The sequence below is a fragment of the Mariniluteicoccus endophyticus genome (genome assembly GCF_054780035.1).
In genome coordinates, this window is record NZ_BAAGXC010000032.1 from 1 (window position 1) to 56,265 (window position 56,265).

Annotated in this window: 55 protein-coding genes and 3 tRNA genes (1 of these 58 only partly in view); 45 read left to right on the forward strand and 13 right to left on the reverse strand. The window is 70.7% G+C overall.

Going from position 1 to position 56,265, the window contains the following annotated elements:
* The coding region (locus tag ACYVGD_RS14545; RefSeq protein WP_460744500.1) for a hypothetical protein at positions 1-729 on the reverse strand (729 nt) is incomplete at its 3' end.
* A 3-nt stretch (positions 730-732) separates the two neighbouring features.
* Here ACYVGD_RS14545 and ACYVGD_RS14550 point away from each other — a divergent pair.
* From ACYVGD_RS14550 to ACYVGD_RS14625, 16 genes are all read left to right on the forward strand, one after another.
* Complete coding sequence (locus tag ACYVGD_RS14550; protein ID WP_460744501.1) at positions 733-1,425, forward strand: hypothetical protein; 693 nt, start codon at positions 733-735, stop codon at positions 1,423-1,425.
* Positions 1,418-2,407, forward strand: a complete 990-nt coding sequence (locus ACYVGD_RS14555) for an HAD-IIA family hydrolase (RefSeq protein ID WP_460744502.1) — start codon at positions 1,418-1,420, stop codon at positions 2,405-2,407. The genes ACYVGD_RS14550 and ACYVGD_RS14555 overlap by 8 nt, the downstream gene beginning before the upstream one ends.
* A gap of 1 nt (position 2,408) precedes the next feature.
* Complete coding sequence (locus ACYVGD_RS14560; protein ID WP_460744503.1) at positions 2,409-2,573, forward strand: hypothetical protein; 165 nt, start codon at positions 2,409-2,411, stop codon at positions 2,571-2,573.
* Positions 2,570-3,286 (forward strand): TlyA family RNA methyltransferase, encoded by a 717-nt coding sequence (locus ACYVGD_RS14565; RefSeq protein WP_460744504.1) that lies wholly within the window; start codon positions 2,570-2,572, stop codon positions 3,284-3,286. Before ACYVGD_RS14560 ends, ACYVGD_RS14565 begins: the two co-directional genes overlap by 4 nt.
* Before the next feature lie 35 nt (positions 3,287-3,321).
* Positions 3,322-4,284 (forward strand): NAD kinase, encoded by a 963-nt coding sequence (locus ACYVGD_RS14570; RefSeq protein ID WP_460744505.1) that lies wholly within the window; start codon positions 3,322-3,324, stop codon positions 4,282-4,284.
* On the forward strand, positions 4,281-5,969 hold the full coding sequence (gene recN, locus ACYVGD_RS14575; protein WP_460744506.1) for a DNA repair protein RecN: 1,689 nt from the start codon (positions 4,281-4,283) through the stop codon (positions 5,967-5,969). The genes ACYVGD_RS14570 and recN overlap by 4 nt, the downstream gene beginning before the upstream one ends.
* Before the next feature lie 11 nt (positions 5,970-5,980).
* Positions 5,981-7,666 (forward strand): CTP synthase, encoded by a 1,686-nt coding sequence (locus ACYVGD_RS14580; RefSeq protein ID WP_460744507.1) that lies wholly within the window; start codon positions 5,981-5,983, stop codon positions 7,664-7,666.
* Positions 7,663-8,328, forward strand: a complete 666-nt coding sequence (locus tag ACYVGD_RS14585; protein ID WP_460744508.1) for an NUDIX domain-containing protein — start codon at positions 7,663-7,665, stop codon at positions 8,326-8,328. Before ACYVGD_RS14580 ends, ACYVGD_RS14585 begins: the two co-directional genes overlap by 4 nt.
* Positions 8,325-9,269 carry a site-specific tyrosine recombinase XerD gene (gene xerD / locus ACYVGD_RS14590; RefSeq protein ID WP_460744509.1) on the forward strand — a complete coding sequence of 315 codons (945 nt, stop codon included), beginning with the start codon at positions 8,325-8,327 and terminating at the stop codon, positions 9,267-9,269. The genes ACYVGD_RS14585 and xerD overlap by 4 nt, the downstream gene beginning before the upstream one ends.
* 131 nt (positions 9,270-9,400) lie before the next feature.
* Positions 9,401-10,321, forward strand: a complete 921-nt coding sequence (locus tag ACYVGD_RS14595) for a ParA family protein (RefSeq protein ID WP_460744604.1) — start codon at positions 9,401-9,403, stop codon at positions 10,319-10,321.
* Positions 10,306-10,653, forward strand: coding sequence for a hypothetical protein (locus ACYVGD_RS14600; protein WP_460744510.1), 348 nt, complete (start codon positions 10,306-10,308; stop codon positions 10,651-10,653). The genes ACYVGD_RS14595 and ACYVGD_RS14600 overlap by 16 nt, the downstream gene beginning before the upstream one ends.
* On the forward strand, positions 10,650-11,513 hold the full coding sequence (locus tag ACYVGD_RS14605) for a segregation and condensation protein A (RefSeq protein WP_460744511.1): 864 nt from the start codon (positions 10,650-10,652) through the stop codon (positions 11,511-11,513). Before ACYVGD_RS14600 ends, ACYVGD_RS14605 begins: the two co-directional genes overlap by 4 nt.
* Complete coding sequence (scpB, locus tag ACYVGD_RS14610; RefSeq protein ID WP_460744512.1) at positions 11,510-12,232, forward strand: SMC-Scp complex subunit ScpB; 723 nt, start codon at positions 11,510-11,512, stop codon at positions 12,230-12,232. Before ACYVGD_RS14605 ends, scpB begins: the two co-directional genes overlap by 4 nt.
* Positions 12,225-13,040 (forward strand): pseudouridine synthase, encoded by an 816-nt coding sequence (locus ACYVGD_RS14615; RefSeq protein ID WP_460744513.1) that lies wholly within the window; start codon positions 12,225-12,227, stop codon positions 13,038-13,040. The genes scpB and ACYVGD_RS14615 overlap by 8 nt, the downstream gene beginning before the upstream one ends.
* A gap of 4 nt (positions 13,041-13,044) precedes the next feature.
* Positions 13,045-14,466 (forward strand): Pup--protein ligase, encoded by a 1,422-nt coding sequence (gene pafA, locus ACYVGD_RS14620; RefSeq protein WP_460744514.1) that lies wholly within the window; start codon positions 13,045-13,047, stop codon positions 14,464-14,466.
* Between the two features lie 91 nt (positions 14,467-14,557).
* Positions 14,558-15,568 (forward strand): FKBP-type peptidyl-prolyl cis-trans isomerase, encoded by a 1,011-nt coding sequence (locus ACYVGD_RS14625; RefSeq protein ID WP_460744515.1) that lies wholly within the window; start codon positions 14,558-14,560, stop codon positions 15,566-15,568.
* Positions 15,569-15,574: 6 nt separating this feature from the next.
* Here the strand turns inward: ACYVGD_RS14625 and gluQRS are convergent, their stop codons facing one another.
* Positions 15,575-16,474 carry a tRNA glutamyl-Q(34) synthetase GluQRS gene (gluQRS, locus tag ACYVGD_RS14630; RefSeq protein ID WP_460744516.1) on the reverse strand — a complete coding sequence of 300 codons (900 nt, stop codon included), beginning with the start codon at positions 16,472-16,474 and terminating at the stop codon, positions 15,575-15,577.
* Positions 16,475-16,574: 100 nt separating this feature from the next.
* On the opposite strand from gluQRS, the gene ACYVGD_RS14635 reads away from it, so the two are divergent.
* From ACYVGD_RS14635 to ACYVGD_RS14670, 8 genes are all read left to right on the forward strand, one after another.
* Positions 16,575-17,513, forward strand: coding sequence for a helix-turn-helix transcriptional regulator (locus tag ACYVGD_RS14635; protein WP_460744517.1), 939 nt, complete (start codon positions 16,575-16,577; stop codon positions 17,511-17,513).
* Positions 17,510-18,511, forward strand: a complete 1,002-nt coding sequence (locus tag ACYVGD_RS14640; RefSeq protein WP_460744518.1) for a WYL domain-containing protein — start codon at positions 17,510-17,512, stop codon at positions 18,509-18,511. Before ACYVGD_RS14635 ends, ACYVGD_RS14640 begins: the two co-directional genes overlap by 4 nt.
* Positions 18,508-18,717, forward strand: a complete 210-nt coding sequence (locus ACYVGD_RS14645; protein WP_460744519.1) for a hypothetical protein — start codon at positions 18,508-18,510, stop codon at positions 18,715-18,717. The genes ACYVGD_RS14640 and ACYVGD_RS14645 overlap by 4 nt, the downstream gene beginning before the upstream one ends.
* Positions 18,718-18,806: 89 nt before the next feature.
* Entirely contained in the window at positions 18,807-19,073 is a 267-nt protein-coding gene (tatA, locus tag ACYVGD_RS14650) for a twin-arginine translocase TatA/TatE family subunit (protein WP_460744520.1), read from the forward strand.
* Between the two features lie 78 nt (positions 19,074-19,151).
* Complete coding sequence (gene tatC, locus ACYVGD_RS14655; protein ID WP_460744521.1) at positions 19,152-19,910, forward strand: twin-arginine translocase subunit TatC; 759 nt, start codon at positions 19,152-19,154, stop codon at positions 19,908-19,910.
* Complete coding sequence (locus ACYVGD_RS14660) at positions 19,907-20,878, forward strand: diacylglycerol/lipid kinase family protein (protein ID WP_460744522.1); 972 nt, start codon at positions 19,907-19,909, stop codon at positions 20,876-20,878. Before tatC ends, ACYVGD_RS14660 begins: the two co-directional genes overlap by 4 nt.
* Positions 20,875-22,056, forward strand: coding sequence for an MFS transporter (locus ACYVGD_RS14665; RefSeq protein ID WP_460744523.1), 1,182 nt, complete (start codon positions 20,875-20,877; stop codon positions 22,054-22,056). Before ACYVGD_RS14660 ends, ACYVGD_RS14665 begins: the two co-directional genes overlap by 4 nt.
* Before the next feature lie 114 nt (positions 22,057-22,170).
* On the forward strand, positions 22,171-24,993 hold the full coding sequence (locus ACYVGD_RS14670; RefSeq protein ID WP_460744605.1) for a DEAD/DEAH box helicase: 2,823 nt from the start codon (positions 22,171-22,173) through the stop codon (positions 24,991-24,993).
* Between the two features lie 19 nt (positions 24,994-25,012).
* Here ACYVGD_RS14670 and ACYVGD_RS14675 read toward each other — a convergent pair whose 3' ends face one another.
* Positions 25,013-26,410, reverse strand: a complete 1,398-nt coding sequence (locus tag ACYVGD_RS14675) for a metallopeptidase TldD-related protein (RefSeq protein WP_460744524.1) — start codon at positions 26,408-26,410, stop codon at positions 25,013-25,015.
* Positions 26,407-27,906 (reverse strand): TldD/PmbA family protein, encoded by a 1,500-nt coding sequence (locus tag ACYVGD_RS14680; RefSeq protein ID WP_460744525.1) that lies wholly within the window; start codon positions 27,904-27,906, stop codon positions 26,407-26,409. The genes ACYVGD_RS14675 and ACYVGD_RS14680 overlap by 4 nt, the downstream gene beginning before the upstream one ends.
* A 72-nt stretch (positions 27,907-27,978) precedes the next feature.
* Between ACYVGD_RS14680 and hisF the strand changes: the two genes are divergently transcribed.
* The 7 genes from hisF (at position 27,979) to ilvC (ending at position 36,228) form a co-directional block, all read left to right on the forward strand.
* Positions 27,979-28,761, forward strand: coding sequence for an imidazole glycerol phosphate synthase subunit HisF (hisF, locus tag ACYVGD_RS14685; RefSeq protein WP_460744526.1), 783 nt, complete (start codon positions 27,979-27,981; stop codon positions 28,759-28,761).
* Positions 28,761-29,675 carry a 2-hydroxyacid dehydrogenase gene (locus ACYVGD_RS14690; protein ID WP_460744527.1) on the forward strand — a complete coding sequence of 305 codons (915 nt, stop codon included), beginning with the start codon at positions 28,761-28,763 and terminating at the stop codon, positions 29,673-29,675. The genes hisF and ACYVGD_RS14690 overlap by 1 nt, the downstream gene beginning before the upstream one ends.
* Before the next feature lie 39 nt (positions 29,676-29,714).
* Complete coding sequence (locus tag ACYVGD_RS14695) at positions 29,715-30,617, forward strand: alpha/beta hydrolase (RefSeq protein ID WP_460744528.1); 903 nt, start codon at positions 29,715-29,717, stop codon at positions 30,615-30,617.
* A gap of 64 nt (positions 30,618-30,681) precedes the next feature.
* Positions 30,682-32,520 (forward strand): dihydroxy-acid dehydratase, encoded by a 1,839-nt coding sequence (gene ilvD / locus ACYVGD_RS14700; protein ID WP_460744529.1) that lies wholly within the window; start codon positions 30,682-30,684, stop codon positions 32,518-32,520.
* A gap of 291 nt (positions 32,521-32,811) precedes the next feature.
* The gene (locus ACYVGD_RS14705; RefSeq protein WP_460744530.1) at positions 32,812-34,611 is read left to right on the forward strand and encodes an acetolactate synthase large subunit; all 1,800 of its coding nucleotides are present in this window, start codon (positions 32,812-32,814) and stop codon (positions 34,609-34,611) included.
* On the forward strand, positions 34,608-35,147 hold the full coding sequence (gene ilvN, locus ACYVGD_RS14710; RefSeq protein ID WP_460744531.1) for an acetolactate synthase small subunit: 540 nt from the start codon (positions 34,608-34,610) through the stop codon (positions 35,145-35,147). Before ACYVGD_RS14705 ends, ilvN begins: the two co-directional genes overlap by 4 nt.
* 61 nt (positions 35,148-35,208) lie before the next feature.
* Entirely contained in the window at positions 35,209-36,228 is a 1,020-nt protein-coding gene (ilvC, locus tag ACYVGD_RS14715) for a ketol-acid reductoisomerase (protein ID WP_460744606.1), read from the forward strand.
* Positions 36,229-36,473: 245 nt separating this feature from the next.
* Here the strand turns inward: ilvC and ACYVGD_RS14720 are convergent, their stop codons facing one another.
* From ACYVGD_RS14720 to ACYVGD_RS14730, 3 genes are all read right to left on the reverse strand, one after another.
* Positions 36,474-37,046, reverse strand: coding sequence for a hypothetical protein (locus tag ACYVGD_RS14720; protein ID WP_460744532.1), 573 nt, complete (start codon positions 37,044-37,046; stop codon positions 36,474-36,476).
* Positions 37,047-37,114: 68 nt separating this feature from the next.
* A complete protein-coding gene (locus ACYVGD_RS14725; RefSeq protein WP_460744533.1) occupies positions 37,115-37,684 on the reverse strand; it encodes an O-methyltransferase in 570 nt (189 codons plus the stop codon).
* Positions 37,685-37,887: 203 nt separating this feature from the next.
* Positions 37,888-38,970, reverse strand: coding sequence for a 3-isopropylmalate dehydrogenase (locus ACYVGD_RS14730; protein ID WP_460744534.1), 1,083 nt, complete (start codon positions 38,968-38,970; stop codon positions 37,888-37,890).
* A 75-nt stretch (positions 38,971-39,045) separates the two neighbouring features.
* Here ACYVGD_RS14730 and ACYVGD_RS14735 point away from each other — a divergent pair, with 75 nt between their 5' ends.
* From ACYVGD_RS14735 to ACYVGD_RS14765, 7 genes are all read left to right on the forward strand, one after another.
* Complete coding sequence (locus ACYVGD_RS14735; RefSeq protein ID WP_460744535.1) at positions 39,046-40,140, forward strand: branched-chain amino acid aminotransferase; 1,095 nt, start codon at positions 39,046-39,048, stop codon at positions 40,138-40,140.
* Between the two features lie 90 nt (positions 40,141-40,230).
* Positions 40,231-41,067, forward strand: coding sequence for a fumarylacetoacetate hydrolase family protein (locus tag ACYVGD_RS14740; protein WP_460744536.1), 837 nt, complete (start codon positions 40,231-40,233; stop codon positions 41,065-41,067).
* A complete protein-coding gene (gene gltX / locus ACYVGD_RS14745; protein ID WP_460744537.1) occupies positions 41,064-42,569 on the forward strand; it encodes a glutamate--tRNA ligase in 1,506 nt (501 codons plus the stop codon). Before ACYVGD_RS14740 ends, gltX begins: the two co-directional genes overlap by 4 nt.
* A gap of 4 nt (positions 42,570-42,573) precedes the next feature.
* Positions 42,574-43,545 carry a lysostaphin resistance A-like protein gene (locus tag ACYVGD_RS14750; protein WP_460744538.1) on the forward strand — a complete coding sequence of 324 codons (972 nt, stop codon included), beginning with the start codon at positions 42,574-42,576 and terminating at the stop codon, positions 43,543-43,545.
* 52 nt (positions 43,546-43,597) lie between these two features.
* Positions 43,598-43,669: transfer RNA gene (locus ACYVGD_RS14755), tRNA-Gln, on the forward strand.
* A 24-nt stretch (positions 43,670-43,693) separates the two neighbouring features.
* Positions 43,694-43,766, forward strand: a tRNA-Glu gene (locus ACYVGD_RS14760).
* A gap of 36 nt (positions 43,767-43,802) precedes the next feature.
* Positions 43,803-43,875: transfer RNA gene (locus ACYVGD_RS14765), tRNA-Glu, on the forward strand.
* Between the two features lie 59 nt (positions 43,876-43,934).
* On the opposite strand, the gene ACYVGD_RS14770 is transcribed toward ACYVGD_RS14765, so the two are convergent.
* Positions 43,935-44,531, reverse strand: coding sequence for a CueP family metal-binding protein (locus ACYVGD_RS14770; RefSeq protein ID WP_460744539.1), 597 nt, complete (start codon positions 44,529-44,531; stop codon positions 43,935-43,937).
* Between the two features lie 113 nt (positions 44,532-44,644).
* On the opposite strand from ACYVGD_RS14770, the gene ACYVGD_RS14775 reads away from it, so the two are divergent.
* A complete protein-coding gene (locus tag ACYVGD_RS14775) occupies positions 44,645-45,220 on the forward strand; it encodes a DUF1707 SHOCT-like domain-containing protein (RefSeq protein ID WP_460744540.1) in 576 nt (191 codons plus the stop codon).
* A 211-nt stretch (positions 45,221-45,431) separates the two neighbouring features.
* Here ACYVGD_RS14775 and ACYVGD_RS14780 read toward each other — a convergent pair whose 3' ends face one another.
* From ACYVGD_RS14780 to ACYVGD_RS14790, 3 genes are all read right to left on the reverse strand, one after another.
* The gene (locus tag ACYVGD_RS14780) at positions 45,432-47,129 is read right to left on the reverse strand and encodes a glutamine--tRNA ligase/YqeY domain fusion protein (RefSeq protein ID WP_460744541.1); all 1,698 of its coding nucleotides are present in this window, start codon (positions 47,127-47,129) and stop codon (positions 45,432-45,434) included.
* A gap of 13 nt (positions 47,130-47,142) precedes the next feature.
* Positions 47,143-48,573, reverse strand: coding sequence for a polyprenol phosphomannose-dependent alpha 1,6 mannosyltransferase MptB (gene mptB / locus ACYVGD_RS14785; protein ID WP_460744542.1), 1,431 nt, complete (start codon positions 48,571-48,573; stop codon positions 47,143-47,145).
* A gap of 97 nt (positions 48,574-48,670) precedes the next feature.
* Positions 48,671-49,396 carry an IclR family transcriptional regulator gene (locus ACYVGD_RS14790; protein WP_460744543.1) on the reverse strand — a complete coding sequence of 242 codons (726 nt, stop codon included), beginning with the start codon at positions 49,394-49,396 and terminating at the stop codon, positions 48,671-48,673.
* Positions 49,397-49,483: 87 nt separating this feature from the next.
* Here ACYVGD_RS14790 and leuC point away from each other — a divergent pair, with 87 nt between their 5' ends.
* The 3 genes from leuC to ACYVGD_RS14805 all read left to right on the forward strand — a co-directional run bounded on the left by leuC (position 49,484) and on the right by ACYVGD_RS14805 (position 52,174).
* Positions 49,484-50,941 (forward strand): 3-isopropylmalate dehydratase large subunit, encoded by a 1,458-nt coding sequence (gene leuC / locus ACYVGD_RS14795; RefSeq protein ID WP_460744544.1) that lies wholly within the window; start codon positions 49,484-49,486, stop codon positions 50,939-50,941.
* Between the two features lies 1 nt (position 50,942).
* On the forward strand, positions 50,943-51,545 hold the full coding sequence (gene leuD / locus ACYVGD_RS14800; protein WP_460744545.1) for a 3-isopropylmalate dehydratase small subunit: 603 nt from the start codon (positions 50,943-50,945) through the stop codon (positions 51,543-51,545).
* A 173-nt stretch (positions 51,546-51,718) separates the two neighbouring features.
* Positions 51,719-52,174, forward strand: a complete 456-nt coding sequence (locus ACYVGD_RS14805; RefSeq protein ID WP_460744546.1) for an HU family DNA-binding protein — start codon at positions 51,719-51,721, stop codon at positions 52,172-52,174.
* 4 nt (positions 52,175-52,178) lie between these two features.
* Here the strand turns inward: ACYVGD_RS14805 and cofC are convergent, their stop codons facing one another.
* The gene (cofC, locus tag ACYVGD_RS14810; protein WP_460744547.1) at positions 52,179-52,973 is read right to left on the reverse strand and encodes a 2-phospho-L-lactate guanylyltransferase; all 795 of its coding nucleotides are present in this window, start codon (positions 52,971-52,973) and stop codon (positions 52,179-52,181) included.
* A 164-nt stretch (positions 52,974-53,137) separates the two neighbouring features.
* On the opposite strand from cofC, the gene ACYVGD_RS14815 reads away from it, so the two are divergent.
* Genes ACYVGD_RS14815 through ACYVGD_RS14825 form a run of 3 tightly spaced genes read left to right on the forward strand, consistent with a single transcriptional unit; the run spans position 53,138 to position 56,083 of the window.
* Positions 53,138-53,926: a lysophospholipid acyltransferase family protein gene (locus tag ACYVGD_RS14815; RefSeq protein ID WP_460744607.1), complete on the forward strand. Its 789-nt coding sequence runs from the start codon at positions 53,138-53,140 to the stop codon at positions 53,924-53,926.
* Positions 53,923-54,930: an NAD(P)H-dependent glycerol-3-phosphate dehydrogenase gene (locus tag ACYVGD_RS14820; RefSeq protein WP_460744548.1), complete on the forward strand. Its 1,008-nt coding sequence runs from the start codon at positions 53,923-53,925 to the stop codon at positions 54,928-54,930. The genes ACYVGD_RS14815 and ACYVGD_RS14820 overlap by 4 nt, the downstream gene beginning before the upstream one ends.
* A 43-nt stretch (positions 54,931-54,973) precedes the next feature.
* On the forward strand, positions 54,974-56,083 hold the full coding sequence (locus ACYVGD_RS14825) for a D-alanine--D-alanine ligase family protein (protein WP_460744608.1): 1,110 nt from the start codon (positions 54,974-54,976) through the stop codon (positions 56,081-56,083).
* A gap of 32 nt (positions 56,084-56,115) precedes the next feature.
* Here the strand turns inward: ACYVGD_RS14825 and ACYVGD_RS14830 are convergent, their stop codons facing one another.
* On the reverse strand, positions 56,116-56,265 hold the 3' end of the coding sequence (locus ACYVGD_RS14830; protein WP_460744549.1) for a DUF3515 family protein. 342 nt of this gene lie beyond the right edge of the window; the window shows 150 of its 492 coding nt (coding positions 343-492); its start codon lies off the right edge, out of view; it ends in the stop codon at positions 56,116-56,118.

A 56,265-nucleotide genomic window follows, 5' to 3' on the forward strand; every position in this document is an offset into this window, starting at 1 on the left:
GTCGCCGGACAAACACACAGAACCCGTGAGGGCCAACCCTGGTTGGCCCTCACGGGTGTTTTTGCATGCCCGCACCCTTGTCGTGCGGCCTACGGGCCGGACCTGGGCCCTGAACCGGCGGGCTCCTCGCTCGGTGACGCCCTGCCTGCCTGCGCGGAGAGGAGAAGAACTCGCGTCGGAGTTGGACGAGCGGCGCCGGTCCGGCAGGATTGTCGGGTGAGCGAGAACCAGTCCGACCCCCGCCCGGAGCGCGAAGAGCGCGGAAACGACCGACGGGGTGAATTCGACCGGGGTGGCCAGAGCCGGCCGCGTCGCGTCGATCGTGGTGCCAGCCGAGGTCGCCGTGATGACGGCAGCAGCGACCGTGGCCGGTTCAAGCGCGACGACCGTGGCGGGAATCGTCGTGGCGGCGACCGTCGCGATGATCGCGGTGGTGAACGCCGTGGAGGGCCCAACCGCGACAGCCGCGGTGGCGAGCTCCGCGGTGGGTTCAACCGAGACGACCGGCGCGGACCCCGCGAGGAGCGCGAAGGGAAGTACGTGCCGCCGGGCCTGGAGAAGCGGGACGACGAGCCAGAGCTGCCTCAGGGGCTCGACCTGCGTGAGCTGCCGCGTGGCGTACGCGCCGAGCTGCGTGGGCTCTCGGGTGACCTCGCGGACCAGGTCGGACCGCACCTGATGATGGCCGGCCTCGTGATCGACGAGGATCCGCAGCTGGCGTACCGTCACGCGATGGTTGCTCGCCGCCTCGCCTCGCGGCTGCCCGTGGTGCGAGCCGCGGCTGCCGAGACCGCGTACGCGGCGGAGGAGTACCAGACGGCCCTCAGCGAGTTCCGCGCCCTGCGCCGGATGACGGGTGACCAGGAGTTCCTGCCGGTGATGGCAGACTGCGAACGTGCCCTGGGTCGGCCCGAGGAGGCCCTGGAGATCGCGCGCGAGGCGGCGAAGCTGGAGCTGGAACCGGCGACCCGCGTGGAGATGCGCATCGTCGAGGCCGGCGCCCGCTCCGACATGGGACAGCGCAACGAGGCCCTGCGCCTCCTGCGCGGCGAGATCCAGGCGACCAACAAGGGCGCGGTGCCGCCGGGGGCACGGGCGCGGGTGCGCTACGCGTACGCGGACCTGCTGCTGGCCGGCGGGGACGAGGCCGCTGCGCGCGACTGGTTCCAGGCCGCGGCGCAGCTGGACGTCGACCACGGCACCGACGCCGCCGACCGCGTCGCCGCTCTGGACGGGTTCGTCCTCGAGTACGACGAGTCTGAGGAGTACGACGACCGCGAGGAGGTCGACTCGCACGGGGACGAGGGCGCGGGCTCCGACGGTGACGTGGTCTCCGGCGATGAGAACCCCGTGGCCGACCGCGCCGAGGAGGACGTGGCGGCTCCGGCCCGTCACGTCGACGAGAAGGACGACTTCGATGAGTGACGCGCTGGTGACCGCGTACGACGTGGCGCTGTTCGACCTCGACGGCGTGATCTACCTGGGCCCGGCGCCCGTCGAGGGGGCCGCCGAGGGTGTCGCAGTGCTGCGCACACGCGGCGTGCGTGTGGGGTTCGTCACCAACAACGCGGCCCGCACCCCCGACCAGGTGGCCGCGCACCTCAGCGAGCTGGGCGTGGCGGCGACGGCAGCGGACGTGGTGACCTCGTCGCAGGCCGGGGCACGGGTCCTGGCTGACCGCCTGCCGGCAGGTTCTGCGGTGTTGGTCGTGGGGACCGATGCGCTGCGCGCCGAGGTCGAGAAGGTCGGGCTCCGCTGCGTCGAGAGGGCCGACGACCGGCCGGCCGCCGTGATCCAGGGCTACCACCCGCAGCTGCCGTGGCCGCTGATCGACGAGGCCGCCCATGCGATCCAGGCCGGTGCGCTGTGGGTGGCCACCAACACCGACGCCACCCGGCCCACCGACCGCGGCCTCGTGGCCGGCGCGGGCGCCCAGATCGGCGCCCTGCGCAACGCCGTGGACGTCGACCCAGTGGTCGCGGGCAAGCCCCACGCGCCGCTGATGGATGAGTCCGCGCGCAGGCTGGAGGCCCAGCACGCGATCTTCGTCGGCGACCGGCTCGACACCGACGTCGACGGCGCCGCGGGGATCGGGATGGACAGCCTGTTCGTCTTCACCGGCGCGCACGGCAAGCACGACCTGCTGGAGGCGGCGAACCAGCCGACCTACCTCGGCCACGACCTCCGCGCGCTCCTCGAGCCCGCCCGCTACGCGGTCGTCGAGGCGGATGTCGCGCGCTGTGGTCACGCGACGGCCCGCATCGACGGGACGACCGTCGTCGTGGACGGCGCGGGGGACACCCGTGATTCCCAGCTCGACGCGCTGCGCTGCGTTCTGGCCCTCGTCTCCCGCGACAGGGACCTCGACGGCACCGCGGCCGTGGACACGCTCGACCAGGTGCGCTGACATGGTCGACCAACCGCCCCAGACCGGCCACGCCGAGATCGACGCTGCGCTCCAGCGGCTCGCCGACCTCGACGAGCTCGACCTCGCGTCGCACCACGAGCGGCTCGCATCGGCCCACGAGGTCCTCCACGCCGCCCTCGACGAGGCGACCCGACCGCGCGGATGAGACTCGACCAGGCGCTGGTCGCACGCGGGCTCGCCCGCTCGCGCACGCACGCCCAGACCCTCCTCGCCGACCAGCGCGTACGCGTGGAGGGGCGTATCGTCACCAAGGCCTCCGCCCTGGTCGATGAGAGCCATCGACTGGACGTCGACGACGACGGCTGGGTGTCGCGGGCGGCGTACAAGCTGCTGGGTGTGCTGGACGACACCGGTCTGGCGGTGCCCCCACGCTGCCTGGACGCGGGGTCGTCGACCGGGGGCTTCACGCAGGTGCTCCTGTCCCGGGGAGCCAGCCGCGTCTACGCCGTCGACGTCGGCACCGACCAGCTCGCGCCGGTCCTGCGGGACGACCCCCACGTCGAGGTGCACGAGCAGACCAACCTGCGCGACCTGACCCTCGCCCACGTGGGTGGCGACCCGGTCGACCTCGTGGTGGCGGACGTCTCCTTCATCTCGCTCACCCTGCTGCTCGAACCGGTCCTGGGCGTGGTCGCCGACACCGGTGCCGCCCTGCTCATGGTCAAGCCCCAGTTCGAAGTGGGGCGCGAACGGTTGGGGCGTGGCGGGGTCGTCACCGATCCCGCGCTGCGGGAGGAGGCCGTCACCACGGTCGTCGTCGCCGCCGAGGCCCTGGGCTGGTCCTGCCTCGGATGCCACGAGAGCCACCTCCCGGGCCCCGCCGGAAACGTCGAGACGTTCGTCCACCTGTCCAGGTGAGGTCCGGTCCGTCGGGTCTGTCTGGGCGGGTCGATATGCTTCCTCGGGTGACGAGCCCCAACCCCGACGAGACGGTCCACCACGGGCGCCGGGTGGCTGTGCTCACCCACATCCACCGCCCCGAGGCCGTCGAGGCCGCCCGTCGCTTCGTGGCCAGTCTCACGTCCGAGGACATCACGGTCCTCATGCCGCGCTTCGACATCGACCAGATGGGCGACGTGCCCCAGGCGCGGTCGCTCGAGGACCACGGCGCCGGCCCCATCGAGCTCGCCGTCGTGTTCGGCGGCGACGGGACGATCCTGCGGGCCGCCGAGTGGGTGCTCGCCCGCGACATCCCCATGTTGGGCGTCAACCTCGGCCATGTGGGGTTCCTGGCCGAGGCCGAGTCACACGAGATCGACCAGGTCGTCGACCAGGTCATCGCCCGCAGCTGGACGGTCGAGGAACGCCTGACCGCCCGCGTCCGCGTCTTCGACGGCCCCGGCGGCGACCCCGTGTGGGAGTCGTACGCGGTCAACGAGGTCTCCATCGAGAAGGCCGCGCGCGAGCGCATGCTCGAGGTCGTCGTGGCCATCGACGATCGTCCCCTGTCGCGCTGGGGCTGCGACGGCGTGCTCGTCGCGACGCCTACGGGCTCGACCGCGTACGCGTTCTCGGCAGGCGGCCCCGTCATGTGGCCGGGCGTCGAGGCCCTGCTGGTGGTGCCCATCTCGGCCCACGCCCTGTTCGCGCGCCCCATGGTCATCAGCCCCCGCACCTCGGTGCGCGTCCGCCTGCTGGAGAGCACCGACGCCCACGGCGTGGTCTGGTGCGACGGTCGACGCTCGTTCGACCTCAGCGCCCCGATGGAGATCGAGGTCGACATGCACACCCACCCGCTGCGCCTCGCCCGCTTGTCCCCGGCTCCGTTCACCGACCGCCTCGTGCGCAAGTTCGGCCTCCGCGTGGAGGGCTGGCGCGGGGCCGCCGAGAGCACCGTGGGCCAGGAGGCCCCGTGATCACCGAGCTCCGGATCGCCAATCTGGGCGTCATCGACTCCGCGACCCTCGAGCCCTCACCCGGACTCACCGCCCTCACGGGCGAGACCGGGGCCGGCAAGACCATGGTCGTGACCAGCCTCGGGCTACTCCTGGGCGAACGCTCCGACTCCGGCGTCGTCCGCCGCGGCGCCGACCGCGCCCGGGTCGAAGGCACGTTCGCCGCCGTGCCGGCCGCCGTCTCCTACCGGGTCGCCGAAGCCGGGGGAGAGGTCGACGACGGAGAGCTGATCGTCGCGCGTGTGGTCGGGGGCGGCCGCTCGCGGTCGGTCGTCGGTGGGGCCGGCGTACCCGTCTCACTCGCCGGCGAGATCGCCGAGCGTCTCATCACGATCCACGGCCAGTCCGAACAGGTCAGGCTCGCGCGTCCCGAGCGCCAGCGCGAGATCCTCGACCGCTACGCCGGCGAGGCGCTCGCGGCGCTCATGACCCCGTACGCCGAGGCGTACGCCGAACGCACCCGCCTGCGCGCCGAGCTGGACGACCTGCGTACGCACGCCCGCGAACGGGCCCGCGAGGCCGACGTGCTGCGCTTCGGGCTGGAGGAGATCGAGAAGGTCGACCCGAAGCCGGGCGAGGACGCCGAGCTTGCCGCCGAGGCCCAACGCCTGCAGGCCGTCGACGACCTGCGGCTCGCCGCACACCGTGCGTCCGCCGCGCTGTCGGGCGACGAGGACGACCTCGACGCGCCCTCGACGCTTGCGCTGGCGTCCGAGGCCGGCAAGGCGCTCGACCAGGCCGCCGCGACCGACGAGACGGTCCGCCCGCTGGCCGACCGCGCCCGCGAGGTGAGCGTGCTGGCCTCCGAGCTCGCCGGCGACGTGGCCGCCTACCTCGCCGACCTCGAGGCCGATCCGGCCAGGCTCGAGTGGATCGCGGAGCGCCGCGCCGCACTGCAGGGCCTCACCCGGAAATACGGTGAGGACGTCGACGCGGTGCTCGCCTGGGCCGCCGACGCCGCCCAGCGCCTGGGGGGCCTCGACGGCGACGACGCCCGCATCGTCGAGATCGAGACACGTCTCGCCGAGCTCGACACGACCGTCGCCGACCTTGCCGGCCGGATCCACGAAGTGCGCGGGGCCGCTGCCGACCGGCTCGCCACGTCCGTCCAGGTGGAACTGGCGGCCCTGGCCATGCCCCATGCCAGACTCGGCTTCGCCCTCACCCCGCTGCCCGAGCCCGGCCCCCACGGCGGCGATCAGGTGGTCCTCCAGTTCACCGCGAACCCCGGATCCGAACCGCGCCCGCTCGCCCGCGCGGCCTCCGGCGGTGAGCTGTCCCGCATCAGACTCGCCCTCGAGGTCGTCCTCGCCGACGAGGACCCCGCCCAGACCCTGGTCTTCGACGAGGTCGACGCGGGCGTCGGCGGCGCCGTCGCCGTGGAGATCGGACGCCGGCTCGCCCGCCTGTCGAAGACGTCCCAGGTCGTCGTCGTCACCCATCTCGCCCAGGTGGCGGCATTCGCCGACACCCACCTCGTCGTCCAGAAGTCATCGGACGGCCAGGTCACGACCTCCGGTGTGCGCCGGGTCGACGGTCCCGAGCGGGAGGCCGAGCTCGCCCGCATGATGGCTGGTCTCTCCGCCAGCGACACCGCCACCGCCCACGCCCGCGAGCTGCTGGCCGAGGCGAACGAATCACGATAGGTTGGAACCCCGTGGGAAGCCCAAAAGTGACCAAGCACGTGTTCGTGACCGGAGGCGTCGCCTCCTCGCTCGGCAAGGGGCTCACGGCCTCCAGTCTGGGCAGCCTGCTCATCGCGCGAGGTCTGCGGGTGACGATGCAGAAGCTCGACCCCTATCTCAACGTGGACCCGGGGACGATGAACCCGTTCCAGCACGGTGAGGTCTTCGTGACCGAGGACGGCGCCGAGACCGACCTCGACATCGGCCACTACGAGCGATTCCTCGACGTGAACCTCAGCGGCGAAGCCAACGTGACGACCGGAAAGGTCTACTCCAACGTCATCGCGAAGGAACGTCGGGGCGAGTTCCTCGGCGACACCGTCCAGGTGATCCCTCACATCACGAACGAGATCAAGGACGAGATGCTCGCCATGGGTGGGCCCGACATCGACGTCGTCATCCATGAGATCGGCGGCACCGTCGGCGACATCGAGTCGCTGCCGTTCCTCGAGGCCGCGCGCCAGGCCCGTCGTGACGTGGGTCGCGAGAACGCCTTCTTCCTCCACGTCTCCCTGGTGCCGTTCATCGGCCCCTCGAAGGAGCTGAAGACCAAGCCGACCCAGCACTCGGTCGCCCAGCTGCGCCAGGTCGGCCTCCAGCCCGATGCCATCGTGTGCCGCGCCGACCGCGACCTGCCCGACGGCATCAAGAACAAGATCGCCCTCATGTGCGACGTCGACGAGGAGGCCGTGGTCACCGCGTTCGACGCCCCGTCGATCTACGACATCCCGCGCGTCATCCACGCTGAGGGTCTGGACGCGTATGTGGTGCGCAAGCTCGACCTGCCCTTCCGCGACGTCGACTGGAAGCGTTGGGACGACCTGCTCGACCGGGTCCACAACCCCACCGACGAGGTCACGATCGCGCTGGTCGGGAAATACGTCGACCTGCCCGACGCCTACCTGTCGGTCGTCGAGGCGCTGCGTGCTGGCGGCTTCCACCACCGCACGAAGGTCCACATCCGCTGGGTGGAGTCCGACGCGTGCGAGACGCCGGAGGGCGCCCGGACCCAGCTCGCCGACGTCGATGGCGTCTGCGTCCCGGGCGGCTTCGGGATCCGGGGCGTCGAGGGCAAGCTCGGCGCCATCCGGTATGCCCGCGAGCAGAAGGTCCCGATCCTCGGCCTGTGCCTCGGCCTGCAGTGCATGGTCATGGAGGTCGCCCGAGACCTGGCGGGCCTCGAGGGGGCGGCCTCGACCGAGTTCGAACCCGACACCGAGTTCCCCGTCGTCGCCACCATGGCCGAGCAGGAACACATCGTCTCGGGCGAGGGCGACATGGGCGGAACGATGCGTCTGGGCTCCTACGACGCCGACCTGAGGCGCGGCTCGGTCGTCGCGGGGCTGTACGGCGTCCACCGCGTCAGCGAACGACACCGCCATCGCTACGAGGTGAACAACGCCTACCGCGAACAGCTCGAGGCCGCCGGCCTCGTCATCTCGGGCACCAGCCCCGACGGCCACCTGGTCGAGTTCGTCGAGCTCCCGGCCAAGATCCACCCGTTCTTCGTCGCCACGCAGGCCCACCCCGAGCTCAAGTCGCGTCCGACCAAGGCCCACCCGCTGTTCGCGGGCCTCGTCAGCGCGGCCCTGCGCAACAAGGCCAGCAGCCCGCTGCCGGTCGACGAGGAGCCCGACGAGACAGATGAGGACGCATGATCGACCTGCCCCGCCTCACCGGCGCCGACGTGCGTGACGAGCCCACCGCCTGGCCCGTCAACGACCGCGAGACACTGGCGACCGGGGGGGTGGCTTCGTTCGTGCGCGACGCGATCACCACACCCTCGGGGGAGAACATCCGCCGTGAGTGGTTGCGCCACCCGGGCGCCGTCGGCGTCATCGCGCTCGACGACCACGGCCACGTCGTGGTCGTGCGGCAATACCGTCACCCCTCCGGCCACACGTGCATCGAGCCCCCCGCCGGCCTGCTCGACGCCGAGGGGGAGTCGTACGCCGACGCCGCGGCCCGCGAGCTCGCCGAAGAGGCCCGCCTGAGCGCCGACCACTGGCGCGTGCTGGTCGATCTGTGGACCTCGCCGGGCGCCGGCGACGAGGCCGTCCGCATCTTCCTGGCCACCGGCCTCCACGAGGTCGAGCGCCCCGGCGGATTCGTCCTCGCCGGCGAGGAGGCCCACATGGACCTCTTCCGCGTCCCGGTCGACGACCTGCTGGACGCGATCCTGAGTGGTCGTGTCTCCAACCCCCTCCTGGTGGCCGGCACGCTGGCGCTGCATGCGGCCCGCGACCGCATCGAGACCCTCCGACCCGCCGACGCCCCGTGGCCGGCGCGGGACGAGCGCGCCGGGAACCGAGGGCGATGAGCGACGAGGTCGAGCGCTTCGTCCGGAGCTACCTCGACCACCTCACGGTCGAGCGCGGCGTGTCGGCCAACACGGCGTCGGCCTACCGTCGAGACCTCACCCGCTACGCGGAATTCCTCGACGGCCGCGGCGTGCGGTCCGTCGTCGACGTCACCACGCCAGACGTGACGGCCTTCTCGGCCCACCTCGCCACCGGTGACGGGACCCGGGGGCCGCTGGCTCCGGCCAGCATCGCCCGCGCGGTCGTCGCCGTCCGCAGCCTGCACCGCTTCGCGGTCGAGGAGGGCGTCACGGCCGACGACCCGGCCGCCACCGTCACCCCGCCGCAGCCCGGCAAGCGCCTGCCGAAGGCACTGTCGATCGGCCAGGTGCAGCAGCTGCTCGACGCGCCCGACCGGGACACGCCGAAGGGCCTGCGCGACGCCGCGCTGCTGGAGCTGCTGTACGGCACCGGCGCCCGCATCTCCGAGGTCTGCGACCTGGACGTCGACGACCTCGAACGACTCCTCGACACCGCCGTCGGCTCGACCGCCGGACTGCGCCTGATCGGCAAGGGCGACAAGGAACGCATCGTGCCACTGGGCAGCTATGCGCGGGACGCCGTGTCGGCGTGGCTGACGCGGGGGAGGGCGGTGTACGCGCAGCGCGCGACCCGCACCACGCCGGCGCTCCTGCTGAACTCGCGGGGCGGGCGGCTGAGTCGCCAGAGCGCCTGGAACGTCCTGCGGGAGCAGGCGGCGGCGATCGAGCTCGACATGGCGATCTCGCCCCACACCCTGCGCCACTCGTTCGCCACGCACCTGCTCGACGGTGGCGCCGACGTGCGCGTCGTCCAGGAGCTGCTGGGCCACGCCTCGGTGACCACGACACAGATCTACACGATGGTCACCGTCGACCATCTCCGCGAGACCTATCTGACTTCACACCCGAGGGCGTACTAGGCTCGGGCGACGAGCATCCCGGGAGACCGGGAGCGCGACGCACGTAGCGACCGGAGGGGACCACCGTGACGGACGAGCACACCCGTGCCGACCAGGCAGCGCCCACGCACCAGGGACACGACACGCCCGGAGTGGGCGACGACGGTGCGCTGTTCACGGTGCCGCCCCTGCCCAAGCCCGACGAGACCCCCAACGCCGAGCCGACGATCGTGCTCGGCCCGACGGGTCGCCCGGTGCCCGAGCTGGCCGAACCCGGCCCGCCGCCGCCCGGACCCAAGCGGGCCCAGATCATCGCGATGTGCAACCAGAAGGGTGGCGTCGGCAAGACGACGACCACGATCAACCTGGGTGCGGCGCTGGTCGAGACCGGGCGACGCGTCCTGCTGGTCGACTTCGACCCGCAGGGCTCCCTCTCGGTCGGCCTCGGGGTGAACCCGCACACCCTGGAGCTGTCCATCTACAACGTCCTGCTGGAGCGCGACGTCGACATCCACGACGTCATCGACACCTCGACCATTGAGGGCCTCGACGTGCTGCCGTCCAACATCGACCTGTCGGCGGCAGAGATCCAGCTGGTGTCCGAGGTCGCTCGTGAGCAGATCCTCGCGCGCGCCCTCGACAAGGTCCGTTCGGAGTACGATGTGATCCTGATCGACTGCGCGCCGAGCCTGGGCCTGCTGACGATCAACGCGCTGACGGCAGCGGACGGGGTGATCATGCCGCTCGAGTGCGAATTCTTCGCGTTGCGCGGTATTGCACTTCTTACCGATACAATCCATAAGGTCCAGGAACGGCTGAATCCCCAGCTGGAGATCATCGGCATCCTCGGAACGATGTACGACGCGCGAACGCTGCACAGCCGTGAGGTGCTCGACCGGGTCGTCCAGGCGTTCGGGGACACGGTGTTCCACACGGTGATTCGTCGCACCATCAAGTTTCCCGAGACAACCGTCGCGGGAGAACCGATCACCACATACGCTTCGTCCTCGCCAGGGGCGGAGGCTTATCGATCACTGGCCCGTGAGGTGTTGAACCGATGCCGCGCAAGCTGAGCGTCCCCGGAACGTCCGACCTCCTTCGTGGAGGCGCCGAGTCTGCCGAGATCACCGCGGATCCGCAGCCGTCGGCCGCACAGATCGCAGCGGAGGTGCCGACGCGCCGGTCGTCATCGACCGGCCGTGTGCGCCACGACGAGAAGATCACCGTCTATGTCTCCCGCGACGAGCTCGTGCGGCTCGAGCAGGCGCGCCTGACGCTGCGCGCCGAGCACTCGCTGGCCGTCGACCGCGGCCGCATCGTGCGCGAGGCCGTCGCGTACATGCTCGACGATCTGCAGGCGTCGGGCGAGGACAGCGAGCTGGTGCGTCGCCTCAGCGACTCGTGACCCGCGAACCCGGCGCCGACCAGGCGTCGGCGCCGGAGTTCACCCTGCACCTCGACAATTTCGAGGGGCCCTTCGACCTGTTGCTCCAGCTGATCGCCAAGCACCGCCTCGACATCACCCAGGTGGCGCTGTCACAGGTCACCGACGAGTTCATCGCCCACATCCGCGCCGCCGGCGACGCCTGGGACCTCGAACAGACGAGCCACTTCGTGCTCGTCGCAGCCACCCTGCTCGACCTCAAGGCCGCCCGGCTCATCCCCAGCGGCGAGGTCGAGGACCCAGAGGACCTCGCGCTGCTCGAGGCGCGCGACCTGTTGTTCGCGCGCCTGCTGCAGTACCGGGCGTTCAAGGAGGTCGCGGGCTGGCTGGCCGGTGTCCTCGAGGCCGAGGGCGCCCGGTTCGCGCGACCCGGCGGGCTCGAACCGCAGTTCGCGGCGCTCCTGCCCGAGGTGACGATCAACGTCTCCTGGGAACGGTTCGCCCAGATCGCCGCAGGGGCGATGGCTCCCAAGGAGGTCGCCCAGGTTTCTCTGGCCCACCTGCACGCCCCGCGGGTCTCGGTTCGCGAGCAGGCCCAGGTCGTGGTCGAGCGACTACGCCGCTCCGGGACCCTGTCGTTTCGTGCCCTCACCGGCGACTCACCCGACCGGCTCACGACCGTCTGCCGGTTCCTCGCCCTGCTCGAGCTGTTCCGTGAGCGGGCCGTCACGTTCGAGCAGATCACCCCGCTGGGCGAGCTCAGCATCCGGTGGAGCGGAGACGACGACACCGACCTCGAGATCTCCGACGAGTTCGACCGGGCCGCCGGAGAGGTCGACGACGAGGACGAGCCCGCCAGACCTGACGAGGAGCAACCGTGACCGACACGCCCGACCACCCCATCGAGCTCGACGACCCCACCCTCGAAGGGGCGCTGGAAGCCCTTCTCCTGATGGCCGACGAGGCCATGGCCGCCACGACGCTGGCCGAGGCCACGCGCACGCCGGTCGACCGGGTGACCGCCGCGCTGGGCCGCCTCGCCGCCTTCTACGACGAACACCGTCGCGGGTTCGAGCTGCGGCACGTCGGCGGTGGCTGGCGCTTCTGGACGCGCGCCGAGCACGCGGCGCTCATCTCGCACTGGGTCCTCGACGGGCAGCAGGCGCGCCTGTCGCAGGCCGCCCTGGAGACGCTGTCCGTCATCGCCTACCTGCAGCCGATCTCGCGCGCCCGCGTCTCGGCGGTCCGCGGCGTGAACGTCGACGGCGTGGTGCGCACGCTCGTCGCCCGCGGCCTCATCGAGGAGGCCGGGCACGACGAGCAGTCGGGGGCTGTGGTGTTCCGGACCACCGACCACTTCCTCGAGCGCATGGGGATGTCCTCGCTCGGACAACTGCCGGCGCTGGCGCCGCACCTGCCCGACGCCACCGACCTCGAGGCCGAGCTCGGACGCCTCGCCGAACCCGGCGTACGCGGCGCCGACGGCACCCCGGGCGAGCCGGGTTCGCCGCAGGAGGGCGTAACGGGGGAGAATGGGGATTCAGCCGCGATGCCTGGGGAGGCAGGCGGCACCGCCGAGCATGAGAGCGCAGATGACTGAGCACGAACGCCACGAGCACGAACACCACGAGCACGAACACCTCGAGCACGAACACCTCGAGCAGCACACCGACGAGCCGCAGGGCATCCGCCTGCAGAAGGTGCTCGCCCAGGCCGGAGTGGCCTCCCGCCGCGCCGCCGAGAACCTCATCCACGAGGGTCGCGTCGAGGTCAATGGAAGGCCAGTGACCGAGCAGGGCCTACGCGTCGACCCCGAGCGGGACACGATCCGCGTCGACGGTTCACGCATCCCGCCGCAGCGCCGCCACGTCTACTACGTGCTGAACAAGCCGCGCGGCGTGATCTCGACGATGGACGACCCTGAGGGCCGCCCGACGCTGGCCGAATACCTGCCACGCAACGCGCCGCGGCTGTTCCACGTGGGCCGGCTCGACGGCGAGACCACCGGTCTGCTGATCATGACCAACGACGGCGACATGGCCCAGCGCCTGTCCCACCCGTCCTACGAGGTCACCAAGACCTACCTGGCCGAGGTCGAGGGGATCATGGACAACCACGCCCTCAAGCGCCTCGAAAAGGGCGTGACGCTCGAGGATGGCTTCGTCCGTGCCGACAAGGTGAAGCTCGTCGGCCGCAACCCCGGCCTCAACAAGACGTTGCTGCAGGTCGCGCTCCACTCCGGGGCGAACCGCATCGTTCGCCGTATGCTCGACTCCGTGGGACACCCCGTCGACAAGCTCTCCCGCATCGGCTTCGGGCCGGTGCGCCTGGGCAACCTCCCGATCGGCGAGATGCGCGAGCTCACCCGCGAGGAGATCGGCTCCCTGCTAGACTCGGCGAAGCTCTGAGCCCGTGGCCCGCCTGCCCCGCCGCGTGTACGGCATCGAGACCGAGCTCGGTGTCGTGTGCACCTCGCGCGGGCAGCGGCGCCTGACCTCCGACGAGGTCGCCCGCCACCTGTTCCGCACCGTCGTCGCCTGGGGGCGTTCGTCGAACGTGTTCCTCCGCAACGGCTCGCGGGTCTATCTCGACGTGGGCTCCCACCCCGAGTACGCCACCGCCGAGTGCGACGACCTGCTCGACCTCGTCGCCCACGACCGCGCCGGGGAGGAGACGGTGCTCGAACTGGCGCGCACCTCGCAGGAGCGCCTGACCGACGACGGCGTCATCGGCGACATCTTCCTGTTCAAGAACAACACCGACAGCCACGGCAACTCCTACGGCTGCCACGAGAACTACCTGATCGGGCGGGCGGGGGAGTTCGTCGACGTCGCCAGCCCGCTGCTGCCGTTCCTCGTGTCGCGCCAGCTCGTGTGCGGCGCCGGCAAGATCCTGCCCGGCGGAACCTATGTCGTCAGCCAGCGCGCCGACCACATGTGGGACGGGGTCTCGTCGGCCACCACGCGCAGCCGCCCGATGATCAACACCCGCGACGAGCCGCACGCCGCCCCGTCGCGCTGGCGCCGCCTTCACGTCATCGTGGGCGACTCGAACATGTGTGAGACCTCGACCCTGGTCAAGGTCGGGGCCACCGAGCTCGTGCTCCGGCTGATCGAATCCGGCGCCGCCCTGCGCGACCTCACACTCGAGAACCCGGCCAAGGCCATCCGCGACCTCAGCCGCGACCGGTGGGGGCGTACGCCGGTCCCGCTCGCCAATGGGCGCACCGTCACCGGCCTGGAGATGCAGCAGATCTTCTGCGAGGCGGCGCGCGCGATGGCCGACCGGGAGGGCTCGCCGGGACCGGTGCTCGAGCGGGTGCTGGAACGCTGGGAGACCTACCTGGCCGCGCTCGAGGCCCGCGACCTCGCACCGCTGGAGCGGGAGGTCGACTGGGCCATCAAGCAGCGGCTGCTGGAGCGGTACGCCGACCGTCACGGCCTGGGCTGGGACGACCCGCGCATGGCGCAGATCGACCTCGCGTACCACGACCTCCTGCCCGGGCGCGGCCTGTTCCGCATCCTCGAGAGCCGCGGTGCGGTCGCCCGCGAGGTTGACGACGAGCGCGTGCGCAGGGCCATGACGATCCCGCCCCAGACCACCCGCGCCCGCCTGCGCGGCGACTTCATCGCCGCGGCCCAGGCGGCCGGCGTCGACTACACCGTCGACTGGGTGTCGCTGAAGGTGAACGACTCACCCGCCCACCCCTGGGACGGGGCGCCGCGCATGGGGCCGGGCCTCACCACACCGGTGGCGTGCCGCGACCCGCTCGCCGCGACCGACGAGCGTGTCGACCGGTTGCTCGACGGTCTCGCGGCGATGCCACGGCGCTGACGCCCGCTCGGCGCCAGCCGCAGGCGCACTCGCGTCGGGTACGGTGGCCGATGGACATCACCGCGAACCATCACCGAGAAAGCCAGAAACCGTGAACCGACGCCTGATCGCCGCCTCCCTCTGCGCCGCCGCACTCGTGCTGCCCGCCTGCTCGAAGGAGAAGGCGGCCGACCCGGCCACCGCCACCCCGTCGACCTCCACCTCCGCCTCGGCCGCCCCGAGCGCCAGCGCCACGCCGACCCCCAGTGCGGCCGCCCCCGTTACCCCGTCGAACAACCTCGACGCCATCAAGGTCGACGGCGAGAAACTTAAGGAGCCGAAGGTCGAGATCCCGGCCCCCTGGGCGGTCGACGAGACGCGCAGCAAGGTCCTGATCCCCGGCGACGGCCCGACCGTCCCCGAGAACGGCACCGTCGAGGTCCACTACTACGGCGTCAACGGCCGCACGGGACAGAAGTTCGACGACTCGTTCAGTCGCGGCCAGGCCATCGCCTTCCCGCTCGACCAGGTCGTCCCCGGCTTCAAGAAGGGCCTCGCGGGCCAAAAGGTCGGCAGCCGCGTCCTCGTCGCCATGCCGGGCAAGGACGGCTACGACCCGTCGGGCGGCTCGCCGCAGGCCGGCATCCAGGTGGGCGACTCGCTGGTGTTTGTCGTCGACATCGTCGGCACCCAGCTCGACCGGGCGACCGGCGATCCCGTCCCGCCGAAGAGCGGCCTGCCCGAGGTGACCGAGGACCCGCAGGGCAACCCCGTCGTCAAGATCGCCGGGGAGAAGCCCGCCCAGCTCGTCACCCAGCCGGTCATCGCCGGCAGGGGCAAGCCCGTGCAGGCCGCCGACGCCATCACGGTGCGCTACATGACGCTGGGTTGGGACGGCCGCATCATCGAGTCGACCTACGGCAAGGACCCCCAGACCGGCCAGCTCGACAAGCTCGTGCCCGCTTGGAAGGAGGCGCTGGTCAACCAGCCCGTCGGCTCGCGCGTCCTGATCGTGTCGCCCCCCGACAAGGCCTACCCGCAGGGCAACGCCAACCCGAAGATCGAGCCCGGCGAGACGCTGGTGTTCGTCGTCGACGTGCTGTTCACCCAGGCCGCGCAATAGCGTCCCTCAGCCGGCCGCTGTCCAGACCCACGGGCGGCGGTCGACGCGATTGGGGTCGAACCGCTCCAGCAGCGTCGCCAGGCCGGGACACTCGCCGGGCTCTGCGAGCCCCAGCGACTCCGCCAGTCGCGAGCGGACGGCCACGGCGTCCATCCCGCTGGCGGCCAGCTCGGTCATCGTGACGGCCCCGTTGCGCTTGGCGAGGCGCTCGCCGCCGGCGTCGAGGACCAGCGGCACGTGCGCGTACTCGGGGACGACGCCGCCCAGCTGTTCGGTGAGCCAGGCTTGGCGGGGCGCCGAGGACAGCAGGTCGTCGCCGCGGACCACCTGGTCGACGCCGGTGTCCACGTCGTCGACGACCACCACGAAGTTGTAAGCCCACGCCCCGTCGTTGCGGCGGATCACGAAGTCGTCCACCGCTTCGGTGTGGTCGCCGTGGACCACGTCGTGGACGGTCCGGGGCACGTCGTCGGAGCGTACGCGCCACGCGGCGGGACGCTCGGCGCGTCGACGGGCCCGTTCCGCCTCGCCGAGGTCGCGGCACGTGCCCGGGTAGGGGGCGAAGGTGTGGTGCGGGGCCTGAGTGGCCTCGCGGATCTCGCGGCGCGTGCAGAAGCACTCGTAGACCCGGTCGCGCAGGGTGGCGGCGACGTCGGCGTACAGGTCGAGGCGCTCGGACTGGCGGAAGACCGGCCCGTCGAAATCGAGGCCCAGCGCCGCGAGGTCGGCGATCTGGCGCTCCTCGGTGCCCTCGGCCGCCCTCGCCCGGACCTCGTCGAGGTCCTCGATCCGCAGGAGGAGGTCGCGCCCCGAGCTCCGGGCGAACAGCCAGGCGAGCAGTGCGGTGCGCAGGTTGCCGACGTGCAGGTCGGACGTCGGGCTGGGTGCGTATCGGCCGGCGTTCACGGGGCTCCTTCGTGCGTGGGCGACCACAGACCCACGATGGTACGCCGACAGACCCGTGCACCTGCCTGCGTCGACGCCTCTGGAATGCCAGACTGGGCTCATGTCGGCGCGCAAGTCAGAACGGATCCTCAACCTCGCGATCTGCCTGCTCGTTGCACCGCGCTACCTGACCCGCGAGCAGATCCGGGCGATGGTCGAGGGCTACGACGTGGGCGACCAAGCGGCGTTCGAGCGGATGTTCGAGCGGGACAAGGACGAGCTGCGCAGCCTCGGCGTACCCATCGAGACCGGCACGATCGGCGACCAGGACGAGATCGGCTACCGCATCCGGCGCACCGATTTCGAGCTCCCGCCGGTGGACTTCACCGCCGACGAGGCCGCCGTCATGGCCGTGGCGGGGCGCGTCTGGGAGCAGGCGGGCCTGGCCGACTCGACGGCCAGCGCGATGGGCAAGTTGCGGGCCGCCGGACTCGAGCCCGACCCCGAACGCCTGCGCATGCTGGCACCGGCGCTCGGTGCGCGCGAGGCGGCGTTCGAGCCGATGTGTCAGGCCATGCTGAGGCGTACGCCCATGGAGTTCGGCTACCGCGGCGCCACCCGTCGGCTCGAGCCGTGGGGGATCACGTCCCACCGCGGTGCCTGGTATGTGGTGGGCCACGACCGTGACCGGGAGGCGCCGCGCATGTTCAAGCTCGCCCGCATCACCGACGAGCCCCGCGCCATCGGCAGGGCCGGCGGGTTCGACGTGCCCGCCGACCTCGACGTCCGTGCGTTGGCGGCCAGCCTCGATCCGTCGCCGCCGAGCCGCGAGTGCGTGCTGGCCGTCCGCGGCACCCGTGCACCCGAGCTGCGACGCCGCGGCGAGCCCGCGACGACCGACGTGGACGTGCCCGAGGGGTTCGTCGTGGTCCGGCTCGCCCACGGCGACCGGGAGGACGTGGTCGCCGAGATCGCCGGCCACGGGGCCGACGTGATCGTGTGCGAGCCGCCCGAGCTGCGGGCAGCGGTCCGCGCCCACCTGCAGGAGGTCGTCGCATGACCTCTGGGACTCAACAGATCAAGCGGGTGATGATGCTGACGCCCTACCTGCAGCGCAACCCCGGGGTCACGATGGAGAAGGCCGCCGCCGACTTCGGGATCACGCCGCGTCAGCTCCGCAAGGACCTGTCGGTCGCCTACATGGTCGGCCTGCCGGGGCTGATGCCCGGCGACCTCGTCGAGATCGACATGGAGCTCGTCGAGGACCAGGGCGTGATCTTCCTCACCAACGCCGACTTTCTCGCCCGGCCGCTGCGGTTCACCCCCGACGAAGCCCTGGCCCTCGGGGTCGGCCTGCGCGCCGTGCGCGACATCGCGCCGCCGGAGTCCCTGCCCGCGATCGACTCGGCGCTCGCCAAGCTCGAGCAGGTCGCCGGCGACTCCGCCGAGGCCAGCCGCCGGGTCGAGGTCCGCATGCCGACCGCCGACACGACGGTGCGCGAGGCCATCGCCACCGCCCGTGCCGCCGGCGCACGCCTGCGGATCACCTACGACTCGGCGGCGCGCGGGGAGACGACGGTGCGCCTGGTCGACCCGCACAGCGTGGCCATGCGCGACGGGTACGCCTACCTGGAGGCGTGGAGCGACGCACCCGCCGGCGGGGGAGAGCCCGGCTGGCGGAGCTTCCGGCTCGACCGGATCGTGCAGGCTGAGGCGACCGAAGTGGCCGCCGGCGACCACGGCGAACCACCCCGCGCCGTCGGCGGCTGGCTCGACCGCGTCGAGGGCGCTCTGCCCGTGACGCTCGACGTCGCCGCCAACGCCGCCTGGATCGCCGAGTACTACCCGGTCGAGTCGGCCGAGCCGCTGGGCGGAGGAACGGTCCGCGTACGCCTGCGCATCGCGTCGCCGGGATTCCTCGACGCCCTGCTGCTGCGGCTGGGTGGCTCCGTGCTGGCCGTCGACCCGCTCGAGGCCGCCGACGGTGCGCGCCGGGCCGCCGAAGAGGCGCTGGCCCAGTACGCCGCGCTGTTCGGCGAGGACGGGGCCGGGTCGTGACCGTCGGCACATGGGTGCTGCTGGTGTGCGCCCTGGTCGTCGTCGCGCTGGTCGCGACGCTGGGCCTGGCCTGCTGGCTGTGGCGCAGGGCCGCGGCGCTGACGGGCGAGGTGGCCGCGCTGGGGCGGCGCCTCGACGAGGTGACGCGGCTGGCCGACGACGTCCACCTCGACGCCTCCGAACGTCACCGACGCGGTGGTGTCTGACAGCCCGCTCTGGTTGTACGCTCAGCAACCGGCCGTACTATGGCGACGTGGGTCGCCGGGCGGCCCACCCCCCGAAGAAAGAGGTCGACATGCCCAACCTGGGACCCGTAGAGCTGCTCATCATCCTGGCCGTCGTGTTGCTGCTGTTCGGAGGCAGCCGCCTCGCCGGGCTCGGCAAGAGCTCCGGTCGCGCGATCCGCGAGTTCAAGGAGGAGACGCGCGGGCTGAACGCCGAGGACCAGAAGAAGGCCGACCAGGCGAAGGCCGTGGGCTCCACGCAGGCCGACCGACCGGCTGCGGACACCGGTGTCGTCGACGCCGAGGTCGTCGACCGCGATCCTGACGACCTGCGCTGATCCGTGGCCGTCCGCGTCGCCGGGCGCAACCTCAGCCTGGCCTGGCTGAAGCCGCCTCCCGTCCCGCCGGACGGGAACATGTCCCTCTTCGAACACCTGCGTGAGCTGCGCTACCGGCTCGTCGCCGCCGCCGTGTTCATCACCATCGGCATGCTGTGCTGCGCGTTCTTCTACAACCAGCTGTTCGGCATCCTGCTCCACCCGGTCGAGCTGGCGGTGGTCGACCTGAAGGCGGTGCGCCCGGACCAGCAGATCAACGTCGTGACCAGCGGCGTGTCCGCTCCCTTCACGCTCGCGATGAAGATCGTCGGCATCGCCGGCCTGATCGTCTCGTCGCCGTTCTGGCTGTACCAGATGTGGGCGTTTATCGCGCCGGGCCTGCTGGCGCGCGAGAAGAAGTGGGCGTACATCTTCATCGGCTCGGCGGTGCCGCTGTTCCTGGCCGGCGTGGCGGTTGGCTACGTCGTGATGCCGAAGGGCATCTCGGTGATGCTGAGCTTCACGCCGTCCAATCAGGAGATCAGCAACCTGCTCGACCTCCCGTACTTCCTGAACTTCCTCATCCGGCTCATGCTGGTGTTCGGGCTGGCGTTCCTTCTGCCGGTCGTGCTCGTGGTGCTGAACCTGGCGGGCGTCATCACGGGCGCCCAGCTGGGCCAGTACCGGTCGTATGCCATCTTCGGCACGACCGTGTTCGGCGCCGTCGCCACGCCGTCGACCGACCCGTTGTCGATGCTGGCGCTGGCCGTGCCGATGGCGATCCTCTACCTCGTGGCCGAGGCCATCTGCCGCATCCACGACCGCGGGAAGAAGTCCAAGGAGCTGGCGACCGGATGAGCCTCGACCGCTACGACGGCCCCACCTTCACCCTCGTGGTGAACCCCCGCGCCGGCCGTGGCCGCGCCGCAAAGCTGCTGCCGCAGGTCTGTCGCGAGCTGCTCCGGGGGGTCCCAGACGCGAACCTGCGCGTCCACCAGACGTCGGACTACCAGGAGGCGCGGCTGCGTACCGTCGCGGCCGTCCAAGCCGCCCGGCCGGCGCACGGCACTCCCGGCGGCCCGCAGGTGCGTGCCGACGCCGTCCTCGTCATGGGTGGGGACGGAATGATGTCGCTGGGCGTGGACTCCTGCGCAGAGACCGAGGTGCCGCTCGGGCTGATCCCCGCCGGCACCGGCAACGACATGTGCCGAGGGCTTGGCATCAAGGTGTTCAGCCCCGTCGATGCGGCTCGGCGCGTGATCGCCGGCCACACCATGCGCATCGACTCGCTGCGCGTCGAGGGGGCTTTGGTCGGCGGGGCCGAGGTGCGCCACGTCGGCACCGTCGTCGCCACCGGCTACGACTCTCTGGTGAACCGGCGGGCGAACCGCATGCGCCTGCCCATCGGCACGCTGCGGTACGCGACGGCCGCGCTCGCCGAGCTCGCCGTGTTCGAACCGCTCGAATACCGCATGACCATCGACGGGCGCCACCGTGAGGAGCCCGCGATGCTCGTCGCCGTCGGCAACTCCACCTACTTCGGCGGTGGCATGGCGATCTGCCCGACCGCCGACGTGACCGACGGAGAGCTCGATGTCACCGTCATCCACCCCGTCAGCCGTGCGACGCTGCTGCGGATGCTGCCCACGCTGTTCGACGGGAGCTTCGTCCGAGACCCGGCGGTGGAGCGGTTCCGCGCCCGAGACGTGCTGCTCGACGGGCCCGGCCTGTACGGCATGGGCGACGGTGAGGAGCTCGGCCCGTCGCCGCTGCGCATCAGCGTCAAGCCCCGCTCGTTGACCGTCTTCGGCACACCGTCGCCGTGAGCGCGGGGGAGCGCCGCGTCGCGCTGCGGTGGTTCGTGCTCACCGGGATGGTGCTGGTCACCCTCCAGCTGCGCGCCCCGATCACCGGCGTCCCGCCCGCCCTGTCACGGGTCGCCGAGTCGCTCGCCCTCGGTCCCACCGCCGCCGGTGCCGTCACCTCGCTGCCCCTGGTCTGCTTCGGGATCTTCGCGTTCCTGACTCCGTTCCTGGCCGCCCGCGTCGGACTGGAACCGACGCTGTGGGCCGCGGCCTCCCTTGTGCTGGCCGGCCTCGCCGTACGCCACGACGCGCGGCTGGTGACGTTCTTCGCCGGAACGCTGCTCGTCGGAATGGGCATCGCCCTGGGCAACGTCGCCCTACCGGCGCTGGCGCGCGCCTGGTTCCCCGACCGGCTGCCACTGGCGATGGGCGTCTACACGGTGATGATCCAGGTGTCCGGCTCAGCCGGGCCCTTCCTGACGGCGCCACTGCTGGCCGCGGGCTGGGCATGGCGCGACGCGCTGTCGATCTGGTTCGTGCCGGGGGTCCTGGCCCTGGTCGTGTGGACCGTCGTCAACATCGCCGTCGCCCGGCAGCGGCACGGCCATCCCCACCACGCCGCCGAGCCCGCCGGCATGGGGTCGGTCGTGCGCCGCCGTCTCACGTGGACGATCACCTTCGTGCAGGGGACGCAGTCGCTGGTCTTCTTCGCCCTGCTGACGTGGATCCCCGTCCAGCTGCGCATGCACGGGTTCAACGAGGCGACGATCGGGGTCCTCATGGGGATCTATTCCATCCTCGGACTGCCCGGCTCGTTCTGGGCCGCCCGTCTGGCACGGGGCCTTCACGGCCGTACGCGGGTCGTGGTCCTCACCGTCGTCTACGTGGTGGCCCTGCTCCTGCTGCCGGTGAGCCGACCGGCCGTGGTCGTGGGGCTCCTGGTGTGCGGTGTGTGCCAAGGCCTGTGGCTGGTCGTGTCGCTGACGTTCATCGCTTCGCAGGCCGACCCGCGTGACGTCCCGGCCGTCTCCGCCCTCGCGCAGGGCACGGGCTACCTGTGGGCCGCCCTCGGTCCCGTCGCCGTCGGCGCCCTGTACGCCACCACCGGCACCCTCGTCGCGGGCGAGGCCCTGATGGCGGTGCTCGTCATCGCCATGGGCGTGACCGCCGTCGGCGTGGCGCGACAGGTCCACGCCTGACCCGGCTTAACCGGCCGAACCACAAATGGTCGCTGCGCTGTCAGGGGTCCGCGATAGCGTGGAGGCATCATGAGCGAACCCCACGAGACCGAAGAGCTGAGCCCGGCCGAGCGCATGGCCCGCTTCCGCAAGAACCGCCGCAGCCCGATGCTGCAGGAGTTCGCGGCGGCGTACGGGTTCGACTTCGACGACTTCCAGCGCACGGCCTGCGAGGTCATCGAGGGCGGTTCCGGCGTGCTCGTCGCCGCACCCACAGGTGCCGGAAAGACGATCGCGGGCGAGTTCGCCGTCTTCCTCGCGGTGCAGCAGGGACGCAAGGCGTTCTACACCACGCCCATCAAGGCGCTGTCGAACCAGAAGTTCAACGACCTCGTGCGCCGCTATGGCGCCGACAACGTCGGCCTGCTCACCGGTGACTCCTCGATCAACTCCGAGGCGCCCATCGTCGTGATGACGACCGAGGTGCTGCGCAACATGATCTACGCCGGCTCGTCGACGCTGCAAAACCTGGGCTACGTGGTGATGGACGAGGTCCACTACCTCGCCGACCGCTTCCGCGGCGCCGTGTGGGAAGAGGTCATCATCGGCCTGGCCGAGTCGGTCCAGCTGGTCGCGCTGTCGGCGACCGTCTCGAACGCCGAGGAGTTCGGCGACTGGTTGCGCGAGGTGCGCGGCGAGGTCGAGATCGTGGTGTCCGAGCGGCGTCCGGTGCCGCTCTACCAGCACGTGCTCGTGGGCCGGAAGGTCCACGACCTGTTCGCCGACATCGCACCCACCGCGATCACCGGCGAGGTCTCCGGGGCCGCGGTCGCGGCCAAGCACGACGTCAACCCGGTGCTGGTCAAGATCGCCAGGGACGAGTCCAAGACCGTACGCGACGACTCGCGGCGTCCTCGCGGCCGTTCCGGGCGCGGCAAGAAGGCCCACGGCCACGGCTCGGGCGCCTACGGGGGCGCTGCGGCCCGCAGCCAGCAGGAGCGCTCGCGATACCGGCCGCCGTCGCGCGCCGACATGGTCGAGACGCTCTCGCGCGCCAACCTGCTGCCGGCCATCGTGTTCATCTTCTCCCGAGTCGGCTGCGACGCCGCGGTGAAGCAGGTGATCGGCGGCGGCGTACGCCTCACCGACCACAGCGAGCGGGCCGAGATCCTCACCATCGCCGAGCGCCACGTCGCCGGTCTGTCGCTCGCCGATCGCGACGCGCTCGACTACGACGGGTTCCTCGACGCGCTGACGCGCGGTGTCGCGGCCCACCACGCGGGCATGCTGCCGGCGTTCAAGGAGTGCGTGGAGGAGTGCTTCGCCAAGTTCCTGATCAAGGTGGTGTTCGCGACCGAGACGCTCGCGCTGGGCATCAACATGCCGGCGCGCTCGGTCGTGCTCGAGAAGCTGGTGAAGTTCAACGGCGAGGCCCACGTCGACATCACGCCGGGCGAATACACCCAGCTGACCGGGCGTGCGGGCCGCCGTGGCATCGACGTCGAGGGCCACGCGGTCGTCCTGTGGCAGCCGGGGCTCGACCCGCGCGCCGTCGCCGGCCTGGCGTCCAAGCGCACCTACCCGCTGAAGTCGTCGTTCGCGCCGACCTACAACATGGCCGTCAACATGGTCTCGGCGGTCGGCCGCGAGCGGGCGCGCACGCTGCTGGAGCAGTCGTTCGCGCAATACCAGACCGACCGCTCCGTCGTCGGCCTGGCCCGCAACCAGCAGCGCAACGAGAACCAGATCAAGGGCTTCCTCGGGAGGGCGGCCTGCGATCGCGGCGACTTCGCCGAGTATGCACGGATCCGCGAGGAGATCTCCCAGCTCGAGGCCGAGGCAGCCCGCAGCCGCAAGGCCGACAAGCGTGCCGAGGCGTTCCAGTCGCTGCTGGAGCTCCAGCCCGGTGACATCATCCACGTGCCCAGCGGCAAGATGCAGGGCTGGGCGGTCGTGCTCGAACCAGGCGTACGCTCCCACCGCGAGGAGCCCCACCCGCTGGTCATGGGCGAGGAGCGCATGACCAAGCGCCTGACGCTCAACGACTTCCCGACGCCGACGAAGGCGGTCGGCAAGCTGCGCATCCCGAAGAAGTTCAACGTGAAGGAGCCCCACTCGCGGCGCTCGCTGAACGCGGCCCTGCGCTCGAAGCTCGCCGAGCTCGACCTCTCCCCGGAGCGTTGGCGTCCGGGGGCGATGGACGAGGAGATCGCCGAGCGGATCGCCGAGCTGCGCCATGCGATGCAGTCCCACCCATGCCATGGGTGCCCCGATCGTGAGGAGCACGCGCGCTGGGCCGAGAGAGCCATGCGGCTCGAGCGCGAGAACCGCCAGACCGCCGCGAAGATGGAGCGCCGGACCAACACGATCGCCACCCAGTTCGACCGTATCTGCAACGTGCTGCAGTCGCTGCACTACCTCGACGGCGACCCGGTGCAGGTCACCGCCGACGGCAAGGTGCTGGCCCGCATCTACAACGAGCTCGACCTGGTCGCCGCGGAGGCCGTACGCCGGGGTGTCTTCGACGGCCTGTCCGCTCCCCAGCTCGCGGCGGTGCTGTCGACGCTGGTGTTCGAGTCGCGCCGCGTCGACCACCGGGGGCGACCGCCGCGCATGCCCGACTCCGAGACCGACGCGCGCCTGACCGCACTGCGCCAGGTCCACCGCGAGATCGCCCTGCTCGAGCGCGACTTCAAGCTCGAGCGGGGTCCCGACCTCGAGATCGGGTTCGCCGATTCGGCGTTCGCGTGGGCCTCGGGGCGGCCGCTGTCGGAGGTGCTCGGGGCGTCGGGCCTGACGGCGGGCGACTTCGTCCGCTGGGTGCGCCAGGTCATCGACTTCACCGACCAGATCGGCGATGCCGCGGGGCCGGGCGACCTGCGCCGCACGTGCCGCGAGGTCACCCACTCGATGCGCCGCGGCGTGGTCGCGTTCGTCACCGACACGACGGGGGAGTGAGCCGGTCGCCCGGCGGTCGTCAGTGGGCCTGCGACACCGTCGACATGTTGAAGCCGCGTACGCGGGCGGCGGGCATGGTCGTCAGCGTGAACCAGTCCTGCCACTCGCGGCACAACGTCTGCTCGCTCGCCGACGTCTCCGTGATGCGGCCCAGCAGCTCGACGGGTGACTCGTTGAAACGGAAGTTGTTCACCGCACCCACGATCTCGCCGTCCTCGATGAGGTAGACGCCGTCACGCGTGAGGCCGGTCAGCAGCAGCGACTCGGGGTCGACCTCGCGGATGTACCACAGGCACGTCAGCAGCAGCCCGCGCTGTGTGGAGGCGATCATGTCGTCGAGGGAGCCCCTGCCGCGTACGTCAAGAACGAGGTTGTCGATCGCGGGACGCGGCTCGAGCCCCTGGTCGGCAGCGACCTTCCGTGTACGCATCAGGTCGCCGAGGACGCCCTCGCGGATCCACTCGGTGCGGGCGACGGGGGCGCCGTTGTCGAACACCGAGGACGTGCCGCCTGCCGACGAGCGGGCGACGACGAACGGGCAGGTCGCCAGGCCCGGCTCGTCCGGGTCGGACGCCAACGTGACGGGCAGGCGCGACAGCCGGTCGCCGATGCGGGTCTCGCCGGGCCTCCCGGGGCGCGCGTATGCGTTGCGGCCCTCGGCGGCGTCGCGCGCCGACATCGTCCAGTACGCGTAGATCAGCAGGTCGGCGACCGCCGACGGCGGCAGCAACGTCTCGTACGCCCCCGCGGGCAGGTCGATCCGGTTCTCCGACCATGCGAGGCGGCGGCACACCTCGGCGTACATCACCTCGATGTCGACGTCGGTGAAGTCGCGGGTGGCCCGGCCGACCCAGGCCGAGCCGATCATGTCGGGGTGCTTGGCGTTGAGCTCGACGCGACCGGTCGGCTGGGTGTGGCGACGGCGCGTGCCCGCGGTGGTGGCCAGCCACGTGGTGGTCACGATGTGCTCGGCGAACCCGAAGAGCAGGCGTTCGTCGCCCGCGTCGGCGAAGCAGCACCCCAGCCCGGCGGCGAGGCCCTCGAGGACCTCGATGGTGGTGGCGTCCGCGGGCGAGTCGAAGTCGCCGTCGACGCCACCGTCGACCAGCGGCATGCCGTCCTCGGCCACGTCGGCGCCCGCGAGAGCGGCCAACGACTCGTCGACGAGCGCGGTCAGCGACGACGCGTCGGCCACGACACCCTCGACGACCCCGGCGCAGCGGCCGCCTGCGCGGTCGGCGATGGTGATGACCGTGCCGGTGCGGCGGTGCATCTGCCCGTTGGTCGTCAGCGCGTTGTTGGCCCAGCGCAGGTTGGCCTCGGTGGTCTCGTCGACGATCACGACGGCGTCGTCGCAGCGGCCGGAAGCGGCCTCGAGGGCGGCCTCGATCCAGGTGCTCACTGTGTTGGGGTTCATCGTCCGGCCTCCGAGGTGGTGTTGAGCACGTTGACGCCGCGGAACAGCGCGGCGGGGGAGCCGTGGGACACGGCGGCGACCTGGCCGGGCTGGCCCTTGCCGCAGTTCATCGCCCCGGCCAGCAACCACGTGTCCGGGCCTCCGACGGCCTCGAGCGAGCCCCAGAAGTCGGTCGTCGTCGCCTGGTAGGCGACGTCGCGGACCTGACCGGCCAACCGCCCGTTCTGGATGCGGAAGAAGCGCTGCCCGGTGAACTGGAAGTTGTAGCGCTGCATGTCGATCGACCACGACTTGTCACCGACGACGTAGAGACCACGGTCGACGCGGGAGATCAGCTCGTCGACCGACGGGCCGTCCGGGTCGGCGGCGACCGACACGTTCGGCATGCGCTGCAGCGGGATGTGGCCCGGCGAGTCGGCGAACGCGCAGCCGTTGGAGCGTCCGAAGCCCTTCTCCTGCGCCATCTGCCGATTCAGCTGGTAGCCGACGAGCGTGCCCTCGCCGATGATGTCGAACTCCTGCGCGGCGACGCCCTCGTCGTCCCAGCCGACGGTGGCCAGGCCGTGCTCGGTGGTCCGGTCGCCGGTCACGTGCAGCTTCTCCGAGCCGTACGCCAGCGTGCCCAGCTGGTCGAAGGTCGCGAAGCTCGTGCCGGCGTACGCGGCCTCGTAGCCGAGCGCGCGGTCGAGCTCGGTGCCGTGGGCGATGGACTCGTGGATCGTCAGCCACAGGTTGGTGGGCTCGATGACGAGGTCGTACGCACCGGCCTCGACAGACGGTGCGGCGGCGTGCTCCGCGAGGAGCGCGGGCATCTCGGCGACCTCGGCGTCGAAGTCCCAGGCGGTGCCGGTCAGGTATTCCCAGCCGCGTCCCACCGGCGGCGCGACCGACGACATCGAGGCGAAGCCGTGGTCGCCGACGCTGACGGCGGTGAGCTCGGGGTGGAGGCGGACGCGCTGCTGGACCGTGCGGGTTCCGGTGAGGTCGGCGTAGAACTTGTTCTCCTGCTGCATGAGCAGCGACGCGTTGACGTGCGAGACCCCGTCACCGGCCAGCAGGGCCTGCGAGAGCTCGACGAACCGGCCGACGCGCTCGGCCTCGTCGACGTGGAACGGGTTGGTCCCGTACGCCGACACCCACGTGCCGGTGTGGACGGGCTCGGGTGCCAGCTCGACGCGCGCGCCGCCCAGCGAGGACGCGACGCGGGCGGTGGCCACCGCCTGCTCGGCGATCGTCACGGCGGCATCGGTCGTCAGCGTGATGCCCGCGGCGAAGCCCCAGGAGCCGTTGTGGACGACGCGTACGCACATCCCCAGCCCCACCGAGTCTGACGCGTTCTCCAGCGCGCCGTCCCGGAAGGCGCGTACGCCGGTCCGGAGCCGTTCGACGCGGACGTCGGCGTGCTCGGCCCCCAGGCCCTTGGCGCGCGCCAGCGCCGCGTCGGCGAGCGCATCGAGGGGCAGGGAGGTGAAGCGTTCGTCCACGGTGTGGGTCATGGGATCACCGTAGACGCCCGCATGGCGAATCCCTATCCGAGATCGGTGGGGGGCTCTGGAAGGATGATCAGCATGAGTGTCGCCATCCGTGTCATCGCCTGTCTCGACGTCCACGACGGGCGTGTCGTCAAGGGCGTGAACTTCACCGACCTGCGCGATGCCGGTGACCCGGTCGAGCTCGCCGCGGCCTACGACACGGCCCAGGTCGACGAGCTGACGTTCCTCGACATCTCGGCCTCCCACGAGGGCCGCGAGACGACTCGCGACGTGGTGCGGCGCACGGCCGAGAGCGTGTTCATCCCGCTGACCGTCGGTGGGGGAGTCGCCCGCGTCCAGGACGTCGACGACCTGCTGCGCACCGGTGCCGACAAGGTCGGCGTCAACACCGCGGCCATCCGTCGTCCCGAGCTGATCCGCGAGATCACCACGCGGTTCGGCAACCAGGTGCTGGTGCTGTCGGTCGACGCGCGCCGCGAGCCCGGCCAGCCGTCGGGCTTCGGCGTCACGACCCACGGCGGCCGCACCGCCGCCGGGCTGGACGCGATCGACTGGGCGAGGCAGGCGGTCGACCTCGGCGCGGGCGAGATCCTGCTCAACTCCATGGACGCCGACGGAACCCGCGACGGGTTCGACCTCGAGATGATCGAGGCCATGCGCGCCGCCGTTGACGTGCCGGTCATCGCGTCGGGCGGTGCGGGCACGGTCGATCACTTCGTCGACGCCGCCCGCGCCGGCGCCGACGCCGTGCTCGCGGCGAGCGTCTTCCACTTCGGCACGGTCGCGATCTGTGACGTCAAGCGTGCGCTCGACGCCGCCGGCTTCCCCGTACGCCTCACCCCCACGAAGGAGTCCTGATGCAGGTCTGGCTGCCCCTCGACGACCCCGCCGACGCCGAGCGCCTGCTCGGCGGCCTCCCCGACGGCATCGAGGTCGTCGCCGTCCCCGACCCGGCCGACCTGCCCGACGACCTCTCGCAGGTCGAATTCCTGGCCCAGCCCTACCTGACCGGGCCGAAGATCCTCGAGCGCGTGGGCGAGATGCCGCGGCTCAGGCACGTCCAGCTGAGCCAGGCGGGCTTCGAGGGCCTGCCCGAGCTGCTGCCCGAGGGTGTCACGCTCCACAACGCCGCCGGTGTCCACGACGCGTCGACCGCCGAGCACGCGCTCGGGCTCGCGCTGGCCTCGGGCCGTCACCTCGACACGTACGCCCGCCAGATGCCCGAGCACCGCTGGGCGCCCGTGTTCGGCACGGCTCTCGCGGACCGCCGGGTGCTCATCATCGGTGCGGGACGCATCGGCCGGGCCATCGAGCAGCGCCTCGCCGGTTTCGAGGTGGCCTCGGTGACGAAGGTCGCCCGCACCGCCCGCGACGACATCCGGGCCATCGACGACCTCGACGCGCTGCTGCCCGAGGCCGACGTGGTGTTCCTCATCTGCCCCCACACCGACCAGACCCACCATCTGATGGGCGCCCGCCGGTTCGCGCTGCTCCCCGACGGCGCGCTGGTGGTCAACGTGGCCCGCGGCCCGGTCGTCGACACCGACGCGATGGTGGAGGCCTGCGCGTCGGGCCGCGTGCGAGCCGCCGTCGACGTGACCGATCCCGAGCCGCTGCCGGCCGACCACCCGCTGTGGGACACCCAGGGCGTACTGGTCGCTCCGCATGTCGGTGGGCTGTCCACCGCGTTCGCGCCGCGGTTCCACCGCCTGCTCGGCGAACAGCTGCGCCGGCTGGCGGCAGGGGAGGAGTTGCTCCACAGGGTCCACTGACCGCTTCAGGGACGTTGTGCCACCGCCTAGTATCCATCCATGCAGCTGAACCGACGGGCCACGACGATCGGCGCGGTGACCACGGCCGCAACCGCACTGGGTGCCACGGCCGGCGCGCTCGCCGCCGCCCGACGGATCAGCGGCCCGCAGCGGCCCGAGCTCGACTACGGCTTCACCCCGTTCGAGGTCGGCCTGGGCGACATCGCCGAAGACGTCACCTTCCATGCGGGCGACGGCACGCGACTGGCGGGCTGGTGGCTCGACAACCCCGGCTCCGAGCGCGTGGTGATCTGCTGCCACGGCCACCGCGGCAACAAGTCGGAGATGCTGGGCATCGGCCCGGGCGTCTTCCGCGCGGGCAACACAGTGCTGCTGTTCGACTTCCGCGGCAACGGCGAGTCAGACGACGGTCCGCAGTCGCTGGCCCACTACGAGCAGCTCGACCTCCAGGCGGCCGTCGACCTCGTCGCAGAACGCCGCCCCGACGCCGAGATCTGCGTCGTCGGCTTCTCGATGGGCGCGGCGGTGTCGATCCTCGTCGCCGCAGCCGACGAGCGCGTACGCAAGGTCGTCGCCGACTCGCCGTTCGCCGACATGCAAGGGGTGATCGCGGCCGCGGCGAGGTCGCTGCGCCTGCCGCCGGTGCCGATGGTCCAGCTCGCCGACCACGCGACCCGGGTGCGCTACGGCTATCGGTTCGCCGAGGTGCAGCCCATCGAGGTCGTGGACCGCCTGGCGCCGCGCCCGCTGCTGATGTTCCACGGCACCGCCGACACGATCATCCCGATCGAGCACGCCCGCCGGCTGGACGCCGCGGCCGGGCAGCCCCACGAGCTCCGCGTCGTCGACGGCGTCGGGCACTGCGGGGCCTACTTCGCCGACCGACCGGGCTACATCGCGCAGGTCGCGGAGTTCCTCGCGCGCCAGGGGCCCGCATGGTGAGCCATCTGCGGGACGGCGTACGCGCCCGCTAGCCTTTCGGGAACCCGCGAGGAAGGTCTGACCCATGCCGCAGCTGCGCTCCCGAACATCCACCCACGGCCGCAACATGATGGGCGCACGCTCGCTGTGGCGCGCGACCGGCATGGAGGACGACGACTTCGGCAAGCCGATCATCGCCATCGCGAACTCCTACACGCAGTTCGTGCCGGGCCACGTCCATCTCAAGGACATGGGTGACCTGGTCGCGTCGGCGATCGTCGAGGCCGGGGGAGTGGCCAAGGAATTCAACACCATCGCCGTCGACGACGGCATCGCCATGGGTCACGGGGGCATGCTCTACTCGCTGCCCAGCCGTGAGCTGATCGCCGACTCGGTCGAGTACATGGTCAACGCCCACTGCGCCGATGCCATCGTGTGCATCTCCAACTGCGACAAGATCACCCCGGGCATGCTGATGGCCGCGATGCGCCTCAACATCCCTGTGGTGTTCGTCTCCGGTGGTCCGATGGAGGCCGGCAAGGCGTTCGTCTCTGAGGGGGTGGCGTACCCTTCGACCGACCTGAGCGTCGCCATGGCCGCCTCGGCCAACGAGCAGATCCCCGACTCGGGGATCGCCGAGATGGAGCGCTCGGCCTGCCCGACCTGCGGCTCGTGTTCGGGCATGTTCACCGCCAACTCGATGAACTGCCTGACCGAGGCGCTGGGCCTGTCGCTGCCCGGCAACGGGTCCACGCTCGCCACCCACGCCGCGCGCAAGGACCTCTTCCTCGAGGCCGGTCGTCTGGTCGTCGAGCTGACGAAGCGCTACTACGACAACGACGACGAGTCGGTCCTGCCGCGCAACATCGCCAACAAGGCCGCGTTCCGCAACGCCATGTGCCTCGACATCGCCATGGGCGGCTCCACGAACACCATCCTCCATACGCTCGCCACGGCCATCGAGGGCGAGATCGACTTCACCCTCGACGACATTCAGGAGCTGTCGACGAAGGTACCGTGCCTGTCGAAGGTCGCGCCCAACTCGCCGAAATACCACATGGAGGACGTCCACCGTGCCGGCGGCATCCCCGCCATCCTCGGCGAGCTCAACCGCGCCGGCCTGCTCGACACGAGCGTCCACTCGGTCCATAGCCCCGACCTGCAGTCGTGGCTCGATGCCTGGGACGTACGCGGCGGCAGGGCCAGCCAGCAGGCCCTGGACCTCTTCCACGCGGCTCCCGGTGGCGTACGCACGACCCAGGCGTTCTCGACCGAGAACCGGTGGGATTCGCTCGACACCGATGCCGCCGACGGCTGCATCCGCGACCTGGAGCACGCGTACACCGCAGACGGCGGCCTGGCGATCCTCTACGGCAACCTCGCCGAGCAGGGCGCGGTCATCAAGTCCGCCGGCGTCGACGAGTCGCTGTTCCACTTCGTCGGAGAGGCCATCGTCATGGAGTCCCAGGACGAGGCCGTCGAGAAGATCCTCGACAAGACCGTCCGCGAGGGCCACGTCGTCGTCATCCGCTACGAGGGCCCCAAGGGCGGTCCCGGCATGCAGGAGATGCTCTACCCGACGTCGTTCCTCAAGGGCCGTGGTCTGGGCACGAAGTGTGCGCTCATCACCGACGGACGGTTCTCCGGTGCCACCTCCGGTCTGTCGGTCGGCCACATCTCGCCCGAGGCGGCCGGCGGCGGCACCATCGGCCTGGTCCGCGACGGCGACGAGATCGAGATCGACATCCGCGAGCGGCGCCTCCACCTCAACGTCGACGACGCCGAGCTCGAGCGCCGGCGCGCCGAGATGGGGGAGGCCCCGTGGTCGCCGAAGAACCGTGAGCGCGAGGTCAGCAAGGCGCTGAAGGCGTACGCGTCGATGGTCCGGCCGGCCAGCTTCGGCGCGGTGCGCGAGGTCGATTGAGGTCACCTTCCGGGACGCCGTATCCACATCATGGGACACGGCGTCCACGGTTTGACACAGATGGAAGAGTCCGACAGGGTGAACTTGTGCAGCAGTACCAGATTCTCGTAATCATCTAGCGAGTCGTCCGGGGAGGATCCCCCGACCACGACTCGCTCCCTCGTATGCCACCAGGCAGCGGGGGTTTTTTCGTCTCGGGCGATCCCCGGGCGAGGAAGCAGACGGGATGAACGTGCTGATGACCCGGTGCGCAGGGCGCGTCACCGGCCGTCACAGACGTAAAGGATGGACATGAAGGTCAAGCAGGAGAAGGCCGCAAGGGTCGAGGCGCTGCTCACCGACGACGACCAGCAGGCCCCGGCTGGCAAGGTCACCGGCTCGCAGTCGCTCGTCCGCTCGCTCGAAGAGGTCGGGGCGGAGGTCGTGTTCGGGATTCCCGGCGGTGCGATCCTGCCGGCGTACGACCCTCTGTTCGACTCCAAGAAGGTCCGCCACATCCTCGTTCGCCACGAACAGGGTGCGGGCCACGCCGCCGAAGGGTACGCGGTGGCCACCGGGAAGGTCGGCGTGTGCATGGCCACGTCGGGCCCCGGCGCGACGAACCTCGTGACGCCGCTCGCAGACGCTTACATGGACTCCGTCCCGATCGTTGCCATCACCGGCCAGGTCGGCAGTGGATCCATCGGCACCGACGCCTTCCAGGAGGCCGACATCCGCGGCATCACGATGCCGATCACCAAGCACAACTTCCTCGTCACCGATCCCGACGACATCCCCGAGGCCATCGCCAAGGCCTTCCACCTCGCCAGCACCGGCCGCCCCGGCCCCGTGCTCGTCGACATCACCAAAGATGCGCTGCAGGGCGAGACGACCTTCACCTGGCCGCCGAGCCTCGAGATGCCCGGCTACCGGCCCACCACCAAGCCCCACGGCAAGCAGCTGCGCGAGGCCATCCGCCTCCTCGGCGAGTCCCGCCGGCCCGTCCTGTACGTCGGCGGCGGCATCATCCGCGCCGAGGCCTGGACCGAGCTGAAGGAGTTCGCCGAGGCCACCGGCGTGCCGGTCGTGACAACGCTCATGGCGCGCGGCGCGTTCCCCGACTCTCACGAGCTCCACATGGGCATGCCGGGCATGCACGGCTCCGTGTCCGCGGTGGGCGCACTCCAGCGCGCCGACCTGCTCCTTGCGATCGGTACGCGGTTCGACGACCGCGTCACCGGCCACCTCGACAGCTTCGCGCCCGGGGCCAAGGTCGTCCACGCCGACATCGACCCCGCCGAGATCTCGAAGAACCGCGTCGCCGACGTCCCCATCGTGGGCGACTGCTTGGAGGTCCTCACCGGCCTCAACAGCCTCGTCGAACATTCCGACCTGCCCGACTTCGCCCCTTGGCGCGCCCAGCTCGACGACATCAAGTCCCGCTATCCGATCGGGTGGGAGGACGCCGAGGACGGCTCGCTGTCGCCCCAGCACGTCATCAAGCGGATCGGCGAGATCACGGGCCCCGACGCCTACTACGCCTCCGGCGTCGGACAGCACCAGATGTGGTGCGCCCACTTCCTCCCGTTCGAGGAGCCCACCCACTGGCTCAACTCCGGCGGCCTCGGCACGATGGGCTACTGCGTGCCCGCCGCCATGGGCGCCAAGGTCGGCCAGCCGGACGCCGTGGTGTGGGGCATCGACGGCGACGGCTGCTTCCAGATGACCAACCAGGAGCTCGTCACGTGCGCCCTCGAGGGCATCCCCGTCAAGATCGCCGTCATCAACAACGAGTCCTTGGGCATGGTCCGCCAGTGGCAGACGCTGTTCTACGACGGCCGCTACTCCAACACCGACCTCAAGTCGTGGCGCATCCCCGACTTCCAGAAGCTCGCCGAGGCCATGGGCTGCGTCGGCCTGCGCTGTGAGAAGGCGGAGGACGTCGACGCCACCATCCAGCAGGCGCTGGAGATCAACGACCGTCCGGTCGTCGTCGAGTTCGTCGTCCACAAGGACGCCATGGTCTGGCCCATGGTGGCCGCCGGCACCAGCAACGACGACATCAAGATCGCTCGGGACATGGCACCCGACTGGGACGAGGAGCAGCTGTGAACGACCCCATCCACACCCTGTCGGTCCTCGTGATGGACCGCCCCGGCGTGCTCACCCGCATCGCCGGCCTGTTCTCGCGCCGCGGCTTCAACATCATGTCGCTCGCCGTGGGTCCCACCGAGCAGGAAGACCTCTCCCGCATCACGATCGTCGCCCAGGTCGACGAGCTCGCCCTCGAACAGCTCACCAAACAGCTCAACAAGCTCGTCGAGGTCCTCAAGATCGTCGAGCTCGACCCCAAGTCGGTCCAGCGCGAGCTCGTCCTCGTCAAGGTGGCCTGCACCGCCGAGACCCGCAACCAGATCCTCGAGATCGTCAACATGTTCCGCTGCAAGACCGTCGACGTCGCCACCGACTCGCTGACCATCGAGGCCACCGGGAGCCACGACAAGATCGAGGCCATGCTCCAGCTGTTGGAGCCCTATGGCATCAAGGAGCTCGCCCAGTCCGGCATGGTCGCCCTCGCCCGCGGCAGCCGCTCGCTGTCCGAGCGCGCAGGCAGGGCCGACCGCGCCCGCCCCATCCGTATCGTCTGACCCGACCCAACGCTTCCGACACAAGAAACCAACCAAGGAGAGACCCACCGTGGCCACCGAAATGTTCTACGACTCCGACGCCGACCTCAGCGTGATCCAGGGCCGCAACGTCGCCATCCTCGGCTTCGGCAGCCAGGGCCACGCCCACGCGCTGTCGCTGCGCGACTCCGGCGTCGACGTCCGCGTCGGCCTGCCCGAGGGCTCCAAGAGCCGCGCCAAGGCCGAGGCCCAGGGCCTCCGCGTCGTCACGCCGTACGAGGCCTGCGAGGAGGCGGACCTCGTCATGATGCTGGTTCCCGACCAGCACGCCGCCAAGCTCTACAAGGAGGCCGTCGAGCCCAACCTCGTCGACGGTGACGCCCTGTTCTTCGCCCACGGATTCAACATCCGCTTCGGCTTCATCGAGCCCCCGGCCGGTGTCGATGTCGGCATGGTCGCCCCCAAGGGCCCCGGCCACCTCGTTCGCCGCGAATACTCCGAGGGACGCGGCGTACCCGTCCTCGTCGCCGTCGAACAGGACGCCACCGGCAAGGCCTGGGACCTGACGCTCTCGTACGCCAAAGCCATCGGCGGCCTGCGCGCCGGCGGCATCAAGACCACCTTCACCGAGGAGACCGAGACCGACCTCTTCGGCGAGCAGGCCGTCCTCTGCGGCGGTGCCTCCGCCCTCATCCAGGCCGGCTTCGAGACCCTCGTCGAGGCGGGCTACCAGCCCGAGATCGCCTACTTCGAGTGTCTGCACGAGATGAAGCTCATCGTCGACCTCATGTACGAGGGCGGCATCGCCAAGCAGCGCTGGTCAGTCTCCGACACCGCCGAATTCGGCGACTACGTCTCCGGCCCGCGCGTCATCGACGAGCGCGTCAAGGAGAACATGAAGGCCGTCCTCGCCGACGTCCAGAACGGCTCGTTCGCCCAGCGCTTCATGGACGACCAGAACAACGGTGGCAAGGAGTTCGCCGACTTCCGAGCCAAGGCCGAGCAGCACCCGATCGAGAAGACCGGTGCCGAGCTCCGCGGCCTCATGGCCTGGGTCAAGTCCCACGACGACGACTACGTCGAGGGCACGGCGGCGCGCTGATAGTCCGGCTCGCGCCCGTGCGCCGGTGACCGGCGTCTTCATCGCAGTCGTGATCGCCCCCGAGGCGGCTTCGCTCTCACCAGCGAAAAGCCGTCGCGGGGGCGATTCCTTTGTGCTCTTCCAGACGCCGGGGCGTGCTGACCGACGCTCGCCGGGGAGCCCGCTCCCTGCGGGGTCGGGTCCGCCTCGATGCGCTGCGGTGCGCGAGCCGGACCCACCCGATGCGCGCGGGGCGCGAGCCGGGACTAGCGGGATCGGATGTGCAGGTCGGCGACGGACGAGCCGTCGGCCTGGAAGCCCATGGAGACCTGCCAGATGCGGGGGTCGGGGGCCTTGCCGTCGGTCGAGATGCGGCCCACGTTGGTCATGGTGCAGATGTCCTTGACGCCCTCGACCTGAGTGAGCGGGTTGGGGGTATTCGGCTTGCACTCGCCGAACTCCTTCGACAGCGCGTCGCGGCCGACCTGCGCAGACGCCTGCGGGAAGCGTACGCGGGCCGACATCTCGTAGTCGTGGGTCTTGTTCCACCGACCGATGAGGACCTGGGTGTCGTCGGGCATGTCGACCCCGGAGCGGGCCTCGATGTCGGCGAGCGTCATCGGGTCACACGTGTGACCGAGGAAGCCGTTCTTGCACTTCGTGCCGTACTCGTTCGTGAACGAGAACATCGGGACGCCCCAGCGTCCGGCGTTCAGCAGGACGTACGCGAGGGCGACGACGAACACGAGGGCGAGGACGCCGGTCAGTCCGAGGTTACGGATGGACCTCTGGCGCTTCATGCGCTTCTGCGCCTCGAGGTGCGGTGTGGCGGTCGACATGGGCCCATCCTGCCGCACGTCCGGGGCGCGCGCAGGACGAAGGAGACAACCGTTTGGTGACGGTTCGCTCAGGCGACGCGGCGTACGGCCACGAGCACCGCGGTGTCCTCCGCGACGAGGGTCTCCATGCTGGCCACGCGCGCATCGGACAGCCACTCCAGCCGCATGACGTCGATGCCGTTGTGGTGGGCCGGCGGCCAGGTGGCGCACGGGGTGAGGTCGTCGATGATCACGATGCCGCCCGGTTCGACGAGGTCGAGGACGTCGTCGACCTGAGTGGTGCGGGCGATGTCGGCGTCGAGGAACAGCAACGAGAACGGGCCTTCATCGGCGAGCTCGGTCCAGTCGGCGGCGAGGACCTCCACGTCGCTGCTGGCGAACGTGTCGCGGGCGCCGGCGGCGAGGGTGGGATCAAGCTCGGCGGTCACGACCCGCGTCGTGGCGGGCGCGCCGCTGCGCAGCCAGGCGGCACCCACCCCGCAGCCCGTGCCGCACTCGGCGATGGTCCCGGTACGCGTCGCCGCCAGCGTCGCCAGCAGCCGACCGGTCTCGCTGCGCGTGGCCTCGATGAAACCCTGATCGAGGGAGGCGCGCAGGGCCTTGGTGACCAGTGCCGGCACTTCGGGATGGGAGCTCACACCCCGAAGTGTGGTGTCCGGGCGCGGCGGGGGAGGGCCGGTCCGCCATCCGGGACGCGCGGCCGCCGTGAGCGGTGCGTACGCCTGTCACCGCCGGCGCGATCACGCCGGAGATGCGGCAGCGCCTCGAGCGCTGAGGGTCGGACCGAGCAGGACGACAGGACCCCGCCGGGGACGGCGGGTCCTGCCGTGTGGTGGTGGTCTCAGAGGCGTGCGGCGATCGCGTCGCCCACCTCGCTGGTGGCACGCGGGCCCGTGCGCTCGGCGATGTCGGCGGTCACGGCCGCGCGGATGCGGTCGCCCGCGGAGCGGCGGCCCAGGTGGTCGAGCATCAGTGCGGCGGACAGGATGGCCGCGGTCGGGTCGGCCTTCTGCTGGCCGGCGATGTCGGGCGCCGAGCCGTGTACGGGCTCGAACATCGACGGGAATTCACCGCTGGGGTTGATGTTGCCCGAGGCCGCCAGACCGATGCCGCCGGTCACCGCCGCCGCCAGGTCGGTGATGATGTCGCCGAACAGGTTGTCGGTGACGATCACGTCGAAGCGCGCGGGGTCGGTCGTCATGAAGATCGTGGCGGCGTCGATGTGGAGGTAGTCGGTCTCGACCTGCGGGTATTCCTTGGCCACGTCCTCGAACACGCGGCGCCACAGGCCGCCCGCGTTGACCAGCACGTTGTGCTTGTGGACCAGCGTCAGCCGGTTGCGGCGCTGGGTGGCGCGGACGAACGCGTCACGCACGACGCGCTCCACGCCGTACGCGGTGTTGACGCTGACCTCGGTCGCGATCTCGTGCGGCGTGCCGGTGCGTACGCTGCCGCCGTTGCCGCAGTACAGGCCTTCCGTGCCCTCGCGGACCACGACGAAGTCCACCCGCTTGTCGCCGACGACCGCGTCGGACAGGGGAGTGGGCACGCCGGGGTAGAGCGTGGCCGGTCGCAGGTTGACGTGGTGGTCGTACGCGAAGCGGAGCTTGAGGATCAGGCCGCGCTCGAGAAGGCCCGACGGGACCTCGGTGTCTCCGGGCGCGGCGCCGGCCGCGCCGAACAAGATGGCGTCGGCCTTGGCGATCTCGGTGAGGTCGTCGTCGGTGAGGACCTCGCCGGTGGCCTTCCACCGCTCGGCGCCGAGGCGGTGCTCGACGAAGTTGAAGGCGTCGTCACCGCATGCGGCGCGCACGACCTTCAGGCCCTCTGCGACGACCTCGGGGCCGATGCCGTCGCCGCCGATGACGGCGATCAGCGGGCGCTCGGGGGTCGGGTTGGCTGCTGGGTTGTGGGAGTTCGACACGGGGGTTACCGTAACCAGCCCCGGGCCCGGCGAGACCCTGTCTCAAAGGGCGTCGCGTACGTTAGTTTGCTTCCCATGACCCTCTCGTTCGACGTGCGACCCCACCCACATCCAGCGACGGAGCAGGAGCGTGCCCAGGTGCTCGCCAACCCCGGCTTCGGCTCGAAGTTCACCGACCACATGGCGGTGGCTACGTGGACCGAGGCCGACGGCTGGCACGACTCGGGCGTCGTTCCCTACGGCCCGTTCTCGCTCGATCCCGCCGCGTCGGTGTTCCACTACGGCCAGGAGATCTTCGAGGGCCTGAAGGCCTACCGCCACGCCGACGGGTCGGTGTGGACGTTTCGTCCCGAGGTGAACGCGGCCCGCTTCGTGCGCTCGGCCCACCGGCTCGGTCTGCCCGAGCTGCCGGTCGACGACTTCGTGGCCTCCGTCGACGCCCTCGTGGAGGCCGACCACGCGTGGGTGCCGTCGAGCGAATCCGGTGAGATGAGCCTCTACCTGCGTCCCTTCATGTTCGCCTCGGAGGCGTTCCTCGGCGTCCGTGCCGCCCACCGCGTCCAGTACGCGTGCATCGCGAGCCCGGCCGGGGCCTACTTCGCCTCGGGCGTCGAGCCCGTGGGTATCTGGGTCACGAGCCAGTACTCGCGCGCCGGTGCCGGTGGCACGGGTGCGGCCAAGTGTGGCGGCAACTACGCGTCGTCGCTGCTGGCCCAGCAGGAGGCCACGGCCAACGGCTGCTCGCAGGTGATGTTCGCCGACGCGGGCACCCACCGCTACGTCGAGGAGCTCGGCGGGATGAACGTGTTCTTCGTCAACACGGAGGGCGACCTGGTCACCCCCGAGCTGACCGGTTCGATCCTCGAGGGCGTCACGCGCGACTCGATCCTCGCGCTGGCGACCGAGCGCGGGCTCAGCGCGACCGAGCGTCGCGTCGAGATGACCGAGCTGTTCGAGGGCATCGCCTCTGGGGACATCAGGGAGGTGTTCGCCTGCGGCACCGCGGCGGTCATCACCCCGATCGGCTGGTTCCTCACCGAGGACGGCACCCGCCACGAGGTCAGCGGTGGCGGCGTGGGGGAGCACACCCAGGCGATCCGCGACCAGTTGCTCGACATCCAGTACGGCCGCACCGAGGATCCGCACGGCTGGATGCACCGGGTCTGCTGACGGACGACCACGGACGACCAATGCCCGACCGCCCCTTGCCTCGTCGGCGAGGGGAGGTTCGCGGGCGTACGACAGCGATAGGGTGGGCAAATGCGAATCGCGCGCTACTCGACCGGGGGAGACCCGAAATACGGCATCGTGGAGCTGGCTGGCGACGGGGGCAAGCACCCCGACACCATCTCGGCCCTCAGCGGTGACCCGTTGGCCATGCCCGTCCAGCTCACCGGCGAGCGTACGCCGCTCGCGGAGGTGCGTCTCCTGGCACCGGTGATCCCGCGCTCCAAGGTGGTCTGCGTCGGCAAGAACTACGCTGCGCACGCCGCCGAGATGGGCAGCGAGGTGCCTGCCGAGCCGCTGACGTTCTTCAAGCCCAACACCTCTGTCGTGGGCCCGGGTGACCCGATCATCTACCCGTCGTGGACCGAGAAGGTGTCCTACGAGGGCGAGCTGGCCGTCGTCATCGGCCGCATCTGCAAGGAGGTGCCGGTCGAGCGTGCTCAGGAGGTCGTGTTCGGCTACACGCTGGCCAACGACATGACGGCGCGCGACAAGCAGGCAACCGACGGGCAGTGGGCTCGCGCCAAGGGGTTCGACACCTCCTGCCCGCTCGGCCCGTGGATCTCCAGCCACCTCTCGATCGAGGAGGCGGGCGACCTCGAGCTCGTCACCCGCGTCAACGGCGAGGTGCGTCAGCAGGGCCGCACCAGCCAGATGGTGCGCTCCATCGCCGAGATCATCGCGTTCGTGTCGAGCTACACGACGCTGCTGCCCGGCGACGTGATCCTCACGGGCACCCCCGAGGGGGTCGGCCTCGTCCAGCCCGGCGACGAGATCGAGATCGAGATCGAGGGCATGGGCACCCTGACCAACCGCCTCGTCGGTGCAGGCGAGGCCCAGGCGTTCACCACTGCAGGAGACAACCAGTGACTTCGGATCCCCGCGCCGACGTCGATGTCCTCGGCGGCATCGATCCCCACGAGGTACGCGTCCGGTTCCCACCCTCGCCGACCGGCAACCTCCACGTCGGCAACGTGCGCAGCGCCCTGTTCAACTGGGCGTTCGCTCGCCACCACGGCGGCAAGCTGGTGCTGCGGATCGAGGACACCGACGCGGCCCGCTCCACCGAGGAGTCGATGCAGGGCGTCCTCGACTCGCTGCGGTGGCTCGGCATCACCTGGGACGAGGGTCCCGAGGTGGGCGGCCCCCACGAGCCCTACCTGCAGTCGCAGCGCCGGGACATCTACACCGACGTCGTGGCGAAGCTCCTCGAGGGCGGCTACGCCTACCGCGACGTCTACACCCGTGACGAGACCGAGGCGCTCGGTGAGGCCGCGGCCCACCGCGACCCGGAGAACCCGTGCCCGACGCTCGACCCGGCCGAGGTGCAGCGACGGCTCGACGCCGGCGAGTTCGTCGTCCGCATGCACGTGCCCGACCGTGGGATCACGTTCCACGATCTCGTCCGTGGCCCTGTGACGTTCTCCTCCGAGCACGTGCCCGACTACGTCATCGTCCGCGGCAACGGCGACCCGCTGTACACGCTGGTCAATCCCGTCGACGACGCGCTCATGGGCATCACGCACGTGCTGCGCGGCGAGGACCTGCTCTCGTCGACCCCGCGACAGATCGTGCTGTACGAGGCGCTGCGCGACCTCGGTGTCGGTCACGGGCGTACGCCGATGTTCGGCCACCTGCCCATCGTCATGGGCGAGGGCAACAAGCGCCTGTCGAAGCGCGACGCCGGTTCGGGCCTGGCCGAGTACCAGGAGCGCGGCTTCCTGCCGGAGGGCCTGCTGAACTATCTGGCGCTGCTCGGCTGGTCGATCGCCGAGGACCGCGACGTGTTCACGATGGACGAGATGGTCGAGGCGTTCGACATCCGGCGCGTGAACCCGAACGCGGCCCGGTTCGACCCGAAGAAGTGCGAGGCGATCAACGCCGCCCACATCCGCCAGACACCCGACGACGAGCTCACCGACGCCATCGTCCCGTTCGTGGTGGCCGCCGGGGTCACGACCGACCCGCCGCAGGACGACGAGATGCGCCTGCTGCGCGGTGCGACGCCGCTGATCAAGGAGCGCCTCAACACGCTGTCGGAGGCGGTCGACAAGGTGCGGTTCCTGTTCCTCGCCGACGACGCGATCGAGATCGAGGAGAAGGCCACGCTCAAGCCGGAGGAGGCAGCCGTCCTCGATGCCGCCGCCTCGGCGCTCGAGGCGTTGCCGACGTTCGACGCGGCGTCCATCGAGGCCGCGCTGCGCTCGGCGCTGGTCGAGGGCCTGGGCCTCAAGCCCAAGTTCGCGTTCGGACCGGTGCGCACCGCGATCAGCGGCAGCAAGGTCTCGCCGCCGCTGTTCGAGTCGATGGAGCTGCTCGGCCGCGATTCGTCGCTGACGCGCATCTCACGCGCCCGCGCGACGCTCGGCTGAGCCCGTGGCGTCGACCCCGGCGTCCGGCGCCGTCGTTCGCCCGTACGCGGGATCTGCCTACCCGCAGATCCTGCACGCCGGCCTGTACTCACCGCTGCTGGGTCTGCTCGGGTTCGCGTTCGGCGTCTCGGCGTGGATCTTCGGCGGCGCCCTGGTCAGCGAGCTCGTGCTGCGTGCCGCGCACGCGCTCGGCCACCGCGACGTCGCGTACGCCGACTTCGCCCGGGCGGCCCGCGGCTACGAGCACTGGGAGGGAATGCTGGCCTCCCACGCCTCGCTGGCGCTGCTGATCCCGATCTCCTGGCTGTTGCTGCGCACCCTGCACCAGATGCCGGGGCGCTGGTTGCTGTCGGTGTGGGGGAGAGTGCGGTGGCGCTACCTTGCGGTGACCTGCGCCGCATCGCTGGTGGTGTTCTCGCTGTACATCGCGTCGATGCCGCTGCGCGGCCAGCCGCTGTCGTTCCACCCCCAGCCCGGCTTCTGGTCCTTCCTGGTGATGATCCTGCTGACCTCGCCCCTCCAGGCGGTCGCGGAGGAGTTCTTCTTCCGCGGCTACCTGCTGCAGGCGTTCGGCGGGGTGTTGCGTACGCCGTGGTTCGGCATCATCACCTCCGCGCTGGTCTTTGCGCTCTTCCACGGCTCCCAGAACGCCCCGCTGTTCACCAGCCGGTTCGTGTTCGGCCTGCTCGCCGCGTGGCTCGTGGTGCGCACCGGCGGGCTGGAGGCCGGCATCGCCGCCCACGTCGTCAACAACGTCTTCGCGTTCACTCTGGCGGGCCTCACCACCACGATCGCCGCGGCCCGCCAGGCCGTCGCGGTGGGGTGGGCGCAGGCGTTCGGCGACGTCGTGCTCTTCGCGGTGTTCGCGCTGGTCGCGGCGCTGATAGCCCGCGCGATGCAGGTGCCGACGACGGTCCCCGAACGGCTCGGCGCGCCGGAGCCCGCAGATTTGCCCAACGCGGTCCGGGGGCGCTAAAGTTTCTCCTCGTGCCGAAGGGAACGGAGGCACTCAGGAGCTCCGTCTCCATAGGGGTATGGTGTAATTGGCAACACGACTGATTCTGGTTCAGTTATTTAAGGTTCGAGTCCTTATACCCCTGCGCAGCAGATCACACTGCAGCTAGGGCCCCGTTGTGTAGCGGCCTAGCACGCCGCCCTCTCAAGGCGGTAGCGCGGGTTCGAATCCCGTCGGGGCTACGAGATCGGCCATCATCAGGTGACCGGTCCTGCTGGGGCCCCGTTGTGTAGCGGCCTAGCACGCCGCCCTCTCAAGGCGGTAGCGCGGGTTCGAATCCCGTCGGGGCTACAAGTCAGAGGAGCCGGGACCATGGGTCCCGGCTCTTTCTTCGTTCTCGGCCGCTCGGCCTAGGCCTGGTCGAGCTTCAGCGTGGTGATGCAGGTGGGATCTCCCACGCGGGTGCCGAACGGCACCGAGCCGGTGCGGCCCTCGCCGCTGACCGTGAGGGTGCCCCGGAGGTCTCGCGGGAGCCACAGCCCGACGAAGCCGTTGGCGTAGGTGCGCTCCTCGCTGCGGTGGATCTCCTTGCCGCTGGGGTCGGTGATGACGACTTGGAAGGCCTTGTCGACCTGCTCGCCCTGGCAGGACTGCAGGTGGTGGTTGAAGCACTCGTGGGTCTGGCTCGCGTACGGGGCGATCGACACGTAGGTCTGGTCGGCAGGCATCGGCATCGTCTTCTTCTCCTCGCCCGAGCTGATGACCAGATGGTCGATCCGCACCGAGACCTTCAACGGGCCGCTGCGGTCGTCGTTGGTCTGGTCGAGCCTGTCGATGATCTGGCGCGCGGTGGCGCCCTGCAGGCCGTGGCGGGCCAGTGCCTGGTCGACGCCGGGCCCGGGGGCGGGCGCGCCGGCCACGGTGCCCTGCGGGGCGGGCGCCGGGCCGCCGGAGCATGCGGCGAGCGGCAGGACGAGGGCGGCGAGGAACGCGGCGGATCGCTTCATGGGGGATCTCCTGGTCGGGATGCTGACACCATAGGTTCTCACAATGTTCCCGGGCCAATGCCGCGGGGTCCGCGCCGCCCCCGGTGGCCCGCGTCGAGCCCTAGAGTGGCCCTGTGAGCGACAGCGGTTTCCAGCACATGCGCATCAGCGATGCCGAGCGCACCCAGGCCCTCGACGCCCTCAGCGGCCACTACGTCGAGGGGCGTATCGACCTCTCCGAGCTCGACGAGCGCAGCGGGGCCATCACCTCGGCGAGGACGCTCGGCGAGATCGCACCGCTGTTCGGCGACCTGCCGGGAGGACTGCCTTTCGTCGCCGGCCCCGACGGCCAGCCCCAGCCGCGCGAGTGGCCCGTCGTGGACACCACCCGTGACGAGGCCGAGCGGGACCTGGCGAGGGTCGCCCGCAAGGGGAAGCTCGTCGAGAAGTTCGACACCGTCGGGGGAGGAGTGGCCCTCGTCCTGTTCTTCGCGCTGATGTTCCTGTTCAAAGTCGGCAACGCCTGGCTGGTGTGGCCGGTCTTCGGCGTGCTCGCGGTCGTCACCCGCTTCGCCGTGGGCTTCACCCAGAGCGAGGAGGACGCGTACGGCGAGCTGAAGAAGGCAGAGGCGGACGAGCGGGCCGAGCGCGTACGCATCGCCCTGGAGCGTCGCCGCGAGATCGAGCCGCCGCGCGACGACCCGCGCTGACCGGTCTCAGCCCAACGACGGGTCCGCGAGCTCCCAGCCGCGCGCCAAGAGGGCGTCGATTGCGAAGACGACCCGGGCGAGTCTTCGTCGTGGGAGCCGCGTACCTCCAGCCACGGCACGCCGTGGTCGCCCAGCATGTCGCGGAACCGTTCCTGCATCCCGGCGCGGACGTGCTCGCCCTCGCGCATGCCTCCTCGGCGTGGGGGATGGCTCAGGCCTTGTTCTGACGCTTCTGGATGTTGGCCCACTCGTCGCGCAGGCCGACGGTGCGGTGGAACAGCATCGGCGTACGCGGGTCGTGGGCGAAGTAGCCCAGACGCTCGAACTGCACGACCTCGCCCGGGGCGGCGTCGCCGATGGCCTGCTCGGCCCAACCGGTGCGCACCTTGCGCGAGTCGGGGTTCAGGTCGTCGAGCGGCTCACCCGTGGCCTGTCCAGGGGCCTCGGTGGTGAACAGGCGCTCGTACAGGGCGACCTCGACCTGGACCGCGTGGGGTGCCGACACCCAGTGCATCGTCGACTTCACCTTGCGTCCGTCGGGAGCCGTGCCGCCGCGAGACTCGAGGTCGGCCGTGGCGTGGACCTCGACGACGTTGCCCTCGTCGTCCTTGAGGACATCGGTGCACGTGACGAGGTAGGCCCCGCGCAGGCGTACCTCGCGGCCGGGGGAGAGGCGGAAGAACTTCGGCGGCGGCAACTCGGCGAAGTCGTCCGACTCGATCCACAGCTCGCCGGTGAACGGGACGCTGCGTACGCCGTCGGCCTCGTTCTCGGGGTTGTTGGTGAGCTCGAAGTGTTCGACGACGGGGTTGCCGCCGGCGTCGGTCGGCCAGTTCGTCAGCACCAGCTTCAGCGGCTTGGTGGCGACCATGCGGCGCTGGGCCGTCGCGTTGAGCTCGCGGCGTACGTGGGACTCGAGGGCCTCGATGGCATGACGCGAGTTGGTGCGCGAGGTGCCCGACTCGCGGCAGAACGCGCGGATCGCGGCGGCGGGGTAGCCGCGGCGGCGCAGACCGGACAGCGTCGGCATGCGCGGGTCGTCCCAGCCGTCGACGGTGCCGTCGTCGACGAGCTTCTTCAGCCGGCGCTTCGACGTGACTGTGTGGGTGAGCTCTAGGCGTGCGAACTCGCGCTGGCGCGGCTGGTCACCCGGGAGCGGGAGCTGGTCGAGGTACCAGTCGTACAGCGGACGGTTCGACATGAACTCCAGCGTGCACAGCGAGTGGGTGACGCCCTCGATCGCATCCGACTGGCCGTGGGCCCAGTCGTAGGTCGGGTAGATGCACCACTTGTCGCCGGTGCGGTGGTGGGCGACGTGACGGATGCGGTACATGATCGGGTCGCGCAGCTGCATGTTCTCGTGGGCCATGTCGATCTTCGCGCGTAGCACCATCGAGCCGTCGGGGAACTCGCCGTCCTTCATACGCCGCAGCCGGTCCAGGCTCTCGGCCGCGGGCCGGTCGCGGAACGGCGACTCGACGCCGGGCCTGCCGTAGCCGCCCTTCTGCTCCGAGATCGTCTCGGGCGATTGCTCGTCGACGTACGCCTTCCCCTGCTCGACCATCAGCTCGGCCCAGGCGTACAGCTGGTCGAAGTAGTCCGACGCGTGCAGGACGGCGGCCGGCTCGTAGCCCAGCCAGGCGATGTCGGCGAGGATCGAGTCGACATACTCGCTCTCCTCGGTGTCGGGGTTGGTGTCGTCGAGGCGCAGGTTGCACGTCCCGCCGAAGTCCTCCGCGATGCCGAAGTCGACCGTGATCGCCTTCGCGTGACCGATGTGGAGATAGCCGTTCGGCTCGGGTGGGAAGCGGGTCTGGACCCGGCCGCCGTAGGTTCCCTGCTCGTTGTCCTCGCGGATCGCGGAGCGGATGAAGTCCTCGGCTGGCGCGTGCGGCGCGGGTTCAGTCATGCGCCGCAAGATATCAGCCCGCAGCGACCGCTTCGGCCTCGTTCTCCTCGTCGTGCTGGCGGGCCCGACGCTCCGCCCAGACGAACCACGCGACGGAGACCACCGCGGCGATCGGGACGTGGATCGCGGGGCTCATGAGCCAGCCCAGGGGCGCGGAGAACAACAGCAGCAGGACGACCGCGCAGGCAAGCCGACCGGTGCGGCGGGTCACTCCGGCCAGGGCCAGCAGCGGCCCGCCCCAGAGCACGTACCAGGGCTGAATGGCCGAGCCGAACACGCCGAAGACCAGCAGCAGTCCAGCGGTCATCATGATGGGACGCCTCAGCGCGAAGCGCCAGATGACGACCGCGAATCCGACTGCCATGAAGGCGGCGCTGACCAGCGACAACGCGGTGTCGACCATGGCCTGCGGGACGTGGGCCAGGTGGAGGGCCCACTGGGCCGCCCAGCTGAACGGCGAGTGGTTGATGACCAGGCTGGGGGAGCCGGCGCCGTCGTTCATCCAGCCGAACCCGAGCCCGCTGAGGAGGCTGAGCACGACGAACACGCCACCGCCGATCGCCCCGCCGACGACGAGTCGGCCGAGAATCGGCAGCCACTTCACCGGCCGCGTGCGCAGGTGGTCCGGCAGCGAAGCCATGACCACGCCGACACCCGCGATCACCGCGGGCTGCTTGAACATCGCCGCCACACCGATGAGGGCGGCCCCAGTGAGCAGCCCGTGTTTCCGGCCGGCGAGCCACAGCGCCATCATGACCAGCCCGATCATGATGGTGTCGTTGTGGGCGCCGCCGATGAGCTGGACGACGACCAGCGGGTTGGCCACGACCCCCCACAGGGCGAGGTCGCGGGACAGCCTGTGCTGGCGGGCGAGCAGGATGGTGGCGGCGGCCATGAGGGCCACGCCCGCGAGCGCGATGGCGCGCATCCCGACGACTCCCCACCACGGGTGGAAGCCGGTCGCCTGCACGACGGCCTGCTGCAGGAACAGGGCGTACGGCGGGTAGACGGCGGTGGTGGGGCGCCACGCGACGTACACCCCGGCCGAGTAGGGACCCTTGGTGCCCATCGGCACCGAGTAGGGGTCCTGGCCCGTGGCCAGCAGCCAGCCCTGGGCGGCGTACGCGTAGGGGTCGGCGGTCATGACCGGCGGGGACAGCAGCAGCGGCAGGCACCACAGCGCCGTGATCGCGAGGATCGGGAGTCGCGAGCCGCGGGTGGGGCGCAGTTTGATCCAGACGGCGAACATCAGCACCGAGCCGAAGCAGCCGAGCAGGTGGAAGATCTTGCGTCGCTGGCGCAGGATCGGGGCGTACTCCTTCACCAGGGCCAAAGGGCCCTTGGGCAGGTAGCTGCTCGCCAGCGCGTCGAGCAGCACCAGGAAGCTGCCGAGGAACCCGACCAGTGCGAGCACAAGGGTCCGGCGGGTCCAGGCTGAGCGCATGGCCGTCATCCTAGGACAACTGGAGGGTGCGCCGACCATCCACAACGGTGTCCGGGCGAAAATCCGGTGGACGGCCCGCTGGGCTACCGTCCTCGGCTCAGCCCTCCGCGCCGCTGTGGCGCAGCACCTCGGAGAGCCGGTCGGCGGCGGCCATCACGGCGCGGGCGTGCAAGCGACCCGGCTGGCGCGACAACCGTTCGATCGGGCCAGACACCGATAGCGCCGCGATGACCTTGCCGGAGGGGGAGTGGACGGGGGCGGAGACGGAGGCGACACCCGCCTCGCGCTCGCCGACGGACTGCGCCCATCCGCGGCGGCGCACCGATGCGAGGGCGACGGCCGAGTAGCGCGAGCCCCTCAGGCCGCGCTGCATCCGGTCGGGCTCCTCCCAGGCGAGCAGGACCTGGGCTGCCGAGCCGGCCGACATGGTCAGCTGGCTGCCGACGGGGACCGTGTCACGTAGACCCGACATGCGCTCGGCCGCGGCCACGCAGATGCGCAGGTCTCCCTGGCGGCGGAACAGTTGGGCCGACTCGCCGGTGATGTCGCGCAGGCGGGCGAGCACCGGCCCAGCGGTGGCCAGGAGGCGGTCCTCGCCGGCTGCGGAGGCGAGCTCGGCCAGGCGTGGGCCGAGCACGAAGCGGCCCTGCAGGTCGCGGCCGACCAGCCGGTGGTGCTCGAGGGCCACGGCGAGGCGATGGGCGGTCGGGCGGGCCAAGCCCGTCGCGGTCACGAGACCGGCCAGCGTCGTGGGCCCGGACTCCAATGCGCTGAGTACGAGGGCGGCCTTGTCGAGGACGCCCACACCACTAGAGTTGTCCATGTACTGATACTGCTATCTCGGATAGTGGAATTACAAGTACTTTTCAGATCGAATGTGGACGAGTTCATTCACGTGATGGAGGTAACGATGACCCACGGTCATGTCGAGGGCGGGCCGACCACGCTCGCCGAGAAGCTGTGGCGCGAGCACGTCGTCCGCGCCGGCGAGGACGGTGCGCCTGACCTGCTCTACATCGATCTCCATCTCGTCCACGAGGTGACCAGCCCCCAGGCCTTCGACGGCCTGCGTCAGGCCGGGCGACAGGTGCGTCGTCCCGACCTCACCATCGCGACTGAGGACCACAACACCCCGACCGTCGACATCGACCAGCCGATCGCCGACCCCGTGTCGCGCACCCAGGTCGAGACCCTGCGCCGGAACGCGGCCGAGTTCGGCATACGCCTGCACAGCCTCGGCGACGCCGACCAGGGCATTGTGCACATCATCGGCCCCCAGCTGGGCCTGACCCAGCCCGGCGCGACCGTGGTATGCGGCGACTCCCACACCGCCACCCACGGCGCCTTCGGCGCGCTCGCGTTCGGCATCGGCACGTCGGAGGTCGAGCATGTGCTCGCCACCCAGACCCTGCCGCAGTCGCGGCTGAAGACCATGGCGGTCAACGTGCGCGGCGACCTGCCCGAGGGAGTCACCGCCAAGGACTTGATTCTCGCGTTGATCGCCCAGGTCGGCACGGGCGGCGGCCAGGGTCACGTCGTCGAGTACCGGGGCCCGGCCATCGAGCAGATGTCGATGGAGGGCCGCATGACCCTGTGCAACATGTCCATCGAGTGGGGCGCCAAGGCTGGCATGGTCGCGCCCGACGAGACCACGTTCGCCTACCTGAAGGGCCGGCCGCACGCCCCCCGCGGCGAGGACTGGGACGCCGCCGTGGCCCACTGGCGCACGCTGCGCACCGACGAGGGGGCCACGTTCGACACCGAGGTGGAGATCGACGCCGCCGCACTCTCGCCATTCGTCACTTGGGGCACCAATCCCGGGCAGGGGATCGCGCTCGACGCCGAGATCCCGGCACCGGAGTCGTTCGCCGACGCCGACGAGCGCAGCGCCGCGGCGCGGGCACTCGAATACATGGGTCTGAGCGCCGGGCAGCGCATGCGCGACGTCCCCGTGGACGCCGTGTTCCTCGGGTCGTGCACCAACGGCCGGATCGAGGACCTCCGCCTGGCCGCGGCCGTCATGCGCGGGCGCCGCATCGCCGACGGCGTACGCATGCTCGTCGTCCCCGGCTCGGCCCGCGTACGCCTCCAGGCCGAGGCCGAGGGCCTCGACCGGGTGTTCCTCGACGCCGGTGCCGAGTGGCGTGCCGCCGGTTGCTCCATGTGTCTGGGCATGAACCCCGACCAGCTCGCCCCGGGCGAGCGCTGCGCCGCCACCTCCAACCGCAATTTCGAGGGGCGCCAGGGCAAGGGCGGGCGTACGCACCTCGTCTCGCCGGCCGTCGCCGCAGCCACGGCCGTGACCGGAACGTTCGCGGCGCCGGCCGATCTGGCCGCCGCATCCGATCTCGTCACCGAGGAGGCCTGACATGGAAAAGTTCACCACCCACACCGGCACGGCCATCCCGATGCGCCGCAGCAACGTCGACACAGACCAGATCATCCCGGCCGTCTACCTCAAGCGCGTGACCCGCAACGGGTTCGAGGACGGGCTGTTCGCCGCGTGGCGGGGCGATCCCGACTTCGAGCTGAACCGTCCCGAGCACCAGGGGGCCACGATCCTCGTGCCGGGCCCCGACTTCGGCACCGGCTCCTCGCGCGAGCACGCGGTCTGGGCGCTGCAGAACTACGGCTTCAAGGCCGTCATCGGGTCACGCTTCGGCGACATCTTCCGTGGCAACGCCGGCAAGTCCGGCCTGCTCGTGGCCACGCTGGGGCAAGACGACGTCGAGCGACTCTGGGGCGTGCTCGAGGCCGACCCCGCAACGCGCGTGGAGGTCGACCTGGAGAACCGCACCATCTCGGCCGGTGGGCTCCGTCTGGGGTTCGCGATCGACGACCACACCCGCTGGCGCCTCATGGAGGGGCTCGACGACATCGGCCTCACGCTGCGGCACGCCGACGACATCGAACGGTTCGAGGTGACCCGTTCGGCACACAAGCCGAAGACCATTCCCGCGCGAACGGCCTGAGGAGAACTGACCGGGGTCCGGACGGGTCGAAGTTATTCCGGCCCGGACCCCGGAACTCTGAGAACTCCACGGCAATTCTGAAGAATTCACCGAACGCGCGTCCCCCGGTCCCCGGTCGCCGTATTTTGTGGACTACCGCCGAACCTGGCGGGAGGACACTAGGGGGGAAACCAGTGAACAAGGCGGAATTGGTCGAGGCGCTCGCCGTACATTTCGACGGGAACAAGGCGGAGGCGACCCGGGCCCTGAATGCCGTGGTGGAGACGATCATCCACGAGACGGCACGTGAGGGAAAGGTGTCGATCACCGGCTTTGGTGTGTTCGAGAAGATCCACCGTCCGGCACGGACCGTGCGCAACCCGAGGACCGGCGAGCGCAAGGATGCGCCCGCGACCGACATCCCGCGGTTCCGCCCCGGGACCGACCTGAAGGCCTACGTGGCCGGCGAGAAGCAGGTCCCCGGTGCGGCAGGGAAGCCGGCAGCCAGGAAGCCGGCTTCGAAGAAGCCCGAGGCCAAGAAGTCCGCGGCCGCCACGCCGGCCGAGACCTCCACCGATAAGACCGCGAAGAAGTCCACGGGGAAAGCTCCTAGGAAGGCGTCCGCCAAGAAGGCCGCCAAGCGGTCCTGACGGCTCAGAGCCACAGCGCGTGCGCCCGGTCGCCGACCAGGGCCAGGTGGACTCGCTGACCCTTCGCGAGCCCCGAGAGCCCCGGGCCCAGCACCCGCGCGGGCACCGAGACGCGCGACCCCGTGCTGCGTACGACCGTCCAACCTTCCGCCGTCGGCGAGGCGACCACGCCCGTGTCGTGGGTCGCGAGGCCTCCGGGCCCCCACAGGGAGCCCGTCCGTGGCCCGAGCCCGAGCACGGCCGCAGGTGCGAGGTCGGCGACCTGGTCGACGTCGCAGGACGCCTCGGCCGGGGCGTCCACTTCCGCGGCCCCGGAGGCCGCGTGGCGGTCCGCCGACCCGTCCTCGAAGCGCGGGTCGAGCGCGCAGCCGTCGGCCACCAGCATCGTCGTGCCCTGCCCCGGACGATCGCGGACGAACCAGCGGCCCGTGCCCCCGCAGCCATCCAGCACGGTCCAGACAGCGGCCGGGGTCAGGGCGGGCAGGTCGGCCACGGCGGCCAGCACGCGGGAGAACCCCGCCTCGGCGAGGATCTCGGCGCCCCGCGCGTACGCCGGGTTCAGCCCCCCGCCGGGATCGGCGACGACCTCGGCGCCGTGACGGGCCAGGAGCCCTCGCAGACCCGGGACGGGCGTTACGACGAGCGTGCGGTCCACGGCCGCCGAGACCGCCGCGCACGTGTCCTCGAGCATCGCCAGCGCCAGCTGCTGACGCAGGGCCGGGGGCGTGTCGGAGAACCGGGACTTCGCCAGGTCGAGCCGCTTGAGCGCGATCACCGCACCTGTGGGAGTTCGGGGCATGCGTGCGATCGTGCCACAGGTGACCACGCGGCCGCTTGGGGCGACCGGTCGTGGCATGGACCGATAATGTGGTCGCCACCACACAGGAGGAGCAACGGATGAGCGATCTGGCCAGGCGCAGGCTGAGCGACGTCAACCACGAGGACGTCGAGCCGGTGCTGAAGGTGACGGTGTCGACCCTCAGCTCGATCCTGCGCCACATCACCCGGCAGGAGTGGCAGGGCAGCGAGAACATCCCGCAGACTGGCGGGGCCATCTTCGTCGTCAACCACATCTCCAACTTCGACCCCCTCTCGTACGGCCATTACGTCGCTTTTTCGGGCCGCTACCCGCGCTTCTTGGCGAAGGAACAGATCTTCAAGGTCCCTGGGCTCGGCTGGGTCGCGACGAACGCCGGCCAGATCATGGTCCGCCGTGGCGGCCCCCAGGCCGCCCAGTCCGTCGAGGCCGCCGTGGAGGCCGTCAACGCCGGCAAGACGGTCTCGATCTATCCGGAAGGCACCATCACGGCCGACCCGCTCGAGTGGCCCATGACCCCCAAGTCGGGTGCGGCGCGCATCGCGCTGGCCACGGGAGCGCCGGTGATCCCGGTGGGCCAGTGGGGCGCCAACCACGTCATGCCCGGCAAGAAACTGACGTTCCCTCGCCTGCTGCCCCGCAAGACCATGAAGGTCAAGGCGGGGACCCCGGTCGACCTGTCCGACCTGCTCGGGCGTCCCGCGACCCCCGAGACCATCGCCGAGGCGAGCGAACGCATCATAAGGGCGATCACCGACATCGTGGCCGAGCTGCGCGGCGAGCAGCCGCCCACGACCCGATGGAACATCCGCCTCGGACGTCGCGAGGACCCGGCCACCGACGGCGCCCCGGCCACTCAGGAGCAGACATCCCTCGACGCCGTCCCATCCGCCGACCCCGCCGCCGGTGGGGTGAGCCCGGAAGACGACCGATGACCACCGGGCGGCGCATCGCCGTCATGGGCGCGGGCGCCTGGGGAACCGCGTTCGCCATGGTCCTCGCCGACGCCGGGAACGACGTGCGCCTGTGGGCGCGCCGCCAGGAGCTCGCATATGAGGTGAACACACGGCGTCGCAACGAGCGCTACCTGGGCGACGTCGCGATCCCCTCGGCGGTCCGGGCCACGCACGAGCCGGCCGCCGCGCTCGAAGGGGCCGACGCGGTCGTGCTGGCCGTCCCCTCGCAGATGCTTCGCACCAACCTGGATCAGTGGGAGCTGCCGTCGGACGCCGACGTCGTCAGCCTCGCCAAGGGCATCGAGCTCGGCACCCTCAAACTCATGGGGGAGGTCATCGCCGACCACGGGGTCGCCCCCGAACGGATCCTGGCCGTCTCCGGCCCGAACCTCGCCGCCGAGATCGCCGAGCGTCAGCCAGCGGCCGCCGTCATCGCCTGCAGCGACCACGACCGCGCCGTCGCGTTCCAGCAGGCCTGCCGGACCAGCTCGTTTCGCCCCTACACGAACTCCGATGTCATCGGCGTCGAGGTGGGCGGGGCGACCAAGAACGCGATCGCGCTCGCCGTCGGCTTCGGCATCGGGCTCGGCTTCGGCTCCAACTCGCTGGCATCCGTCATCACACGCGGCCTGGCCGAGACCACACGCCTGGGCGAGGCACTCGGTGCCGACCCCCACACCTTCGCCGGCCTGGCCGGGCTCGGCGACCTCGTCGCCACGTGTTCGTCGCCGCTGTCCCGCAACCGTTCCTTCGGTGAGCTCATCGGCCGCGGCGCCACCGTCGAAGAAGCCACCGCGGCCTCCCGCGGAGTCGCGGAGGGCGCACGCTCCGCCACCTCGATCCGCCAGCTCGCCGAACGCCACGGCGTCGAGATGCCCATCGTGGCCCGCGTCGAGAAAGTCCTCAACGGCGAGCTGAGCCCCGCCGACGCGTTCCGCAGCCTCATGGCCCGCATCACCAAGCCGGAGCGTGAGAGCCTGTAGGGTCGGCGCCATGAACGGCGAGACCCAGACCACACCCCTCGCGATCACCCGCCCCGTCGTCGTCCTGGTCTTCGGTGGCGACTCCAGCGAGCACGGCGTGTCGTGCCTGACCGCGGCGAGCGTCGCCCGGGCCATCGACCGCGACCGCTACGAGGTCATCGGGGTGGGCATCACGCGCACCGGACGCTGGGTCCAGCTCTCCGCCGACGAGGTCGCCGCCATGCAGGTGGTCGACCGCCAGCTGCCCGTCGTGCCGGACGACCGCGGCGAGGCGGTGCTGCTCCGCCATGACGGGGGCGCCGAGATCGCCACCGTCGAGGGCGACCGACTCGTCGACCGCCACGTCGTCGACGTCGCGTTCGCCCTGCTGCACGGCACCTTCGGCGAGGACGGCACCGTCCAGGGCCTGTTCGAGATGATGGGGGTGCGCTACGTCGGCTCGGGCGTCATGTCCAGCGCGACCGGCATGGACAAGCACGCCATGAAGATGCTCCTGGCCGCCGGCGGCCTCCCCGTTGGCCCGTTCGTGACCGTCCCCGCACGCGAGTGGGAGGCCGACCGGGCCGCTTGCCTCGACGCCGTCGCCTCCCTGGAGTTCCCAGTCTTCGTCAAACCCGCCCGAGGCGGGTCGTCGATGGGCATCAGCCGCGTCACGTCGATCGAGGGCGTCGAGGCCGCCGTCGAGGAAGCCCGACGCTTCGACCCGAAGGTCATCGTCGAGCAGGGGTTCAACGACGTCCGCGAGGTCGAGTGTGGCGTCCTGCAGGACCCGGACGGGGGAGCGCCACGCGTCTCCAGCGTGGCCGAGATCGTGATGCACACCCCGGACAAGTTCTACGACTTCGAGGCCAAATACCTCCCCGACGGCCAGGTGACGATCGACCTGCCCGCCGACCTCGACGACGAGGTCGCCGAGGAGATCCGCCGCATCGGCGCCCGCGCCTTCGAGGTCATGGACTGCGAGGGCCTCGCCCGCGTCGACTGCTTCGTCGACTCCCGGCGCAAGGTCTGGGTCAACGAGATCAACACCATGCCAGGCTTCACCGCCAACTCGATGTTCCCCGAGGTCTGGAAGCACGCCGGCATGACGTACGCCGAGATCATCGACCACCTCCTCGCCCTCGCGCTGAACCGACCGCTGGGGCTGCGCTAGTAGTCCCGGCTCGCGCGCGACCGGTCTCGTCGTCAGAGGCAGGGCTTGAGCGAGCGGTCGTGCGCCGAGATCGCCGCGGCCACGTCGACGAGTGCGTTCGCCTCCGGCGCGTACCTGTTCGGCACACCGAGCTGGACGGTTGCCTCGCGGCCGAACGTGGTGAACAGCCAGCCGCCCTGGCC

Excerpts from the sequence above, each read along its gene's own strand:
- leuD (WP_460744545.1), top strand. The coding sequence starts at position 50,943 with ATGGAAAAGTTCACCACCCACACCGGCACGGCCATCCCGATGCGCCGC.
- ilvC (WP_460744606.1), top strand. The coding sequence starts at position 35,209 with ATGTTCTACGACTCCGACGCCGACCTCAGCGTGATCCAGGGCCGCAAC.
- ACYVGD_RS14790 (WP_460744543.1), bottom strand. The coding sequence starts at position 49,396 with ATGGACAACTCTAGTGGTGTGGGCGTCCTCGACAAGGCCGCCCTCGTA.
- ACYVGD_RS14635 (WP_460744517.1), top strand. The coding sequence starts at position 16,575 with ATGTCGGCGCGCAAGTCAGAACGGATCCTCAACCTCGCGATCTGCCTG.
- ACYVGD_RS14675 (WP_460744524.1), bottom strand. The coding sequence starts at position 26,410 with ATGAACCCCAACACAGTGAGCACCTGGATCGAGGCCGCCCTCGAGGCC.
- ACYVGD_RS14740 (WP_460744536.1), top strand. The coding sequence starts at position 40,231 with ATGCGAATCGCGCGCTACTCGACCGGGGGAGACCCGAAATACGGCATC.
- ACYVGD_RS14555 (WP_460744502.1), top strand. The coding sequence starts at position 1,418 with ATGAGTGACGCGCTGGTGACCGCGTACGACGTGGCGCTGTTCGACCTC.
- xerD (WP_460744509.1), top strand. The coding sequence starts at position 8,325 with ATGAGCGACGAGGTCGAGCGCTTCGTCCGGAGCTACCTCGACCACCTC.
- ACYVGD_RS14695 (WP_460744528.1), top strand. The coding sequence starts at position 29,715 with ATGCAGCTGAACCGACGGGCCACGACGATCGGCGCGGTGACCACGGCC.
- mptB (WP_460744542.1), bottom strand. The coding sequence starts at position 48,573 with ATGCGCTCAGCCTGGACCCGCCGGACCCTTGTGCTCGCACTGGTCGGG.
- ACYVGD_RS14770 (WP_460744539.1), bottom strand. The coding sequence starts at position 44,531 with ATGAAGCGATCCGCCGCGTTCCTCGCCGCCCTCGTCCTGCCGCTCGCC.
- ACYVGD_RS14820 (WP_460744548.1), top strand. The coding sequence starts at position 53,923 with ATGACCACCGGGCGGCGCATCGCCGTCATGGGCGCGGGCGCCTGGGGA.
- ACYVGD_RS14690 (WP_460744527.1), top strand. The coding sequence starts at position 28,761 with ATGCAGGTCTGGCTGCCCCTCGACGACCCCGCCGACGCCGAGCGCCTG.
- ACYVGD_RS14600 (WP_460744510.1), top strand. The coding sequence starts at position 10,306 with ATGCCGCGCAAGCTGAGCGTCCCCGGAACGTCCGACCTCCTTCGTGGA.
- ACYVGD_RS14560 (WP_460744503.1), top strand. The coding sequence starts at position 2,409 with ATGGTCGACCAACCGCCCCAGACCGGCCACGCCGAGATCGACGCTGCG.
- ACYVGD_RS14550 (WP_460744501.1), top strand. The coding sequence starts at position 733 with ATGGTTGCTCGCCGCCTCGCCTCGCGGCTGCCCGTGGTGCGAGCCGCG.
- ACYVGD_RS14680 (WP_460744525.1), bottom strand. The coding sequence starts at position 27,906 with ATGACCCACACCGTGGACGAACGCTTCACCTCCCTGCCCCTCGATGCG.
- ACYVGD_RS14670 (WP_460744605.1), top strand. The coding sequence starts at position 22,171 with ATGGCCCGCTTCCGCAAGAACCGCCGCAGCCCGATGCTGCAGGAGTTC.
- ACYVGD_RS14705 (WP_460744530.1), top strand. The coding sequence starts at position 32,812 with ATGAAGGTCAAGCAGGAGAAGGCCGCAAGGGTCGAGGCGCTGCTCACC.
- ACYVGD_RS14640 (WP_460744518.1), top strand. The coding sequence starts at position 17,510 with ATGACCTCTGGGACTCAACAGATCAAGCGGGTGATGATGCTGACGCCC.
- ACYVGD_RS14660 (WP_460744522.1), top strand. The coding sequence starts at position 19,907 with ATGAGCCTCGACCGCTACGACGGCCCCACCTTCACCCTCGTGGTGAAC.
- ACYVGD_RS14585 (WP_460744508.1), top strand. The coding sequence starts at position 7,663 with ATGATCGACCTGCCCCGCCTCACCGGCGCCGACGTGCGTGACGAGCCC.
- ACYVGD_RS14735 (WP_460744535.1), top strand. The coding sequence starts at position 39,046 with ATGACCCTCTCGTTCGACGTGCGACCCCACCCACATCCAGCGACGGAG.
- tatA (WP_460744520.1), top strand. The coding sequence starts at position 18,807 with ATGCCCAACCTGGGACCCGTAGAGCTGCTCATCATCCTGGCCGTCGTG.
- ACYVGD_RS14780 (WP_460744541.1), bottom strand. The coding sequence starts at position 47,129 with ATGACTGAACCCGCGCCGCACGCGCCAGCCGAGGACTTCATCCGCTCC.
- ACYVGD_RS14565 (WP_460744504.1), top strand. The coding sequence starts at position 2,570 with ATGAGACTCGACCAGGCGCTGGTCGCACGCGGGCTCGCCCGCTCGCGC.
- cofC (WP_460744547.1), bottom strand. The coding sequence starts at position 52,973 with ATGCCCCGAACTCCCACAGGTGCGGTGATCGCGCTCAAGCGGCTCGAC.
- ACYVGD_RS14720 (WP_460744532.1), bottom strand. The coding sequence starts at position 37,046 with ATGTCGACCGCCACACCGCACCTCGAGGCGCAGAAGCGCATGAAGCGC.
- ilvD (WP_460744529.1), top strand. The coding sequence starts at position 30,682 with ATGCCGCAGCTGCGCTCCCGAACATCCACCCACGGCCGCAACATGATG.
- tatC (WP_460744521.1), top strand. The coding sequence starts at position 19,152 with ATGTCCCTCTTCGAACACCTGCGTGAGCTGCGCTACCGGCTCGTCGCC.
- hisF (WP_460744526.1), top strand. The coding sequence starts at position 27,979 with ATGAGTGTCGCCATCCGTGTCATCGCCTGTCTCGACGTCCACGACGGG.
- leuC (WP_460744544.1), top strand. The coding sequence starts at position 49,484 with ATGACCCACGGTCATGTCGAGGGCGGGCCGACCACGCTCGCCGAGAAG.
- ACYVGD_RS14570 (WP_460744505.1), top strand. The coding sequence starts at position 3,322 with ATGCTTCCTCGGGTGACGAGCCCCAACCCCGACGAGACGGTCCACCAC.
- ACYVGD_RS14615 (WP_460744513.1), top strand. The coding sequence starts at position 12,225 with ATGACTGAGCACGAACGCCACGAGCACGAACACCACGAGCACGAACAC.